The 57,671-nt window shown below is 41.2% G+C and carries 50 protein-coding genes and 1 riboswitch (2 of these 51 only partly in view); of the genes, 17 read left to right on the forward strand and 33 right to left on the reverse strand.

What is annotated here, in order from left to right:
* Positions 1-1,522: the 5' portion of a glycoside hydrolase family 65 protein gene (locus AABM38_RS23605; RefSeq protein ID WP_423408564.1), read on the reverse strand. Its footprint begins 770 nt before the window's first position; 1,522 of the gene's 2,292 nt are visible here — the first part of the coding sequence; its start codon is at positions 1,520-1,522; the stop codon falls past the left edge of the window.
* Positions 1,523-1,807: 285 nt separating this feature from the next.
* On the opposite strand from AABM38_RS23605, the gene AABM38_RS23610 reads away from it, so the two are divergent.
* Positions 1,808-2,203, forward strand: coding sequence for a cytochrome-c oxidase (locus AABM38_RS23610; protein WP_423408565.1), 396 nt, complete (start codon positions 1,808-1,810; stop codon positions 2,201-2,203).
* A 21-nt stretch (positions 2,204-2,224) separates the two neighbouring features.
* Here AABM38_RS23610 and AABM38_RS23615 read toward each other — a convergent pair whose 3' ends face one another.
* From AABM38_RS23615 to AABM38_RS23630, 4 genes are all read right to left on the reverse strand, one after another.
* A complete protein-coding gene (locus AABM38_RS23615) occupies positions 2,225-3,430 on the reverse strand; it encodes an MFS transporter (RefSeq protein WP_423408566.1) in 1,206 nt (401 codons plus the stop codon).
* 360 nt (positions 3,431-3,790) lie between these two features.
* Positions 3,791-6,019, reverse strand: coding sequence for a sensor histidine kinase (locus tag AABM38_RS23620; RefSeq protein ID WP_423408567.1), 2,229 nt, complete (start codon positions 6,017-6,019; stop codon positions 3,791-3,793).
* Entirely contained in the window at positions 5,997-6,689 is a 693-nt protein-coding gene (locus AABM38_RS23625) for a response regulator transcription factor (protein ID WP_423408568.1), read from the reverse strand. Before AABM38_RS23625 ends, AABM38_RS23620 begins: the two co-directional genes overlap by 23 nt.
* 505 nt (positions 6,690-7,194) lie before the next feature.
* The gene (locus tag AABM38_RS23630; protein ID WP_423408569.1) at positions 7,195-7,659 is read right to left on the reverse strand and encodes an HAD family hydrolase; all 465 of its coding nucleotides are present in this window, start codon (positions 7,657-7,659) and stop codon (positions 7,195-7,197) included.
* 165 nt (positions 7,660-7,824) lie between these two features.
* Between AABM38_RS23630 and AABM38_RS23635 the strand changes: the two genes are divergently transcribed.
* A complete protein-coding gene (locus AABM38_RS23635; RefSeq protein ID WP_423408570.1) occupies positions 7,825-8,700 on the forward strand; it encodes an alpha/beta fold hydrolase in 876 nt (291 codons plus the stop codon).
* 9 nt (positions 8,701-8,709) lie between these two features.
* On the forward strand, positions 8,710-9,087 hold the full coding sequence (locus AABM38_RS23640; protein WP_423408571.1) for a VOC family protein: 378 nt from the start codon (positions 8,710-8,712) through the stop codon (positions 9,085-9,087).
* A gap of 37 nt (positions 9,088-9,124) precedes the next feature.
* Here the strand turns inward: AABM38_RS23640 and AABM38_RS23645 are convergent, their stop codons facing one another.
* Positions 9,125-10,000 carry an SGNH/GDSL hydrolase family protein gene (locus AABM38_RS23645; RefSeq protein WP_423408572.1) on the reverse strand — a complete coding sequence of 292 codons (876 nt, stop codon included), beginning with the start codon at positions 9,998-10,000 and terminating at the stop codon, positions 9,125-9,127.
* Positions 10,001-10,268: 268 nt separating this feature from the next.
* On the opposite strand from AABM38_RS23645, the gene AABM38_RS23650 reads away from it, so the two are divergent.
* Complete coding sequence (locus AABM38_RS23650) at positions 10,269-11,546, forward strand: GGDEF domain-containing protein (protein WP_423408573.1); 1,278 nt, start codon at positions 10,269-10,271, stop codon at positions 11,544-11,546.
* 105 nt (positions 11,547-11,651) lie between these two features.
* On the opposite strand, the gene AABM38_RS23655 is transcribed toward AABM38_RS23650, so the two are convergent.
* The 4 genes from AABM38_RS23655 to AABM38_RS23670 form a co-directional block, all read right to left on the reverse strand.
* Positions 11,652-12,032 (reverse strand): peroxiredoxin family protein, encoded by a 381-nt coding sequence (locus tag AABM38_RS23655; protein ID WP_423408574.1) that lies wholly within the window; start codon positions 12,030-12,032, stop codon positions 11,652-11,654.
* A 14-nt stretch (positions 12,033-12,046) separates the two neighbouring features.
* Positions 12,047-12,394 (reverse strand): DsrE/DsrF/DrsH-like family protein, encoded by a 348-nt coding sequence (locus tag AABM38_RS23660; RefSeq protein WP_423408575.1) that lies wholly within the window; start codon positions 12,392-12,394, stop codon positions 12,047-12,049.
* A 221-nt stretch (positions 12,395-12,615) separates the two neighbouring features.
* Positions 12,616-13,851: an MFS transporter gene (locus AABM38_RS23665; protein ID WP_423408576.1), complete on the reverse strand. Its 1,236-nt coding sequence runs from the start codon at positions 13,849-13,851 to the stop codon at positions 12,616-12,618.
* A 30-nt stretch (positions 13,852-13,881) separates the two neighbouring features.
* The gene (locus AABM38_RS23670; protein ID WP_423408577.1) at positions 13,882-14,337 is read right to left on the reverse strand and encodes a CBS domain-containing protein; all 456 of its coding nucleotides are present in this window, start codon (positions 14,335-14,337) and stop codon (positions 13,882-13,884) included.
* 186 nt (positions 14,338-14,523) lie between these two features.
* On the opposite strand from AABM38_RS23670, the gene AABM38_RS23675 reads away from it, so the two are divergent.
* Complete coding sequence (locus AABM38_RS23675; RefSeq protein ID WP_423408578.1) at positions 14,524-14,952, forward strand: MarR family winged helix-turn-helix transcriptional regulator; 429 nt, start codon at positions 14,524-14,526, stop codon at positions 14,950-14,952.
* Positions 14,953-15,007: 55 nt separating this feature from the next.
* On the opposite strand, the gene AABM38_RS23680 is transcribed toward AABM38_RS23675, so the two are convergent.
* The 3 genes from AABM38_RS23680 to AABM38_RS23690 form a co-directional block, all read right to left on the reverse strand.
* Positions 15,008-15,505 carry a cupin domain-containing protein gene (locus AABM38_RS23680; RefSeq protein WP_423408579.1) on the reverse strand — a complete coding sequence of 166 codons (498 nt, stop codon included), beginning with the start codon at positions 15,503-15,505 and terminating at the stop codon, positions 15,008-15,010.
* A 98-nt stretch (positions 15,506-15,603) separates the two neighbouring features.
* Positions 15,604-16,452, reverse strand: coding sequence for a KPN_02809 family neutral zinc metallopeptidase (gene ypfJ / locus AABM38_RS23685; RefSeq protein ID WP_423408580.1), 849 nt, complete (start codon positions 16,450-16,452; stop codon positions 15,604-15,606).
* A gap of 490 nt (positions 16,453-16,942) precedes the next feature.
* Positions 16,943-18,073 (reverse strand): NAD(P)/FAD-dependent oxidoreductase, encoded by a 1,131-nt coding sequence (locus tag AABM38_RS23690; RefSeq protein ID WP_423408581.1) that lies wholly within the window; start codon positions 18,071-18,073, stop codon positions 16,943-16,945.
* 176 nt (positions 18,074-18,249) lie between these two features.
* Here AABM38_RS23690 and AABM38_RS23695 point away from each other — a divergent pair, with 176 nt between their 5' ends.
* Positions 18,250-19,179, forward strand: coding sequence for a YitT family protein (locus tag AABM38_RS23695; RefSeq protein WP_423408582.1), 930 nt, complete (start codon positions 18,250-18,252; stop codon positions 19,177-19,179).
* Between the two features lie 946 nt (positions 19,180-20,125).
* Here the strand turns inward: AABM38_RS23695 and AABM38_RS23700 are convergent.
* Together AABM38_RS23700 and AABM38_RS23705 are read right to left on the reverse strand one after the other, a co-directional pair.
* The gene (locus tag AABM38_RS23700) at positions 20,126-20,452 is read right to left on the reverse strand and encodes a hypothetical protein (protein ID WP_423408583.1); all 327 of its coding nucleotides are present in this window, start codon (positions 20,450-20,452) and stop codon (positions 20,126-20,128) included.
* A gap of 22 nt (positions 20,453-20,474) precedes the next feature.
* Entirely contained in the window at positions 20,475-20,942 is a 468-nt protein-coding gene (locus tag AABM38_RS23705) for a DUF2243 domain-containing protein (RefSeq protein ID WP_423408584.1), read from the reverse strand.
* A 229-nt stretch (positions 20,943-21,171) separates the two neighbouring features.
* Here AABM38_RS23705 and AABM38_RS23710 point away from each other — a divergent pair, with 229 nt between their 5' ends.
* Positions 21,172-22,344, forward strand: coding sequence for an MFS transporter (locus AABM38_RS23710; protein ID WP_423408585.1), 1,173 nt, complete (start codon positions 21,172-21,174; stop codon positions 22,342-22,344).
* Between the two features lie 63 nt (positions 22,345-22,407).
* On the opposite strand, the gene AABM38_RS23715 is transcribed toward AABM38_RS23710, so the two are convergent.
* Positions 22,408-24,045, reverse strand: a complete 1,638-nt coding sequence (locus AABM38_RS23715) for an ATP-binding protein (protein ID WP_423408586.1) — start codon at positions 24,043-24,045, stop codon at positions 22,408-22,410.
* A 189-nt stretch (positions 24,046-24,234) separates the two neighbouring features.
* Between AABM38_RS23715 and pepF the strand changes: the two genes are divergently transcribed.
* A complete protein-coding gene (gene pepF, locus AABM38_RS23720) occupies positions 24,235-26,052 on the forward strand; it encodes an oligoendopeptidase F (protein ID WP_423408587.1) in 1,818 nt (605 codons plus the stop codon).
* 55 nt (positions 26,053-26,107) lie between these two features.
* Here pepF and AABM38_RS23725 read toward each other — a convergent pair whose 3' ends face one another.
* Both AABM38_RS23725 and AABM38_RS23730 read right to left on the reverse strand, forming a co-directional pair.
* Positions 26,108-26,713 (reverse strand): hypothetical protein, encoded by a 606-nt coding sequence (locus AABM38_RS23725; protein WP_423408588.1) that lies wholly within the window; start codon positions 26,711-26,713, stop codon positions 26,108-26,110.
* Positions 26,714-26,728: 15 nt separating this feature from the next.
* Positions 26,729-27,901, reverse strand: coding sequence for a hypothetical protein (locus AABM38_RS23730; protein WP_423408589.1), 1,173 nt, complete (start codon positions 27,899-27,901; stop codon positions 26,729-26,731).
* Positions 27,902-28,382: 481 nt separating this feature from the next.
* Between AABM38_RS23730 and AABM38_RS23735 the strand changes: the two genes are divergently transcribed.
* The gene (locus tag AABM38_RS23735) at positions 28,383-29,993 is read left to right on the forward strand and encodes a serine hydrolase domain-containing protein (RefSeq protein WP_423408590.1); all 1,611 of its coding nucleotides are present in this window, start codon (positions 28,383-28,385) and stop codon (positions 29,991-29,993) included.
* A 283-nt stretch (positions 29,994-30,276) separates the two neighbouring features.
* Here the strand turns inward: AABM38_RS23735 and AABM38_RS23740 are convergent, their stop codons facing one another.
* The 3 genes from AABM38_RS23740 to AABM38_RS23750 form a co-directional block, all read right to left on the reverse strand.
* Positions 30,277-30,618 carry a zinc ribbon domain-containing protein YjdM gene (locus AABM38_RS23740; RefSeq protein WP_423408591.1) on the reverse strand — a complete coding sequence of 114 codons (342 nt, stop codon included), beginning with the start codon at positions 30,616-30,618 and terminating at the stop codon, positions 30,277-30,279.
* 134 nt (positions 30,619-30,752) lie between these two features.
* Positions 30,753-33,836, reverse strand: coding sequence for an efflux RND transporter permease subunit (locus tag AABM38_RS23745; RefSeq protein ID WP_423408592.1), 3,084 nt, complete (start codon positions 33,834-33,836; stop codon positions 30,753-30,755).
* A gap of 282 nt (positions 33,837-34,118) precedes the next feature.
* Positions 34,119-34,268: a hypothetical protein gene (locus AABM38_RS23750; RefSeq protein WP_335379032.1), complete on the reverse strand. Its 150-nt coding sequence runs from the start codon at positions 34,266-34,268 to the stop codon at positions 34,119-34,121.
* 142 nt (positions 34,269-34,410) lie between these two features.
* On the opposite strand from AABM38_RS23750, the gene AABM38_RS23755 reads away from it, so the two are divergent.
* Positions 34,411-35,415, forward strand: a complete 1,005-nt coding sequence (locus AABM38_RS23755) for a DUF3231 family protein (RefSeq protein ID WP_423408593.1) — start codon at positions 34,411-34,413, stop codon at positions 35,413-35,415.
* 488 nt (positions 35,416-35,903) lie between these two features.
* On the forward strand, positions 35,904-36,869 hold the full coding sequence (locus tag AABM38_RS23760) for a quinone oxidoreductase family protein (protein WP_423408594.1): 966 nt from the start codon (positions 35,904-35,906) through the stop codon (positions 36,867-36,869).
* 106 nt (positions 36,870-36,975) lie between these two features.
* Here AABM38_RS23760 and AABM38_RS23765 read toward each other — a convergent pair whose 3' ends face one another.
* A complete protein-coding gene (locus AABM38_RS23765; RefSeq protein ID WP_423408595.1) occupies positions 36,976-37,254 on the reverse strand; it encodes a hypothetical protein in 279 nt (92 codons plus the stop codon).
* 156 nt (positions 37,255-37,410) lie between these two features.
* Positions 37,411-38,202, reverse strand: a complete 792-nt coding sequence (locus AABM38_RS23770; protein WP_423408596.1) for an SDR family NAD(P)-dependent oxidoreductase — start codon at positions 38,200-38,202, stop codon at positions 37,411-37,413.
* Between the two features lie 501 nt (positions 38,203-38,703).
* On the opposite strand from AABM38_RS23770, the gene AABM38_RS23775 reads away from it, so the two are divergent.
* The 4 genes from AABM38_RS23775 to AABM38_RS23790 all read left to right on the forward strand — a co-directional run bounded on the left by AABM38_RS23775 (position 38,704) and on the right by AABM38_RS23790 (position 43,799).
* Positions 38,704-40,044 carry a S8 family peptidase gene (locus AABM38_RS23775; protein ID WP_423408597.1) on the forward strand — a complete coding sequence of 447 codons (1,341 nt, stop codon included), beginning with the start codon at positions 38,704-38,706 and terminating at the stop codon, positions 40,042-40,044.
* Between the two features lie 472 nt (positions 40,045-40,516).
* On the forward strand, positions 40,517-41,413 hold the full coding sequence (locus AABM38_RS23780) for a glycosyltransferase (protein WP_423410831.1): 897 nt from the start codon (positions 40,517-40,519) through the stop codon (positions 41,411-41,413).
* Positions 41,410-42,792 carry a hypothetical protein gene (locus AABM38_RS23785; protein WP_423408598.1) on the forward strand — a complete coding sequence of 461 codons (1,383 nt, stop codon included), beginning with the start codon at positions 41,410-41,412 and terminating at the stop codon, positions 42,790-42,792. The genes AABM38_RS23780 and AABM38_RS23785 overlap by 4 nt, the downstream gene beginning before the upstream one ends.
* Positions 42,789-43,799 (forward strand): NAD-dependent epimerase, encoded by a 1,011-nt coding sequence (locus AABM38_RS23790; RefSeq protein ID WP_423408599.1) that lies wholly within the window; start codon positions 42,789-42,791, stop codon positions 43,797-43,799. The genes AABM38_RS23785 and AABM38_RS23790 overlap by 4 nt, the downstream gene beginning before the upstream one ends.
* Positions 43,800-44,071: 272 nt before the next feature.
* On the opposite strand, the gene AABM38_RS23795 is transcribed toward AABM38_RS23790, so the two are convergent.
* The 9 genes from AABM38_RS23795 to AABM38_RS23835 all read right to left on the reverse strand — a co-directional run bounded on the left by AABM38_RS23795 (position 44,072) and on the right by AABM38_RS23835 (position 54,058).
* The gene (locus AABM38_RS23795; RefSeq protein ID WP_423408600.1) at positions 44,072-44,815 is read right to left on the reverse strand and encodes an amino acid ABC transporter ATP-binding protein; all 744 of its coding nucleotides are present in this window, start codon (positions 44,813-44,815) and stop codon (positions 44,072-44,074) included.
* Positions 44,816-44,832: 17 nt separating this feature from the next.
* On the reverse strand, positions 44,833-45,576 hold the full coding sequence (locus AABM38_RS23800; protein ID WP_423408601.1) for an amino acid ABC transporter permease: 744 nt from the start codon (positions 45,574-45,576) through the stop codon (positions 44,833-44,835).
* Between the two features lie 63 nt (positions 45,577-45,639).
* A complete protein-coding gene (locus AABM38_RS23805; RefSeq protein ID WP_335379024.1) occupies positions 45,640-46,473 on the reverse strand; it encodes a transporter substrate-binding domain-containing protein in 834 nt (277 codons plus the stop codon).
* Between the two features lie 111 nt (positions 46,474-46,584).
* Positions 46,585-46,765: riboswitch (Lysine riboswitch) on the reverse strand.
* A gap of 201 nt (positions 46,766-46,966) precedes the next feature.
* On the reverse strand, positions 46,967-47,632 hold the full coding sequence (locus AABM38_RS23810) for a YdeI/OmpD-associated family protein (protein WP_423408602.1): 666 nt from the start codon (positions 47,630-47,632) through the stop codon (positions 46,967-46,969).
* A gap of 58 nt (positions 47,633-47,690) precedes the next feature.
* Complete coding sequence (locus AABM38_RS23815; protein WP_423408603.1) at positions 47,691-48,659, reverse strand: PDR/VanB family oxidoreductase; 969 nt, start codon at positions 48,657-48,659, stop codon at positions 47,691-47,693.
* A 23-nt stretch (positions 48,660-48,682) separates the two neighbouring features.
* The gene (locus AABM38_RS23820) at positions 48,683-49,144 is read right to left on the reverse strand and encodes a dimethylamine monooxygenase subunit DmmA family protein (protein ID WP_423408604.1); all 462 of its coding nucleotides are present in this window, start codon (positions 49,142-49,144) and stop codon (positions 48,683-48,685) included.
* Positions 49,141-50,091 (reverse strand): heme-dependent oxidative N-demethylase family protein, encoded by a 951-nt coding sequence (locus AABM38_RS23825; protein ID WP_423408605.1) that lies wholly within the window; start codon positions 50,089-50,091, stop codon positions 49,141-49,143. Before AABM38_RS23825 ends, AABM38_RS23820 begins: the two co-directional genes overlap by 4 nt.
* A gap of 472 nt (positions 50,092-50,563) precedes the next feature.
* The gene (locus tag AABM38_RS23830) at positions 50,564-51,655 is read right to left on the reverse strand and encodes a helix-turn-helix domain-containing protein (protein ID WP_423408606.1); all 1,092 of its coding nucleotides are present in this window, start codon (positions 51,653-51,655) and stop codon (positions 50,564-50,566) included.
* Positions 51,656-51,886: 231 nt separating this feature from the next.
* Complete coding sequence (locus AABM38_RS23835) at positions 51,887-54,058, reverse strand: PQQ-dependent dehydrogenase, methanol/ethanol family (RefSeq protein WP_423408607.1); 2,172 nt, start codon at positions 54,056-54,058, stop codon at positions 51,887-51,889.
* Positions 54,059-54,485: 427 nt separating this feature from the next.
* Here AABM38_RS23835 and AABM38_RS23840 point away from each other — a divergent pair, with 427 nt between their 5' ends.
* The gene (locus AABM38_RS23840; RefSeq protein ID WP_423408608.1) at positions 54,486-55,727 is read left to right on the forward strand and encodes a dicarboxylate/amino acid:cation symporter; all 1,242 of its coding nucleotides are present in this window, start codon (positions 54,486-54,488) and stop codon (positions 55,725-55,727) included.
* 66 nt (positions 55,728-55,793) lie between these two features.
* Entirely contained in the window at positions 55,794-56,345 is a 552-nt protein-coding gene (locus AABM38_RS23845; RefSeq protein ID WP_423408609.1) for an ECF transporter S component, read from the forward strand.
* A 140-nt stretch (positions 56,346-56,485) separates the two neighbouring features.
* Here AABM38_RS23845 and AABM38_RS23850 read toward each other — a convergent pair whose 3' ends face one another.
* Positions 56,486-57,671, reverse strand: the 3' portion of a protein-coding gene (locus AABM38_RS23850; RefSeq protein ID WP_423408610.1) for a malate:quinone oxidoreductase. Its footprint extends 314 nt past the window's final position; only the last 1,186 of its 1,500 coding nucleotides appear in the window; the start codon falls outside the window, past its right edge — the gene reads right to left on this strand; its stop codon occupies positions 56,486-56,488.

Genomic DNA, 57,671 nt, shown 5'->3' on the forward strand with positions numbered 1-57,671 from the left:
TATAACGCAGTGTCCATACAGCGATGCGATTTGTGTACCAGTTGTTGTTCACATTGTTTTCATATTCGTTCGGCCCAGTAACTCCATGCATCATATACACATTCTTGAACTTGTTGAAGTGGACGCGGTCTGCCCAGAAACGGGAAATCCCTGTCAGCACATCAATACCATATTCATGAAGATAGTTTTTATCTCCAGTGTAATTCACATAGTTATAGATCGCATAAGCAATCGCGCCGTTACGGTGGATCTCTTCAAACGTGATTTCCCACTCATTGTGGCACTCCACGCCTGTAAAAGTAACCATCGGATAAAGCGCTCCCTGCAGTCCCTGCTGCTTCGCATTGTGATAGGCACCATCAAGCTGGTTATGGCGATAGATAAGCAGGTTGCGGGCGACCTCGGACTCAGCAGTTGAAAGGTAAAGCGGGATCGCATATGCTTCAGTATCCCAGTATGTCGCTCCGCCATACTTTTCGCCTGTGAAGCCTTTGGGTCCAATGTTCAGACGGGAGTCTTCCCCATAGTAAGTCGAGAACAGCTGGAACAAGTTGAAGCGGATTCCTTGCTGTGCTTCATCATCCCCTGAAATTTCCACATCTGCGATTTCCCAGCGGCTCAGCCAGCCTTTTTTGTGCTCTTCCAATAGCTGATCGAAGCCTTTTTCGACAGCACGGTCAAGTACTTCGCGGCCTTTTAAAACAAGCTCATCCGCTTCATAATCACGGTCTGTTGTAACAGCGACATACTTGTAAAGGGTTACAGTTTGTTCCTGCTCCGCTTTTACTTCAATAACATTTTCTACATATTCATCCTTTTCGTTCACTTCCACTTTTGCTGCTTCAACGTTGACAACCGTTTGCATAGTTGTCGCTACCTGGAAAGTTGGCGTGCCGAATGGATTGTCAATTGTCTTCATGACAAGGCTGCCAGCGAATTCCGATGCATCCTTGCTCACTTCATACCAAAAGTCTTCTTCATAGTTAGAATCTTCGTTACGAACGTCCCCATCCAAATATGGAATAAAGGTAACGTTTCCATTATAGTTTTTAGCAGTTACGGAATAAGAAATTGCGGCTAATTCACGATCAGCAACGGATAAGAAACGCACTGCTTCCACTTCAGTTTCCTTGCCATTCTGGACAATAGCGAACTTCCTTGTCAGCACACCATGCTGCATATCCAGCTCACGATAATATTCCTTCACTTCTGCCTTATGAAGGTCAAGTTCTTCTCCATCAACTAATACTTTTACGCCGATAAAATTAGTTGAGTTAATTACCTTGCCGAAGTAATGTGGGTAACCATTTTTCCACCAGCCCACACGAGTCTTGTCAGGGAACCAAACACCTGCGATATATGAGCCGCGGTGGAAGTCTCCAGTATATGTTTCTTCAAAATTTCCGCGCATGCCCATATGGCCATTCCCCAGGCTCATGATGCTTTCAGCAAGTCGGAAATCTTCCTTATGCAATTCAGTTTCGATGATTTTCCAGCTATCGATTTCAAATAATCTTTTCATAGCTTTTATCTCCCTTTAAGAAGTTGTACAAACGTTTGCACTATTATATCATGAATTTCTTGAAAAATGGTAAAACCATTGGTGTTAATTTTGTGTCAAATAAAATTAATTATTATTTTACTATTGTAATCTGTGAAGTTAGTCCTATGACCTTTATGAAAGTAAACATTCAATATTTTAAAAATCTTTATACGGAGGGAGTACCCCATTTTTATGGTAAATTTGTTATATTTTATTAAAAATCTTATATAATCTAAAAGAACTATAAAGAAAGGAGGTAATCTTATGAGTGCAAGGTTTTTCAAAGTGGCCGCGGTCTATTTTGTAATTGCTATTATTCTAGGAATCGTTATGGGAATCAGGCATGATTTTTCACTTGCATCGGTACATGCTCACTTAAATCTGCTTGGCTGGGTGTCTATGGCCTTATTCGGGACTATTTATCATCTTTATCCTGCAGCAGGAAGCAGCAAGCTGGCCACCATCCACTTTTGGCTTCACAACCTTGGAGTACCAGTCATGCAGGGAGGCATAACCCTTGTCATGCTAACGGAAAATGGTGTCTTCACTGCATTTGCGATTATTGGTTCTCTCGTCGTCGTACTAGGCGGAATTTTATTTGCAGTAAATGTATTTAAGCATGTAAAAGCGGAATTTTTGGTACTAAAAAAGTTCGCCTGAATCTCAGGCGAACTTTTTTATTTAAGCGAGTTCAGTTTGTTTCGTTTCCTTGCCCCATAGCCAGACCGCTGCTGCTCCAATCAAAATGGAGATGCAGAAGATCGTGAAAATCATCGTAATCGAGATACCTTGAGCTGATAAATAAGGAACCATTAATGGCCCGAGAATTCCGCCAATCCGCCCAAAAGATGCAGCCATCCCTGCTCCTGATCCGCGGATTGTAGTTGGGTACTGTTCTGGTGTATAGGCATACAACGCGCCCCACGCTCCGAGGTTAAAGAATGACAACAGGATTCCAGCCGTAATCAAGAGCGCAAGGGAATCTGCCGAGCCGAAGAAATAGGCGCTGAGCGCAGTTCCAATCAGATAGACTACCAGCACAAACTTCCTGCCTGCTTTTTCAATCAGCCAGGCCGCTGTAAAATAACCCGGCAGCTGCGCGAGAGTCATGATCAATACATATTGGAAGCTCTTGATTAGCGTGAAACCTTTCATCACCATCACGCTTGGCAGCCAAAGGAACATTCCATAATAGGAAAACACGACACTGAACCATAGAATCCATAGCATCGACGTTTTTTTGACATGCTCTTTTGACCATACTTCTGCAATGCTCTCCATGATGGTCAACCTTTCCTTCTTTTCAACCGCCAGGAAGCGCGGTGAATCCGGAAGGTTCATACGGAGATACAGTGCATATAGTGCAGGCAGTGCACTTAAGATTAAGGCCATCTGCCAGCCAAACCTCGGAATGATAAAGTAAGAAATCAGCGCCGCTACAAGCCAGCCTCCTGCCCAAAAACTCTCCAGCAGGACGACGACGCGCCCGCGCTTTTCAGCAGGGACGCTTTCGGATACCAAAGTTGAGGCGACCGGCAGTTCTCCCCCGAGTCCCATCCCAATAAAAAACCGCAGCAGCAAAAAGAATGACAAAGTCGTGGCCATAGCCGAAAGTCCGCTGCCGACAGAGAATAGCAATAACGTTATGATAAAGACATTTTTCCTTCCAATCCTGTCAGCAAGCAAACCGAATACAAGCGCTCCGACTGCCATCCCAATTGAATTTACACTGCCAATCCAGCCCATCTCCTGGACAGACAAATCCCAGTCCACCTTCAGCGCCGCAATGATAAATGACAAAATCCCCACATCCATTGCGTCAAACATCCAGCCCAGACCAGCAATGCCAAGAAGCTTTTTCTCTGAAATCTCCTGAGTTTTTTTCATATTGCCCTCCTGCTTCATTGCAACGATACAAGTAGTTTCCCTTAATTTGATATTTTTAACATAATATCTCTTCTGCTCTTCTATATTAGCACGTGTCTTTACAGTAGTCATGATAAAGTTTTCTCTATTTAAAATTTGAAATTAACGATGATTATTTCGAGTTCGCCAGATTATATGGCAATTTAGCCAAATAACTTAATTTTCGCCAGAATAGTTTTGAACTTCGCCAAATTATTTTCAGCGAAGAAAATTTCACTTTAAATTTCAGTAAAATGAATCTAATGCTCGCTGATTCCACTTATCAATAGCTTTTTCCAAACAAAAATCCCCCTGCTAAAACGCTGCAAGAGGATCATAAAATCAACTCATTTTATCCAAAATGACGGTTACCTTGAACAAATCGCCATCGACTTCAATATCGAGTGTGCCTTCATGCAGATCCACGATCGATTTCGCGATCGCGAGCCCGAGGCCGGACCCATCCGTGTGGCGCGATTGGTCTCCTCGTTTGAAGCGTTCGAACAACTCATCCAAATCCTCACCAAGCTCGTATTTCGTCACATTTTTAAAGGTAAGCACAGCCTGGTCCTGCTCAGCTTTCACCGAAATATACACTCTTGAATTCTCAAGAGAATACTTGAGAATGTTGCCGATCAGGTTATCAAACACTCGCCATAGCTTCTGGCCATCGACAAATGCGTAAACTGGATGGTCAGGCTGGGACACGCGCAAATGCAGTGATGATTGGCTTAAAGCTTCGTTGTGCTCCGCAAGTGCCTGCTGCAAGAGCTGGATAAGATCCACTCTATCCTTGCGCAGCTCGATGTTGCCGCTCGCCATTTTCGTTGCCTCGAATAAGTCATCAATTAAAACCTTTAATCGCTTTGACTTACGGTCGAGAATCTCAATATAGGAGTCACGATCCTCTGGCGCTAAGTCAGGCGTTTTCAAAAGCTCCGTATAGGTGATGATCGAAGTTAGCGGCGTCCTTAAGTCATGGCTTACATTTGTGATCAGCTCCGTTTTCAGACGCTCGCTCTTTGCCTGCTCCTTGTGCGAAACCTTCACAGAGTTTCTCAATGTGTTGATGTCAGCTGCATGCCTTGCAAGGACGGATTTGCCTTTTACCGGGAGATCACTGCCCATTTTCCCGGCAGCAAGCTCCTCAGTATTCAATAGAATCTTATTAAAATAGCCTGCCTTTTTCATGATAATGATGAGAAGCGGAAGCCCTATTACCACCGAGGCCAGGCCAAAAATCACAATGAATCCCGGATCATAGATGGCGGTCACGGCTAGCATCCCAAGAAAGAACACAAATCCCATCAGCACAATCAGTTGAAATCCGATGCTCCAGATGAGGAAGGCATCTAAAATTGCCTGATAGACTTTAAACACTAAACTCTTTTTCGAGTCGTCTTTTAGCTTTGCGAAGTCATTTCGGTATTCAGCCATTGTTTTCAGCTGCATCAAGCCAAATGCAAGCAATGCGGCTGCAGCTGCCATGCTGATCAATAGCTCAATCAGCGACGAGAAGATATCAGAATTGTAATATACAAACTGCTCGCTGATCAGAGTCAAGGAAAGCAGGAAGAAACCAGCTGTCGCAAGCATGACGCCAAATCTCACATCGAGCGGAACTTTCGCGTAAACCGGCTTGAAATTTTCAAACGTTCCAAAAACAATAGCTAGTTTGCGCCTTGCGATAATATAAGCAGCAATCAGCGCCCCGAGACTGGCAATCATATATCCAATGAAAAGCACCTGGCGTTTTTGAAAATATTTATAATCACCGATTGCCTGAAGGTTGGCTGGAGCATTTTTAGACAGTCCGATCTTCCCTATGAAATTCCTGTTTTGATTCATCAGGATCGCCTCAGCGACCTCATTGTAAGGCATGAATTCCTCATAGCTTCCTGTATACCCATAAATGTCCTGGATATCACTGTAATCCTGAACAAAGTACATTTCTTTGCTGTTCATATAATCCGATAAGGAATCACCCTCTTTAAGATTAAGGTTCGTAAATACCTCTCCCGTATCAGCGTCCTCCAAATGATACTTATACGCACGCTCCAAGTTTGCAAATTGCCGGCGATACTTCTCCAGCTCCTGATAAAATTCATCTACACGTTTCTCTTTTTCCTTCACAATTTTGGCCCGTACATGTTCATCACTGTTGAAGTTTTCGGTAATATCAGCGATTTTTGTATCTCTTTCTTTCGTTAGTGCTGTCTCAACCGTTTTATTTCCGCTGTCCTTAGCATCCTGGATCTGCTGTTCATATTGCATATTGATATTCGAAATTTGCTCTCCAAGATTTCCATAGCGTGTGCGGTGTTCTTCAATTTCTTCATCGGAAACGGTAATTTTTTTCTTCATTTCTTCTTTAGACATGCTGTTCAGTTTATAGACATTCAGCAGGCTGACGAATCGCCCCATTTGATAGCCATATTCTCCAGATTTAACGTAATCTCCCTGCAAAAACTGACTGCCATTCGTAAAGGCAGAAAACAATCCGCTAAGCCCAAATGATACGAGCAAAGCCCAAATGACAACAAGATACTTACTTTTCGATTTTATATCCAATGCCCCACACCACCTTTAAAAACCTCGGATTCTTCGGATCGATTTCTATTTTTTCACGGATTTTCCGGATATGGACGGCTACCGTGTTCTCAGCATTGTAGCTTGGTTCCTTCCAGACACGTTCATAAATATCGTTGATTGAAAATACTCTGCCTGCGTTCGTCATCAGCAGTTCGATGATCTTGTACTCGATCGGCGTCAGCTTAACCATTTCCCCATGTGCGGTAACTTCCTTTGATGACTGGTCGAGAGTCAGCCCGTTCAGGTCAATCACCTTTGATTTCCCTTCGTATGTACCCAGCGTGACATACCGCCTCAGCTGCGATTTCACCCTGGCAATCAGTTCGAGCGGATTGAACGGCTTCGTCACATAATCATCGGCACCAACCTGAAGACCGAGAATTTTATCCGTATCCTCACTTTTCGCGCTCAGGATGATAATCGGAATATTCTTGTCTTCGCGAATCCGGAAAGTAGTCGTAATCCCATCCTGTCGCGGCATCATCACATCAAGGACGATCAAGTGAACGGGCTGCTCATTGAGTTTTTCAATCGCCTCAATCCCGTCGGCAGCCTTGATGACTTTGATTCCTTCATTCTTTAAATAAATTTCAATTGCATCGCGTATTTCTTTTTCATCGTCAACCACAAGCACATTGTATTGTTCCACGTGAAAACCTCCTTTCCACAAAGGCAAGCTTTGATGTTTTCTATTCTAGACGGCGAACCTTAACATTCACCGACGATAAATCTTAAGATTTTCTTAATAATGGAAAAAGCGGTGTGTGTGAATCTATTATATATTCTTATATGAAGTGTGAGAAAAGGTATTTTTATGAATAGAAAGATAGGAGACAAAATGGGACGGACTGAAGAAGATTAAATAAGCTTAAAAGACTCAGCCTGGCGTGATGAGTCTTTTTTGTAACTTGAGTTTCCAATTGGTTGAATCACTCCCTATCCAACTGGAAAAAATCATTGATAATTTCCAGTTCGCGGGATTTCGACAAAAAGTTGCGGAATGAAGTGGGTTTTTCGCGGAATAAAGATGGGTTTTCGCGGAATGATCCCCTCTTTTTGCGGAATCCAGAAAACTTGAGAGCAAAGCTTCAGATTATAATAGTTTATTTACATTAAAAGTGTAAAAAATCCAACCCTTCCAGCTGACAAACACTTTATTTTCGCAAAGTAGCAATGATTCGGTTTGGTTTTAACAATAAATCGAATGCCTCGTTAATATTATGAACGATCATATCGCTTTTCAAGAGTGTAGAGGTTGCGCAGCCTTCATTGCCGATCACCGCGATGCTGACATCTGCTTCTTCAAACATCGCAGCATCATTAGCTCCATTTCCTATACAGACCGCGCCAGCCAAACTCCGCACAAATTCTCCTTTTTCCTTTGTATGATCTCCTGAACGGAGAACATGAACCGATATAGACAGCTCACTGCATTGATTCACGACGCTGCCATTGGTATCTGCAGTGATAACATGGATCTCCAGCTGTTTGCTTAAAAGATGGATCCTGTCTTCCACCCCACTAATTAACTCCCCGTCCACTGCAATCGTGCCGTTAAAATCCAAGACTAAATGCTTTATTTCAAGCTGTTCTCTGCCAGGAATAGTAAAAGTCAGCATGGCTTTCCTCCAGTAACTATATTTTAAAAATTATTATACACTCTCCTTTAACTTCAGAAAAAACGAGATATTTTACTAGTACTAAAGTAATATTATAAAACAAGTAGTTTTGTTAATTTATTACATATAAATATTTGAAAACATAAATGAAGGAGTACTAAACCAATGGCCACAATTTATAAAAGCAAAGAAGGAAAAGAACACATCCTCAGTCAATACGAACATTACCTGACTCAGTTTGATCTGCCGATTGATCGGGAGTATGTGGATACACGTTTCGGAAAAACGCATGTCCTTAAATTGGGCAGAACAGATGGGAAGCCGTTGTTTATCTTTCAGGGAGGAAATTGTATCAATCCGATGACCTTATCCTGGTTCAAGGGTTTGTTAACAGATTACAAGATTTATGCACCTGATACCATTGGACATCCAGGCTATAGTGACGAAGCGAGAATTTCTGCTTCAGATCAAAGTTTCGCGAATTGGGTTGAAGATTTAATGGCGCATTATCAGATTGAAAAATGTGCTTTTATTGGTCCTTCATACGGCGGGGGCATCATCCTCCGGCTGGCCGCTTTTATGCCGGAAAAGATCCAGTGTGCGGTACTCGTTGCGCCAGCAGGAATCTGCCTTGGATCAAAAGCGCAAATGATCAAGGAAATCCTTGTGCCGATGTTATTTTATAAAATGAACGGGTCTGCTAAAAACTTAAGGAAAATTGCAAATGCGATGTCGAGAAGCAGTATGAATGACATGGATGAGGGGATTATCGGCAGTATTTTTAAATACGTGAGCTTAGAGGATGAAATGCCCAAGCTTACGTCTGCACAGGAACTGAAAGATTATCATGCTCCGACACTCGTCATCACTGGGACTGAGGACATCTTTTTCCCAGAAAGGAAAATTTCCCAGAAAGCAGCAGGACTTTTCGGGAACCAATTAGAATTAAAGCAATATACAATGGGGCATTTTCCATCAGCCGAAGACCTCGCGAAAATAGACAGTGACATTAAATTGTTTCTTACAAAACATTATCTTTAGGAGGTAACAATGAGCAATAATCCTATCCAAAAAATCGGCCAAATCGGTATACCTGTAAAAAACTTAGATCGAGCTATTCCTTTTTATCAGGAGCAATTAGGGCTTCGGCTTTTATTCAACACAGAGACGATGGCTTTCTTTGACTGTGATGGTGTCCGTCTTCTCCTCAGCATTCCAGAAAACGAACAATTTGCCCACCCGAGTTCGGTCATTTATTTTCAGGTGGAAAAGATGAATGAAAAGTACGAGGAATTGCTCGCAAAGGGAGTAAGCTTTTTAGACGAACCACATGTTGTGGCTAAAGTGGGCCAGACAGAGACATGGATGACATTCTTTAGAGATACCGAAGACAATGTCCTAGCGTTCATCAGCGAGGTAATGGCTTAAATAAGAAAGGATACTGCCAGCAGTCGCAGTATCCTTTTTATTGTATCGCTTTCAGTTCATTCTTTTTCAGGAATAGCTCAATCTGGTGTGCTGCCATCATTCCTGAGGTGCTGTTCAAGTGCATGCCGTCAGTCAGCAGTAAAAATCCATTCTGCTGAGCAATGCGGTCCAGGCTGTATCCGTATACAAAGTGCTGAATAATCGCCTTCTCTAGCATTTTCGAACCATTTTTCAATGAACGTCCTCTTGTATGTCCTTTTCCCTTTAAATAGGCTTTTAATTTTTCATTAAAGGGCAGGTAGGAAACATTGCTTATTTCAGCGATCTTTTTTATGACTTCGTTGTATTGGTCGATTTCCTTGTTCGCTTTTGAAAATAAATTTTCACCCGCTACCGGGAGTGAGAGCAAAGCAACTTTTGCAGTCGTTTCTGTTTTCAGCCTATTCACAATTTGAGCAAGGTTTTTCTCATAAACTAATAAGGATGGCTTCTCAAACTGTTCCTGTATTTTGATATTCCTTTTCGCAATATCTGGAGCGATTTTTGCTGATGCATCATTCAAGCCGACCATGATGATGACAAAATCCGGATGGCAGGCAATCACCCGATCAAGACGCTGAAGAACATCAAAGGCCGTGCTTCCATTGACCCCGTCATTAATAAATTGGTAATCAACGCAGCCCTTCCGCTTAGAAGCGTCTTCGACAAAATTATAGCTAATATTTCCATGTACGACATCTCCGCCGATGACAGCGACAAGCTTCTTCCCTTCATGTCGCATCCCATTCTTCAGGAAAGCTTCAGGATTATTCGCTGGAAGTTGTTTTAGTTTATTTTTCCGCTGATAAAAAACAATTACTCCCGCAACCACAAGCAGCAATAATGGTAGAGTACCAAATAACATAAAATCCATATACGACCCCTCTCTTATAAGTAATTTATTGAATATCTATAAAATGATTAATATTAATTAAAAATTCTGAATATATATTGTATATTATTCGACAAGACTGTAATATTTCCCTTTAAATGAACGATTTTCTCACATGAAAAATTTATTTTTTCTTCCCTACTCTCATCATAGCCATTTATGATACGCAGCAGACAAAACAAATGGTACAAAAATTTAAACAAATCAAAAAATTGCTTTGCAAGTTGCGTCAATTGTAGGATAATATTATATGGTAGAGATTGGGAAAGGGGAAATTATGCCTATGCTGGAAGCTAGGTTATATAATGTTTCACTATTTTTTGTATCAATTGCCGTGGCTTTTGGATTAGGTACCTTTTTCGTGAATGAACACACATTTTTAATAGCTTTATTCATATATTGGTTGTTTTCGACCATGTATAACCATCTCAGAATCATTGCCCAAAATGGAACACTGAAGTTTGATTATGGAATCAATTATAGTTTATCATTCGGTATTTTTGCCGGCCCAATAGGTTTGTTCATCTTTGAGACGCTCTTTCGTTTTACAGTATATTTTGCTAGAAAAAGCTCAAAGACTGCCGATGAAGATGAATTTTGGGACACGTTCTACAATATTGGTGCTCATGTTCTGATTTACTCAATTGGATATTTTGTATTTAATCTGGCTTATCCTTTATTTAAAGGGGTACCATTTGGATTTTGGATCCTGATGTGTATCCTTGCAGTGGGCACCATGCTTATATCTTATACATTCCTGTCTATCGCTTTTTACATTCTGGGAGAAATTAAAAGCGCGCGGGAAGCAATCCAATTCTTTAAGGAAAGCAACAATGTCCTCGATTTGGGTAAAACAGCTTTTACAAATGGATTGCTGCTGCTGTTCCTCCAAGAGCAGAAGTGGGAAATGATGGTCAGTTTATTTATTTTGAATTATTTGGTCAGCCGCTCCTTCCATTCAAAATCCCAGAATATCCAGAATAAGATCGAGCGGGACAAGTTCGAACAAATGGCTTATACAGATTTCCTTACAGGTGTTCCAAACAGGGCATTCATGGATTTGAAAATGTCCGAATTGAACCAAACAGGTGAAAAAATCGGCATTGTTGTAACAGATATCGATAAATTCAAACGAATCAATGATTCGTATAATCATGCTGTCGGTGACAGGGTGATCCAGCATTTCGCTTTGACATTGAACCATTATCTATCTGAAAATGATTACCTTTTCCGAAGCGGCGGCGAGGAATTCACGCTGATCCTGAGAAATAAATCATACAGTGAAACCATTGATCTGGTGGAAAAAATCCGCCAGGGCATCGAAGCTAGTTCAGTTGATGTGGAATATAAATCTGAAATTCACTCCATTTCGATTACCTCTTCATTTGGTTTGTATTACTTCACGGTAAATTCATATACCTCAATGGAAAAAGGATATATTTATGCCGACCAGCTGCTGCTTCAATCAAAGGATCTTGGCAAAAATAAAGTGACCTATAAAAAAGAACTGTCGAAGCAGACAGGCTGACAATATATATTAAAGACAGAGAAGCCTTCTCTGTCTTTTTCATCGTCCTCCATAAGCAGGCTTATGTCTCCCATTCTATTGCGCTGCATTTCACCTTTTACCCCTCTAAAAGTGCATGAATAAATCTGCTGATGCTGCCTCGTTTAAGACCCATTTAATCGGGACTTGCTCGGCCGGATGTACGAACTCAAAATTATCCTTTATATCTAAATCCACAACGTATAACTGAACGCCCATTTCGACCGCGATTCCCAGTAGTTCATGAACAGAAGATACACCAAAATCGCTGATTGCATTTGATAAGTACTCAAGATCGTCTGAGGGAACTGATATATATCGCTTATCAAGAATATTGACGCCTTTACGTGAGAACGCCAAAATCACCTTTGCGCCCGATGATGCCGCGCCAAGGGCAATATTTAACGGAGGATAAACAGATTCCAGTTCATCATGCAGGGCCATTACCACCACTTTTTTCTGATCCATGCCAGTCGCCTCCATCAATAACTTAAGACCGCATCTGCCTGATAGGCAATATCCAAAAATGTCGCTACTCCTGCCAATTGGGCACCGTCAACAAGTTCAAGGCCATCCGCAATCAGCACATTCATCTGGCAGCCAAAAAATCCAATTCCCATGTCCATCGCTCTTTTCATAAGTTTGGCGAGATCAATATTTTGTGTACGCTCGATTATTTTTAAGTACCGCTTATCCAGTACCCTCGCACCATCGAGGTCAAAGAAGATGCTGATCTCATTCCCCTGCTCTGCATGTTTTACTGCTTCTTTTAATACATAAGGCACATTAGAACTTAAGGAAACAAAATAAACCAATTTCTTGTTCGCCAAGGGCCATCCCTTCTTTCAGTCCGGTTGCTTATACAGCTAATTATTGTATCCAAACGGAATATTCATGAACCGCTTACATATATATTATATACCCTTATAGGTATATAAGAAACTGCGAACAACTGGGAACAGAAAAAAAGTGTGTGGAAATCCACACACTTTCTTCTAGCATTCAAATAGTCTTCGTTTCTTCCCTATTCCTGAAAGGAGGGAATGATAACTTAATGAGATGGATCAGTTGTATCAACGTGCTTAAGATGCTTGAAATTCATCCTGATGAACACAACTGACAAAAACACGAACCCTGCGCCAACTAAAAATGGAACATGAGAGTTAAACACTTCTCCTAATTTAGCTGCCATGAAAGGTGCAATGGCTGCACCGATAAAACGCAGGAAGCTGTACGCGGCCGATGCAGTCGCCCTTTCTACTGGCGCTGCATCCATAACGGCCGTTGTAATCAAAGTATTGTTATTCCCCAATATCGCGCCTGCAAAAATAACAGCGCTGATTACAACCCACTGTGTCGTTGCAAAGATTCCTATGATTGTTAAGTCTAAGGCAAAGAGTATCAGCATGAAAATCATTGCCTTCACAGTTCCAAACCATTGCTGAAGCTTAGGTGCCATGAATACAGACGTAAGCGCCAGCAGGATTCCCCAGCCTAAAAATACGTAGCCAAGGCCCTTTGGTTCCAACCCCATCACAAAGGGAGCGTATGCCATGATAGTGAAGAAACCAACATTGTATAATGCAGCGACAATCCCCAGTACCAAAAGCGAACGGTGTTTCATCGCGTGGAAAGGTGCCAATAGTGGAGTCTTTGCTTTTTTAACTGCAGGTATGTTTGCTTTAGGCATTAATAAGGTAAGCAGGATAAAGGCGAATACCATCAATGTGGCAACTCCAAAGAATGGAGCTCTCCAGGTCAAGGACCCTAATGTCCCGCCCATCAACGGACCAATTGAAATGCCAAGTCCCACGGCTGCTTCATAAAGTATGATTGCTTTTGCTGTTCCGCTGTCTGAAAGAGAAACAATCGCTGCCAGCGCTGTTGCGACAAACAGCGCATTGCCTAGTCCCCATCCGCCCCTTAAACCGACCAATGTCCAAATATTTTCGGCGAATCCTCCCAAAGCAGAGACAATCGCAATAATTGAAATTCCCAGAAGGAGTGTACCCTTGCTGCCCAGCTTTGAAGATACCGTTCCAGTGATCAGCATGGCGAATGCCATTACTGCATTATAGCTTGTATATAGTAAAGTTACCTCACTAGGTGTCGCGTTCAAATTATGGGCAATTGTTGGCAAGACAGGGTTCACGAGCCCCATCCCCATGAAGGCAGTGATTGCTGCAAAGAAAACAGCCCATACAGCGACTGGCTGCTTCAGGATTCCAGAAGCAGCCTCAGATTCAATCGTCAAAGGTTTTGCTGCTGTTTGTGATTTTGAAGTCATTCTTACGTCTCCTCTTTTTGCTATTTTGGGTTATAGTAATTTTTTAAAGGAATGCCTGATGACATCCCCCCGGCTGATGATCCCAGCCAATATTCCATTCCGTTCAACAGGCACTTTTTTAATTTGCTTTTGGCCCAAAAGTGCCGCAATATTTTCGATTTCCTGGTTCCATGCCACTTTTTGCACTTTCTTCTGAGCAATGGCCATCACGTTCAAGTTCAAGACCTTTTGGGCCCTTACCTCAAATTCATCATCATCTCCCTTGATCACATCAACATAATAAAAAGAGTCAACGACGATATCCTTGTGTTTCCCGATATACCGCATGATATCCCCATCACTTATATAAGCGACAATTTCATTCCGCTCATTAACCACGGGCATACCGCTTATTTGATGATCAATGAATTTTTCAATTACCAATCGCACATTGTCCGTATCTTTGACCTTGTAAACTGTACTATCCATGATTTCATGAGCCTGCATATGAATCTCCCATCCGTTATTAAGAGTTAATTAGCTAAAAGAAAGTAATTGCATAATACAACCATTTGATTGTATAATACAACTATAATCAATGTCAATGGTGATTTCCAAAGATATACATAAAATTGACAAAAGCCCAGGTTATATTATTATGTAACCTAGAGGAACTATCCGGGGTGAAAAACAATGAATAAAGAAGCATTGGAAACAATTGAACTAGAATTGGCCATCCTGATCCGCCGACTTACTTCTGTTTCAACAGATAAAAGAAAAACCAGCCTTGACCGGTCTGGGTATCTTTTGCTTCGGAGACTATCCGCTCTTGGACCTGCAGGTGTGAAGGTTCTGGCTGATGAATTTGATCTTGATATCTCTACCGTCAGCAGGCAAGCACGAGCATTAGAGGATAAAAAGTATGTGAAAAAAATCCCCGACTCACAAGATGGCCGTTCTTATTTTTACCAAATAACAGAATCTGGCTATGCAGAATTAACCGCCAATCAGATGTCCCGATTAGACAGCATCACGAATCTGCTAAGTGACTGGACTGATGATGACCGCGAGAGTTTGGGGTATCTTCTGAAAAAATTCAATCACTCTTTAAAAAATCGATAATTGGAAGAGGCAGGCAGAAATACACCATTTCTGCCTGCCTTTTATTGTTTGGTATTCACTTTGCCCACTTCTCCAGGAGCGGGCCATTCTCCCCGTACACTGGATCCGTTTCTGGTACTGGCACATTTTTAATTTGCGATATTGCTTGCGCTCGTACACCAGGATCTTTTTGATTCAGGTTAGGAGTGCTTCCATTCGGATAAGCCCCGACAACGGCAAAATCCTCGGTGCTCTCCATTTTCCTGTGGCCCGTACCTGCCGGCAGAACAACTGCGTCACCAGCTGTTAGGTTAAGTCGTTCTCCGCCATCTCCCCCTAAAAGTACCGTCGCTTTACCAGACTTCACACCTAATACCTCATGTGTGTTTGTATGGTAATGGTGATACTCATAAATATCGCCAGTCCATGTCCCTGTCCAGTTATGCTGCACGAATTGGGCTTCGATATTAACGGTATTTTCAAAAACACCTTGATACACGATTACAGGTAAATCAGGATTATTCGGAATATCACCTGTATCGTTCAGAAAAAACGATCTTACTTGTGCTTCCATGGTGGAATCTGCTCCTTTCTTCTTCAAAGATAGAATGGGCCCATCCCCGATCTTTTTATATAATGGCCAGGGCAAATAGAGCCCTAGTTTCACTGAACCTAAAATTCCCTGGAGTTAAACGTATCTCCTTCTTGCAGGTTTCCCGCTTTATAGCCTTTATAGAACCAGCTCTTCCTCTGTTCCGAAGTTCCGTGTGTGAAGCTTTCCGGCACGACATAGCCCTGCGAACGCTTCTGGATTGTATCATCTCCGACAGCACTTGCAGCATTCAAAGCTTCCTCAAGGTCTCCTTCTTCCACTACACCCATTCCCTGTGCATGGTTAGCCCATACTCCGGCTAAATAGTCAGCCTGCAGTTCAAATCGCACCTGATACTTGTTGAATTCTGTCTTGCTCAGATTCTGGCGCATTGAGTTCAATTTATCGGAAGTTCCCAGTAATGTTTGTACATGGTGCCCTACTTCGTGAGCAATTACGTAAGCCATCGCAAAGTCACCCGGCGCCTGGAATTTACTTTGAAGCTCATCATAGAAACTTAGGTCGATATACAGCTTTTGGTCACCCGGACAATAAAACGGCCCAACTGATGCGCCTGCGGTACCACAGGCAGACTGGACACTTCCAGAATACAATACTAGGGTCGGCTCCTTATAAACCATCCCTTCTTTCTTAAATTCTTCAGTCCAAACCTCCTCTGTATCAGCCAAGACAACGGATACAAAGTCAGCAAGGTCCTTTTCCTGCTGTGTTTCCTCATAAGGAGCAGCTGATTGCCCTCCCGTGTTTGACATATTGTTCACGACATCCCCTAGATCGCCTCCGCCAAGGAATGTCATGATCACTAACAGGACGATCCCGCCAAGGCCGCCGCCCATTAGCATCCCGCCTCCGCCCATTCCTCTTCTATCCTCAACATTGCCGCTCGCTCTTCTGCCCTTCCATTGCATGATGTTTCCTCCCTGCATTCTATTAAGAAACTTATTAAAACAAATTTTAGTTTTGTTTTAGTGTTATACCCGCTATTACTAGATTTATTTAAGCTTCTATGAATATTTTTTTGGAAAAAATGTTTTAGAATGAATTTTATTTTTAGGGCGGTTCACAATTTTCCAGAAGAAGACTTTGGTTTCTTTCAAAAAAAGGCTCTGTTAAACAAGGCTGTTGATTTTCGTTCCAGGCGCTTCGCTTTCCGCGGGGCTGGCGCTGAGCCTCCTCGTCGCTTCGCTCCTGCGGGGTCTCACCTGACCAGCTGCGCCCGCAGGAGTCTACGCGCCTTCCACTACAATCAACAGGGTTTAACAATCAACATTCATCTTTAACAGAGCCTAAAAAATGTATGACATAAGCAGTATAGTTCATCCAAGGATTCCATTGGAACATATAAAAAGACATGCCTCCATCTGGCATGTCCCTAATCTTTCAATATTTTCTCATTGCCTAGGAAATATTCTTGCTGATTGCTCCGGCAACATCATACAGTTCAAGATTTATATCCAACATCTCCCCGGTCGCCAGCTTTGCCAGCTGTGCCCCCAAGTAAGGTCCGACGGTCAAACCTGATGAACCAAGACCATTTGCCAAAAACAAATGATCATCATAACCAGGTACTGCTCCTATAATTGGCAGGAAGTTAGGCGCCACAGGACGGAAGCCAACACGTGCTTCTATGAACGTTCCATTTGCCAGTCCAGGAGCTGCTGCCAGTGCTTTAGCAAAAATCTCATTTAGGCCCCCTGCTGTTACCCGGCGGTCAAATCCCATTTCATCTTCATGTGTAGCCCCGATTACTACCCTGCCTCCCTCAAAAGCTAAAATGTACTGGTTATTTGGAGGCATGACAACTGGCCACATACTTGTTTCAGTATTTTCAAGCTGAAGATGGACGATTTGGGCTTTTTGCGGAGCAATCTGAAGAGTGATCCCGAGCGTTTTTAGGATCTCTGGGGCCCATGCACCCGCAGTAATCATGACGCGGTCAGCCTCGTAGCGCTTACCACCTGCCAGCACTGCCTTTACTTGATTTTGATCATGCTCTAGCTGGGCATCCCCATTGACAAGACATGCGCCATGTTTTATTGCCGCGTTGATTAGTGCCTGACGAAGCGCGCGCCCATTAACGCGTGCCGCACCGCTAATATGGACAGACGAGTAATCACTAGATAACGCCGGAAACATTTCCATTGTTTCAAGCTGGGAGAGTTGGCGGATCTCGCCAATTTCGGGAGCATCTTCTCTCCTTAATCTTGCTCTTTCTTCCATTTTATTAAGCTTTTCTGTATCTGTATGGAGACTGATTGCCCCTACCTGCTCATAGCCAGTTTCTGTTTCCCCATCCTCCTCCAGCTGCTTTATGAGAGATGCATAGTACTCTGCCCCGCTTTTAGCGAGGGAATACCAAGCTTTGTTCCTGCGCTGGCTAAGCCAGGGACATATGATTCCCGCAGCAGCATCCGTCGCCTGACCTGACTCCTGACGGTCAATTACTGTTACACTGGCACCTGATTTCGCTAAATGGTAAGCAGTGGATGCTCCTAAAATCCCAGCACCTATAATGACGAATTTTTTCATATAAACACCTTTTTCACTTATTTACTTGTGTCCATTCTACAGGAGTTATGGAGAAGACTTCAATGAAGGGTATTTATTTCTCAACATTCATGTAATTTTTGTATGAACCAGGTTTTAATCATTCAAAAAAATTCATACAATTAAACACTTGTCCAAAAAGAAAAGGAAGCGATGAAATGCTTACGCAGAATAAAAAGCTCTATGATTTGGCCAATTTTCTATTTCTTTATTTAAATGTTTTTGTGGCATTTGGTGTAATCTATCTCTTTTTAGATATCTTCCAATTAGGCCCTTTAATCGACCCATCAGCCTTGAAAGAACAGCCAAAACTTTTTGCGGAAAAATTAGAGAATGCCTTTCACCTGAGCGGGATCGCTTTGTTTTTTGAAGATACTAGCAAAATCATACCGAGTGGCTGGTCAAGGGCGGTCGCAAATATTGAACAGGCGGTTGGATTTTTATTGCCTGCCTTTATCATGATGAAGTTCAGTCCGGAAGAAAACGAATATCGCTCAAGAAGCAAAATCTCCTTCCGAAAGTTTTTCTTCAAATCGGTGTTTGTTATTATAGGAGCCCTTTTCGTATCGTTCGCACTTGAATTTTTTCTGATTCCCAACCATATCATCGATGGCGGAATCGTTGGTATCTCCATCATTATGTCCTATTTGACAGGTTTGAAGCTGGAGTTCTATTTGCTCCTCCTGAACCTTCCCTTCCTCTACCTGGGCTATAAAAAAATCGGAAAAAGATTTGTTGTGACCACCTTATTGGGGATTACCGTATTATCACTTGGAACACTCGTCCTTTACAATGTTCCTGTTCCAACGGGAAATCCACTCTTAGCTTCCTTATTTGGCGGCATCTTTCTTGGAGTGGGGGTAGGCATTGTCATCCGATATGGAGGGTCGCTCGACGGCACAGAAATTTTAGGCATCTTGCTGAATCGCCGAACTTCTTTTTCTGTTGGCAAGGTCATTATGTTCATCAATATTTTCGTATTTTCCAGCGCCGGGTTCATTTTTGGCTGGGATAAAGCTTTGCTCTCATTGGCAGCTTATTACATCGCCTCTAATATGATTGATGTTACCCTTGAAAGATTTGGCTGAAGGATAAACTTTATAAAAAGATTTGTTGAGAATAAACACAATTGCTGTGAATACAGTCAGCATACACAATAGTCCGATACCTCCATGCACGGGGGTATCTTTTTTGTATAAGGACAAACTGTATAGATAAAAATACGTAAAAATACGCAGAAGCACCGAGGAGCCTATGATAACTGTTTCTCTATTTGTATCGATGACGTTGATTTTGATTATTTCATTTGCAATAATAAGCAAAAAGAACAATCCATTAAATCTCATCTTTGTTTTCATGAGTATCGAATACCTGTTTACTAGTTTTATTTTAGTCATCGCAGATAATGAAAAACTTTGGAAGGTATCTACGGAGCCATGGCATTTCCTGATGTTTCGAATTTCCGAAGTAATAATCATTCCCCTAATGCTTCCTTTGTTTCTTGAAATCGAGAGAAGACTGACAACATCAACTGCTAATTGCTGCCACCTTTATTTTGGTTGGCATTGAGCGCTCACTTCCCATCCTTGATATTATGGAATACATGAACTGGAGGCTATGGGCTTCATTTTTGACCTGGTTTTTATTTTTAGCCATCACGAGTATGTTGAGAAGAATGTATAGCCGTATCCTGTTTAAGGAAGGGATTACACAATGACTTTTTTGCTTTTTCACTACTTCCTATATAGATTTTTTACAGTATAAGAATTGGAGCCCATACTATTCTCTTCCTGTTTATTTAACAGTCCAGCCTTTGACGATCTTGTTTTTCAAGCTGGTGAAGTCAATCCATGAAAAATCACTTCCAGCTTCTGGCTCGCAACATTAAAGAAGGGTGCCAAATGGCACCCTTGAATTTTCATTTGATATTAAGCTTTTTATGATAGGCAATTTCCTGCCCATTAACCGTAAAAACCTCATGATTATTAGCATTAAGCGTTACTTTAATATGATATGTCCCCGGTTCCAGGTCGCCTAGGTTATAGCGTACAGCCTGTTTAATTTTTGTCCATTCACATACAAGTGTGCGTGCCCTTCGCTATAGTTGACTTCATTAAGACCAGCTTTTTCTGGAGTGAATTTAAAATTGTCTGTCATGATATGAAGCAGCCAAGACCCTGAAGGATCTTTTTTTACAGATCCTTCAATTGAAGGAATTTGCTCGCCTGAAGGAATTGACACTTCTTTATGGCTGTGTGCATCACCATGTTCCGAAGCCTGATTGTGCCCATTTTGATTATGAAAATATAACATCACTGACACAAATGAAAATATAACGATAAAACTAACAAATCTGTACATTGAATCCGTCTCCACCTTGCCCTTATCGGTCTATCGCGTGACCAGAATGTTGTCCTTTTTTCCTGACTAGCTCACCGATGATTACCAGCAATAAGCCAAGTGCAAGGAATGCAAGATCATACATTAATGCATTAGGGTCCCCTGGCTTTACACGGTGGATTTTCAAAAGATGATGGTTCACTACACCTTCTACCAAGTTAAAAATGCCAGCCCCTGTTAAAAAGCTTCCTACAAGCAGCCTTACACCTCTAGTAATATCTGACGGTCTCCCGGCCAGCCATAAAAGAATCCCACCGATTACTAATGCTATGGTGACGCCAAAGTGGAATATTCCATCACTTGCAATCTGTCCTGGACGATCGATCTGCATGACCACACTATGCCATTGCAATAACTGGTGAAAGATGATCCCATCCATGGCTCCCATAAAACCTAAACCAAGGACGAAACTGCCTATGCGCAGGAAGTTCCTTTTCGCTTTCGGACTCACAATCAAAACTCCCCCCTGTATATTCAAACCTTTTGAATATTATATCCAAATTTAACAAAAACTAACCTTTTATGGTCCAGAGGAATGTCTTCTTGTCCCTTTTGATAAAACATTTCTCTTGGGTTATTTGGATTCTCTTTTAGGTACCCGGGTATGCTTTCTGATATAATTTACATTATTGTTGTTTTTAGCATAATTAAGTTATTTATCAACTGGAGTGAGAGAGTTAATGAATACTAAAAAGGCTCTGCCTATTTTATTTTTAGTCATGTTCCTTGTAATGGTCGGATTTGGGATTATTATTCCGGTCATGCCTTTTTATGCGGAGGAACTTGGCGCTAACCCAACTCAGCTGGGATTGTTGATGGCTGTCTATTCATTGATGCAGCTTCTGTTTGCGCCTATGTGGGGACGTGTTTCTGACAGGATTGGCAGGAAGCCAGTCATCATGATTGGCATTATTGGACTGTCACTTTCTTTTTTCTTGATGGCCATTTCATCAGAGCTATGGATGCTTTTTGCAGCAAGGATTATTGGCGGGCTTTTGTCCTCGGCAAATATGCCGACTGTCATGGCCTATGTGGCTGACATCACCTCAGAGGAAGATCGCGGAAAAGGAATGGGAATCATCGGAGCTTCTGTAGGGCTTGGCTTTATATTTGGACCTGCGATCGGCGGTATTTTTTCGCAATCCAGCCTGAACATGCCATTCTATCTTGCCGGTGCTACCTCCCTGATCACATTCCTGCTCGTCACCTTCGTCCTGAAGGAATCACTTTCCGTTGAAGAGCGCAACAGCCAGTCAAAGGAAAGATCATCTTTACTAAAGGCTTTCAATGGACCTGTATCTGTTTTGTTCGTGCTGCAACTGTTTGTATCGTTAAGCCTATCCGGCCTTGAAGCAACATTTGCCTATTTTGCTGCTGAAAAAGCTGGGCTTGGTGCTGTGCAGCTAGGCTATATTTTCATGATCATGGGACTCGCAGGAGCCATTGTCCAGGGTGGTTTGGTCGGAAGGATGACCAAAAAGCTCGGAGAAGGGAAGGTTATCCAACTGGGAATCTTTATTTCAGCGGTAGGATTTGCCTTAATCTTGCTGATTAAAGGATTTGGAACTGCTGCTCTCTTCTTAACGATATTTGGCGTTGGGAACGGCCTAATCCGCCCAAGCGTATCCTCTTTGCTGACAAAGAAATCAACCGCTGGACACGGGAGCACTACCGGCCTGCTGTCGTCCTTCGATTCACTTGGGAGGATCATCGGCCCTCCATTAGGCGGATGGCTGTTCTCGATCGCTATCGGGATGCCTTATATTTCAGGGATTATATTATCAGGGATTGCCTTGGTTCTTTACCAAATCTACAATTCACGCATGAAAAACTCCCATTCATTGAATGTTTAAATTAGTAAGGAGGGTGACATCGAGTGTCACCCTCCTTCTTTATAGCCCTGCCTTATTATAGCCTCAGTCAACGGTTTCGTTCGCTAAAGGCAAGTGTATCTCAATCAAGGTGCCCTCGTTCAGCTTGCTTTTGTAAGATATGATCCCCTGGTGCTGTTTGATAATTTTATGGCAAATCATCAGTCCCAACCCTGTTCCCTTTTCCTTCAATGTGTAAAAAGGCTCACCCAGGCGCGGCAGCAATTCTTCTGGAATTCCGCAGCCCTCGTCTTTTACGGTAATAACACAGTTCCCAGCCTTGTTTTTCATCATGTTTATTTCGATGTCCCCGCCGTTTGGCATGGCCTCCATCGCATTTTTGAATATGTTCAGGAACACCTGCTTGATTTGATTCTGCTCACAAGTAATCACAAACTCATTATCTTCGTACTTCTGGATGAATTGGATAGCCTCCATTTTTGCCTGTGGAGATAACAGTTCTACCGTGTTTTCAATCACATCCCGTAAATTCGCCCTATTAAGCTGAATGGCCTGGGGTTTACCAAGTGTCAGCATTTCACTTGTAATCGTTTCGATCCGTTCCAGCTCGCTGAGAAGCAAGTCGTTAAATTCAATTAAATTGTTTTCTTTTTTATAAAGCTGGACAAACCCTTTAATCGTTGTAAGCGGGTTGCGGATTTCATGGGCAACACCTGCTGCCAGCTCCCCGACAATCGACAGCTTCTCCGATTGCAAAAGAATCTCCTCCGCTTTTTTCCGTTCTGAAATATCCCTGCTGATCATGACTATGTGCTCGATTACCCCTTCTTCTCCAATCACAGGCATACAGCGGGATTCAAAATCTATCCAATGGCCTTCATGGTGCAGAAATCGAAATTCGACCGATCGAGATTCATTATTTTCAAATATGTTTTCGATTGTTCTAACAAAAGGATGAACATCGTCAGGATGAATCAACTTATAAATATCTACGCATTGGAGTTCAGAAACCTCGTACCCCAAAACGATTTCATGGGAGGGAGAAAAATAGCTTATTTCGTTTTTTTTATTCATCACCATGATAAGATCCGATGTATTTTCAGCAATAAGGCGATACTTAGCCTCACTTTCTTCAAGTGTTTTCTCCATTTTCTTCTTTTCTGTAATGATTCTATATAAGTTTTCATATGACTCTATCAGCAACCCGCCAATCATCACTCCTAGCATAATAAACAGCAAGTATTGGAGGTGAAAGACGGGATTATCTCTAAATACATTAAATAGTAATGGCACCGTCAAAATATAAATAACAAGATAGGAGCCAGCCAGGATTCCAGTTCTTTTAGCTGGTTTAAGATGGGCATATCGCTTGTTTATGAGAGTGAAAAAAAACATGATGATCAGCCAGCCAACAATGGCTGGAAGCCAATTGTCGCTTGCCATCAATCTGCTGAGTAAGGAAAAACTTCCCGTTATAAGCCCTGCTTGAGGTCCCAGATAAGCAAATACTAAAATAAGAATTGCATAGCGGATATCGTAGGAATAGCCCTGTTGTTCATAGGATAGTCCAACGAGAATCGAGGATACCATTCCTGCATATAACGCGGCCCAAAGACGCAGCTGCTTAAGAGGTTTATGGTTGATGAAAGAACGAATGATTAAGGGTGTGCTGGCCATAAGTGAAAAAATGGAGAGATTTATAATATAGTCTAGTAAAATCAATTTACTCCCACCTGTATATATTAATTTTCATAATATTCAAACCAATAATATACCAGTAATCCAATCTTTTCTATACCTTTTTTGGAGATTAAAAATTGTATAGTTATAATATTTCTATTATTCAATATAATTAACTAACGTTATTTCGAATTTCGTAGTATTATTAGGATACAAAAGGAGGAGATTTTATTGAATAAAACAGTAGAAAAACGTCTTGTCCGTTCAGAGGTCCCTGTTGAGTCTACTTGGAATCTTGAGGATTTATTTGCTTCTGACCAGGAGTGGGAGACAGCTCTGGAACAAATCAAGGCAGATATCACTGAATTCGCAGCTTTAAAAGGCACTTTACATACAGGACCAAAGGCATTGTTAGAATGCCTCGTCGCCCAGGAAGAGCTTACTATGCAGCTCATAAAAGCACGTACATATGCCAGCTTGAAACAATCAGCCGATGGGACGGACCCTGTTAATCAGGCCAATTCAGCGAAGGTTGCTGCCATCAGCACGAACGCAATGGCTTCCTTGTCATTTATCTCGTCTGAAATTTTAGCGTTTGAGGAAGGGACGATAGAAAAATTCCTTCGAGAGGAGCCTCATCTTGAGCCATTCCAGAAAAATCTTTTAGAGCTTCTTGAAACAAAAAAACATAAGCTGGCACTGGAAACGGAAGAGGTGCTTGCAGCATTAGGAGAAGTTCACGCTGCTCCATATAAAATCTATGAAATGGCTAAACTTGCCGATATGGAATTTTCCTCAATCGAGGATGAGGATGGCAATGAATTACCGAATTCGTTTGCGCTTTTCGAAAGCCGATATGAATTTTCCCCGAATACGGATGTCCGGAGAAAAGCATACAAATCCTTTGTTTCAACTCTCAAGCAATATAAAAATACGATTGCAGCTGCCTATTCTACTGAGGTGAAAAAGCAGGTGACGCTTGCCCGCCTGCGAAACTATGAATCTGTCACCCATATGCTGCTAGAGCCTCAGCAGGTCACTTTAGAGATGTACAATAACCAAATCGACATCATTTATAAAGAACTGGCACCGCATATGCGCCGCTTTGCCCAGTTGAAGAAGAAGGTTTTGGGTCTGGACAAGATGATGTTCTGTGACTTAAAGGCTCCTTTTGATCCTGATTTTGATCCTGAAATCACCTTTGAAGAGGCTAGCAAGGTCATTACTGAATCTTTAAAAGTAATGGGACCAGACTATACGGAAATGATTGAAAAAGGCTTTAAGGAAAGATGGGTCGACCTCGCTGATAACGTAGGAAAATCAACAGGAGCATTCTGCTCAAGTCCATATGGTTCTCACCCATATATCCTGATTACCTGGGCAGACAATATGCGCGGCTGCTTTACATTGGCACATGAATTCGGCCATGCAGGACATTTTTATTTAGCGAATAAAAATCAGCGTATCATGAATGTTCGTCCATCGATGTATTTCATTGAAGCACCATCCACTATGAATGAAATGCTTTTAGCACAGCATCTCCTTAATGAAAATAAAGAGGACCAGCAGATGCGCCGCTGGGTTGTCTTGCAGCTGCTTGGAACGTATTACCATAACTTTGTCACCCATTTGCTTGAAGCTGAGTATCAGCGCAGGGTTTATGCTCATGCTGAAGCAGGCAAAGCTCTTACGGCAAAAACACTGACAGAATTGAAAGCCGACGTCCTTACTGGTTTCTGGGGCGATACCGTTGAAATCGACGAAGGTGCCAGCCTGACATGGATGCGCCAGCCTCACTACTATATGGGCTTGTATCCGTATACTTATTCTGCTGGCTTAACTGCATCGACTGCCGTCGCACAGTTGATTCAGGAAGAGGGCCAGCCGGCCGTTGACCGCTGGCTCGAGGTGCTCCGTGCAGGCGGCACTATGAAGCCTCTTGAGCTATTGAAGCACGCGGGTCTTGATATGTCGACGCCAGAACCAGTACGTAAAGCAGTTGCTTATGTCGGTTCACTGATTGACGAATTGGAACGTTCATATGAATAATGACGAAAAGACCCCTGGGAATCTTGATCCCAGGGGTCTTCTTTTTTTGGCATAATTACTTATTCATTTTAGCGAGAAAGTCTCCAAGAAGATCATCTAAATCGTCTTTTTGTTCTTCCGGTTCTTCTTCCGAGACTTGGTCATCATTTTGTTTCATAGATTCCCAGTCAAAAGAATCTAAATCATCATCAAGTGGATCCACTTCAGCTGCCGAAGCTGCCTCTTCTGTTGCCAGAAGACCGCTGTTATCTTGCTCCGCTTCCGCTCTCGGGTGAAAAATCTCTTCCTGCAAATACAGCGCCTCATCTATTTCAGTCGATTTACTATTCAAAGAAGCAAGCAGAGATGTTGCGCGAATAGGATCGCTTAACAGATGATAAACGATGTTGCCAAGCAAGGCCTCAGAATGCTCATGCTTTACCCAATCCCGTTGCGATTTACTTAAATTACGAGGTAGAGGAATCGTTAAGGTTTCCCGTTCCTTTGAATTAGAACTGCCTGCACCCTGCATCACAAATTCAGCAATTTTACTGGAGAAATTCCTTCTCTCCGTTTCTTTCAACTTTTGCAAATGCCTTAAAATGTGGTCGGGAGTGTCAGAAGGAACACGGAATGATATAGCCTGTCCTCTCTTAATCTCGTTTGGGTTGGTCTTTTTCATAGGATCACCTTATTTTTAGCTTTTTACAGGCTCAGATGCAGGTTTGCTCTTTTCTGTCTTTTTCACATAATCCATGATCAGCTTGTAATAAGCATTCGCCATCATCCAGATGCTTTCTTTTTCATCTTCAAAAAACTCAATATTATAGCCATCGAGATTATTGTTTAGTGTTTTGATATATTCCTTCAAGACAGTCGCGCCGCCGCCAACGAAATAGCAGATTTCCGTCTGTGAGTTCTTTGCCCATACGTTTCGAAGCAGGCGATATTGCTTTTTCGCTAATTCAAGAAGGATGCGGTCCGTAATATCATGGACACTTGTACGGCTTCCTTTGACCATGATATGGTTACGATCGTTTTTGCGAGTGATGATTTCAACAACATCTCTGCGGCTGTCTAGTTCCACGCCGTGTTTGCTGCGGATTTCCTCTCTGATTTGTTCTAACGCCTCAGATACACCCAAATTGAAGCCCTGTGCTTTATCATCATCAACATTGCGGTTTTTGATGACAGCGATATCTGTTGATAAGCCGCCAATATCCTGAATTAATATCCTTCTATCAATTAAATCTTTGTTGATGATTTTCAGGCTATTATCCATTACTAGATTAATGTAAGCCGCAAAACCTTCCGGATAGACTTTCACTTCATCAAATTTAATATTTACTTTAATGCCCTGGTACTTCGGAGTCACAAGGAATTCTACCTGATGGACAGACCCAACTAATTTAGAGCGGTATCCAGCATCTTTTCCTTCCTTTACTTCTCGAAGCGGCAAACCTGTTCCAAGGGTATAGTTTGCATCGATTACATTCTTAGATCTCGGAAAGAGTTTTCCAGTTTCTTCTTGAACAGCATCTAATGCCAGAGTAGCAAACAGCATCACTAATGTCTGATCTTCTTCTGACTTGCTGCTTCCCGGGTCCAATTCAGTCGCATTGTCGCTTTTTGTCGCTAAACTTCCTACACGATAAATTGCATTATTTTCTTTCAGTGCAGGGGAGTGGACTCTAATATGGATTCCATCAATAGGATCTTTTGTGTCTAACTCTTCAATACCGATTACAGGACGGTCCTCTGTATCTCTTGCTACGATATTAGGGATATTCAATTCATTATCAAATTCTCCGAAAATCGCTTTAATAGAATCATTACCTACATCAACAGCTGCAATTCTGGATTTTGTCATTCTTATCATTCCTTTTCTATTTTCTAAGTAATTATGTATATACTCTTACTATTTTAAAGGTAAAGCGAAATAATAGATACTGCAATAAAAAGGGCTAAAAAGAAATATATTTGTAAACATGTAAACAAGTTGTAAACCTTTATTGAGTTTTGTATACGTAATTGTATACAACGATTACAAATGTGTATACATGTTGATATACCAATATGTATACACATTTGTAAACATGTAAACTATTTTGTATACGCAATGTTTACAAAATGTATACAAGTAAACTAGATTGTAAACAAAACTTTATAAGCGCTTATTTTCCTCTATTTTCCACTAAATCAACTCCCCTCCCCTATCGGTAGAAGTGTTATTTTTAAAGGCTGGCTTCGTTTCCAAACTATGTAAGGGAGTTCTATTATTTGTAAAAGCAGGAGATTAGCAAATCTCATTGAATTTATTTATGAATCTAACTAATAAGGAGTCTCGCTTAATGACGATAAAATTAGAAAATATCCACGAAATCATTGATGCTTCAATGAAAAGCAATAATATCCCAGGTGCTGCAGTAGCAGTAATCATGGACCATGAAGTAGTTCTATCCAAGGGATACGGAAGGACAACAACTGAGGAGTGGGGAGTACCAATTCGTCCAGATACTTTGTTTCGAATTGCATCTGTAAGCAAGCTTTTCACTGGTTCAGTTATCATGATGATTGCTGAAAGTGGTCTGATCGATTTAGATAAGACAGTTCAGCATTATATCCCCTGGTTTACCGCTGCAGATCCTGAATTATCTAAGCTGATAACAATCCGCATGCTCTTGTCTCATTCATCAGGACTTCCTACCGGTGATGATACACGTTTTCAATATAATGAAGCGGGGTTAATGCTTTACATGAAGGAAGTAGTTCCAACGCTGCCGATTCTCTTTCATCCAGGTACAGCCTATTCATATGGAAACCACGCCTTGAATATCGCCGGATTTGTCGCAGAACAAGTAACTAGCAAACCTTTTGCATCCATTATGCAGGATATGCTATTTGAGCCGTTGGAAATGACTCATACCACCTATGACCCCTTGAAGGCCATGACCTATCCTTTAGCGCTTCCTCACGAGAAGCTCTCCGATGGAAACCTGGCAATTTCTCATCAGTTTTATGATGTCGTCGCCAGCTATCCCTCTTATTATGCGTTCTCCTCAATTGAAGAGCTTAGCAAATTCGCTATGATGCATCTTAAAAACGGAGCTTATAACAATAAACAGGTGCTTTCTGCCGCTTCTGTAAAAGAAATGAGAAACCAGCAAAGCAAATGGTATAACTCAACCAATGGCGGTTGCGGTATCTCTTTTTTCAAGGAAACAAAGGATGGCATAGACCGATACTGGCATTATGGACAGTATAGCAACCAATACTCTAGCCAATTCATCCTTGTTCCTGACAAGGGAATCGCCGTCATTGCTCTGGCAAATGGAGAGAATATTTTTCAGGCCGGATATGAAATTGTGGACGAGCTGCTGAGAGGGACAGGCAATGAAACAGCGGATGCAACTGAAGGCTTTCATGGTGAAGAGCCAGACTGGGAATACTTTGAAGGGACCTATTTACATAGCTATTATGGATTAATTAAAATCTGTTCTGATTCGGCAGAAAAATCCCTGATCCATAACGACCAGAAATTCAAGTTAAAACAATTTAACACTTATACTTATTTCGCCTTAGATGATAAGGGAAATACAGCATTTACAGTAGGCTTTCCTGCCCCAACTTTAAGCCAGACCATTAAATGTATTGTTGTAGACAGCAAGGCATGCCCGGAGTTCAAACAATTTTATACTCCAGATCCAAAAGACTGGAATGACTGGGAAGGATCATTCAGCAACGGTATAGAGAGCTATGAGGTATCCATTCAAGAAGATTTCCTGATCATAAAAGACCTTCAAACAAGCACGGATTTAATCGGGAGGGCTATTGATAAAAATCAATTTTTAACTAAGGAATACGGGTTAGTAAGCTTTATAAATATCGATGGCAACATTAATTTAGAATTCGACTTTGCCTGGCGCTATCCACAGCAAAGTTCCCATGTATTATCTTTATAACCTAGGTAAATCAAGTTTGTCTACAGCTTTATTATTTAGTTAATCTATAAAACAAGTCTGTTGATTTCCGTTCCAGGCGCTTCGCTTTCCGCGGGGCTGGCGCTGAGCCCGCAGGACACTGAAAAGCTTCCTCGAATCTGCCCACGCACGATGGAAATGCTTTAGCATTTTCGGAGGAGTCTTCGCACCTTCCACTCCAATTAACAGGGTTTTAATAATTGATCGATAACCTGTATCCTTGTCGACAAACTAGAACGAGCCAGGCTACAAGCCTGGCTCATTTTTATATCTTTTTAACAAACTCTGACTTCAGCTTCATCGCGCCAAAACCGTCAATCTTACAATCAATGTCATGGTCTCCATCTACCAATCTTATCCCTTTTACTTTTGTACCTATTTTGATGACCGATGAAGTTCCCTTCACTTTAAGGTCCTTGATGACGCTCACTGTATCTCCGTCATTCAGGACATTTCCGTTGGAGTCTTTCACAATCTTCTCATCTGTATTATTCCCTGTTACTTCTTCTAATGACCATTCATAAGCGCATTCAGGACAAACTAAAAGGCTGCCGTCCTCGTACGTATATTCTGAATTGCATTTTGGGCAATTTGGCAAGTTTGACAAGTCATTTTCCTCCCTTATTTTGCAATCACTATTATAGCTTAATGCAAGTGCTTCTTGGCTATATAAAACGGAAACTTCCATGACTAAATCAAAAAAACCCGCCAAATGACTAGTCATTCAGCAGGGCATTGTGATTAGTTTTCTTCCATTTCTCTGCGGTTCTTTTTGAATACTTTAGATAGCACTTCATACACGATTGGTACTACAATCAATGTTAATAATGTTGAACTTGTCAATCCGCCGATTACGGTAATGCCAAGACCTTTTGAAATCAGGCCGCCTCCGCCAGAGCCAAATGCCAATGGAATGAGAGCACCGATAGTAGCGATGGCTGTCATCAGGATTGGACGGAGACGGGTTGCACCAGCTTCAAGGACTGCTTCACGCATTGTCATCCCTTCACGCTCCATATGGATGATGCGGTCTACGAGTACAATGGCATTTGTCACTACGATACCAATGAGCATCAATATACCCATCATGACTGAAACGGAGATGGTTTCATCTGCAATCAGTAATCCGACGAATGAACCTATAACTGCGAATGGCAGCGAGAATAGGATGGCAAACGGCGCGACCCCTTCACGGAAAGTTACAACCAGGATAAAGTACACGATAGCAATTGCAGCAAGCATGGCTGCACCAAGCTGAGTGAACGTTTCCGTCATATCTGCCTGGACACCAGCAGTCCCTACTTCAACACCTTTAGGTAAATTCAATTTATCAATTGCTTGATCTACTTCCGATGTAGCCTTTGAGATATCATCATCGATGGCTGTTCCCGAAACCGACGCATAATATTCACCTTTGCTGCGCGCCAGAGTGTTCATTGTTGTTCCTTTTTCAACGGTTACCAGCTCAGATAGAGGCATTGTTTTACCAAGCGCTGTAGGCACCGTTGTAGAAAGGATATCATCGATTGATTCCGGCTGTTTTGCTTGCTCCTGCTGGACAATGACATCGAGGGTTTCGCCATCTTTTTCAATCGTCGTCAATACATCCTTTGATTTTGACGGGTTAAGCAGCATGACGATTTGACCTGCAGTTAAGCCATATTGCAGCAATTCATCCTGTTCCACTTTAAAGGTATACTCAACATAGGCATCCTCTGCACTGGAAGATACATCCTTCAAGCCGTCATTTTTTTTCATTTCTTCTTCTACCATTTTTACAGCTTTATTAAGTTTCGTTAAATCTTCACTGTAGAATGTATAGCTGATTTCATTTTCAGGCATCGACATTCCGCCGAAATTTTGGCTCTTCCATTCACCGCTTTGACCAAGATTGAATGCATAATCTTCAATTTTATCACGGACTTCAGGGAAGTTATCCATTTCAGGGTCAAAGATCAGGTACATTAACGCACCGCCAGAACCTAAGCCCATCATGGCCGACATTTGGTCTGCCTCTTCCGTTACAGATATTTGCACAATGTCAATATCATCACGTTTCAGCATTTTCTCTTCTACTTTTTCAACATTTGCTAATGTTTCTTCCTTAAGCTCGCCCGCTCCAGGAGTATACGTCAAATACATGACCTTATCTTCTTCACTGCCCATGAAACTGAAGCCGATGATTGGAGTCAGCGCCAGGCTGCCCGCCAATAAAACGATCGCAATGATTGAGGTGATGATTTTATGGTTAAGCGATTTATTCAGTACGCCTTTATACCAATTTGCCAGCTTGCCAGCCTCTTTATGGCTGCTTTCTGTCTTCTCACTATATAGCTTCTTCTTAAATAAGAAGTGAGACAAAGCCGGTACAATCGTAATGGCGACAATCAGAGATGCACCAAGTGCAAAGGTCATCGTCAATGCGAATGGAGCGAATAGCTCACCAACCATCCCACCAACGAAAATAAGTGGTGCGAATACAGCCACTGTTACTAATGTAGAAGATAAAATCGGCTTGAACATTTCAATTGTTGCTTCACGTACAAGGGCGCGGCCTGTTAACTTCTCTTCTTTTAGGTGCAGGCGGCGATAAATATTTTCGACTACGACAATGGAGTCATCAATGACTCGGCCAATCGCGACCGTAATCGCACCAAGCGTCATGATATTAAGCGTAATCTCCATCCAGTTCAACAGCAGCAAGGCCATGAAAATGGAAACTGGGATAGAAACGATCGAGATAATCGTAGATTTGAAATCTCTTAGGAATAGCAGAATAATCAAAACAGCGATCAATCCACCAAATACCGCTTTTTCAATCATTGTTGAAACGGATTCTTCAATCGGTTTCCCCTGGTCAAGAGACACATCGATGACAAGACCGTCAATCTTTGTTTTCTCTTCTTTTATCAAATCTTTCACTTCATTCACAACATCAACGGTATTGGCCTGCTGCTCTTTCACGATTTGAATGGCAATGGCATCGTTTCCGTTCGTCCGGGATACAGACTGAACCTTACCAACCAATTCAATGTCAGCAATATCGCTCAGCTTCACGAATGGTGAAGGATTGCTTGCCGATGGTGTAACAGGAATCAGCATGTTCTTCAGCTCATTTTCTGTCATGAACTTGCCGTCCACTGCAACAGCCTGCTCCCCTTCCTTAAACTCATAGAGTCCAAGAGATACTGCCAGGTTGCTAGCCTTGATTATTTCTTTTACTTTATCCTCGGTCAGGCCGAATTCAGCCATTTCCGCTTCCTTATAAGATAGGTCGACTTCTTCGATATGTTGTCCTGTAATGGTCACAGAAGCAACCCCATCAATTTTTTCAAGCTTAGGAACTAAGATATTCTCAACTGTAGACGTTAGTTCAACAATATCCTCCTTGGTACTGCTGACACTAAGCGCTGCAACAGGCATCATATTCATGCTGATGGCTGTAATGGTTGGCTCCTGTGCTCCCTCTGGCAGTCCTACAGCATCTAAAGCAGACTGCAGGGCACGCTTTGCCTCATCCATATCAATGCCATATTCATATTCCACTTGAATGCTAGACATATTGGAATACGAATTGGAATAAACGTATTTAACATCTTCAAGTCCTTCCACCGCTTTCTCGATTGGAATGGACACATCCTCCATTACTTTTTCAGGAGTTGCACCTGGATAGACATCCATTACCATTAAGTAAGGAATTGATATATTCGGGATTGTCTCCATGTTCATTCTTGTGCCTGAATAAATTCCAGATACAGTAATGATAATAGTAAGCAGCCAGACTGCAAGCTTATTTCCTAGAACAAAATTAACTAAACCTTTCACTTGTACACCTACCCCTGAATGACTTATTTAGTTCATTATAATCTTAATGACTGACCGGTCAGATGTCAATCGTTATACAAAATAATTACAACATTAGAGGAGTAGGCAGCAAAAAAGAGCAAAGAGGAGGAAATTTTGCTCTTTTCGCTTTAACGAACATCATTACAGACAGCTTAATTGAAAGTCATTACGAAAATAAGGGGGACAATAATTAGATACTATTCTTATTGGAAAGGCACATTTTTTGAAGATGAGCTGTTTGGTTATAATAATTTTAAAAATTTATTCATCATCTACTTCGCCGTCTCCAATTTCATCTTCTTCCTCTACATCTTCCACATCTTCTCCAACTTCAGGTTTTTCATCATTTCCACAGCCTGTGATGGAAAACATGGAGAAAGCCAGCAAAAAAAGTAATAAAATCTTTTTCAAAATGAAAACCTCCTTTTTTATAAGGTTTTCCATCCTTTTTCTTTCATATGTAATGACTAGTGCTATTACGCAAATTCAAAATCCCCATTGCAATAATAATTTCTTCGTTAAAAGCAACAATAATAGGAAAGGAGTGTATGGAATGTCTGAGACAACAAACAAATCCCAGGTTGAATTGACTGCGACCGAAGTATCCAACTTGTGGGCCGGATATATGAAAATCACGATGGAACTGCGGTTTTATGAATATTTCTTAGCAACCACAACAGATCCAGAAGTTAAAAATATAGTGGAAAAGCTATTGGATTTTGCCCAAAAAAACGTCCAGAATCTCAAAGATATTTTTACAAAAGAGAAGCTTACAATTCCTTTTGGCTTTACTGCCGAGGACGTAAGAGCTGATGCTGGCAAAGTATTTTCCGATACGTTTATTTTATATATTTGCCATGATATAACGATGCTCTCTATGATTACATACCCGAGCGCATTTTCTGATTCTACCAGAAAAGATATCAGGGCTCTTTTTCAAGAGGCTATTGAGTCCGTACTGCATATACAAAATGATATGACAGAACTGATGCTGTCTAAAGGCGTTTACTTGAAGCCGCCTCAGGTTGCCATGGACCATACAATTGATATGGTCGGCCATATGAACTATCTGAATGGGCTATTCGGCGGTTCAAGACCTGTAAATGCAGCTGAAATTGCCAATCTTACACGAATTATCCATAGAGCCCAATTTTCGAAAATGATCCTCGTAACCTTTGGGAAACTAGCCAAAACAAAAGATCTTAAACAACATTTCAGCAAAGGAAACCAGGCACTCGAAAAAGTCACAAGTACCCTTCAAGAGGTCTTTGATAAGGAAAATATACCAATTTCAGCCTCTGGAGATTTCAACATATACGATGTGAAGGATTCTCCATTTTCCGATAAGCTGATGATGTTCTTTGTCAATACATGCCTGGGAATGTTCTGCTTCATCATGATCAATCAGGCTCTGACCTCAAGCTTACGATCGGATATCGTCACGAAATTCACCAATATTTCAGATGAAATGAAGAAATTTTACGGCAAAGGATTGATTTTGACGATTACTGAAAAATGGCTGGAACAGCCGCCGCAAACGATTGATCGTAAAATATAAAAGGACGGAAAAATAAGATATAAATAGAAAATATGCAGGTGCGTTCACCTGCATATTTCATTTCCCTTTTTCCTTTCCTAGGATCCTTCTTTTTAAAAGGCTGTTTTCATAAACATTGTTGCTTTTAGAGTGGTATTGAATAGAACGTAAGGATGCTCGCTTTCCGCGTGGAAGAATGCTGAAATACTCAAGTTCCTGCTTTTTCCTCATTGAGTTGTTCTCGGATCCCTTTCTCATAACAACTCGAGGCCTTTTTTCCTGATTGAGTTGTTCTCGGACCGCTTCTCATAACAACTCATCGCACATTTTTCTCTTCGAGTTGTTCTCGAACCCGTGCTCCAATCAACTTATTTATAATTGCCTTACAAAACAACAAATTTTTAAAAAACACCTTTTAAAAAGAACTCGCTAAATGGCAATCGTTTATCAGTGGTGCTATAGTAAAGTTTCCTTCAATAAGAAAAATTAAAGAAGAATTGAGGATTAATATGAAAGCACTCGTTTTTGAACAATTTGGCGGTCCGGAAGTATTACTTTATAAAGAAATCAAAGATGCTTCGATCGGACCTGATGAGGTTCTTGTGAGGACAAAAGCAATTGGCTTAAACTTCGCGGATATTTACCGGAGAAGAGGAAACTATCACCTTGCTGGCCAGCCGCCTTACATTTTAGGATATGAGGGCGCGGGAATCGTTGAAGAAATTGGGAGCAATGTAACTGAAGTAAAACCTGGTGACCGAATTGCGTTTGCCGATGTCCCTTATGCAAATGCAGAACTTGTTGCTGTTCCTTTTGAAAAAGCAATCCCGCTTCCGGAATCGATTTCCTTCGAGACGGCTGCCTCCATCCTGCTTCAGGGGCTAACGGCACATTATCTCGTTCATGATAGTTATCAAATTAAAGCTGGAGATACAGCACTCGTCCATGCTGCTGCAGGCGGGGTTGGGCAATTATTGATTCAGATGGCTGGCCTGCTTGGAGGCACGGCGGTTGGACTAACATCTTCTTCTGCAAAAGCAGATATAGCCCAAAAGGTCGGTGCTAAAAAGGTTTTTTTATACAGTGAAAATTGGGTTGATCACATAATGCAGGAAACAAACGGGGCTGGTGCAGATGTTGTGTTTGACTCTGTCGGATCCACCTTATCAGAAAGTTTTGCTGCAACCCGAGTTGGCGGCACGGTCGTATTTTATGGCATGGCAGGAGGCGATCCAGAGCCTGTAGACCCCCGGATGCTGATGGATACATCAAAAACGATTACGGGCGGGGATCTATGGAATGTATTAACCTCAAGAGCAGAACGGATTAAGCGGTCAAACCAGCTATTTAAATGGATCGAAAATGGTGATTTAACTGTTTCGACTCCAATGACCTTTGCTCTAAAAGATGGTAAAGAAGCACATGAGTTACTAGAAAGCCGAAAAAGCGCCGGCAAAATCTTATTAATTCCTTGATCGGCGGATTTTTTTAGCCCTCGGTCATCTATAGGTTTCCCTCTCCAAATATAAAAGAACCATCACTTCAACGGCCAAATCGTGCAGATTTGGCCGTTATCTCTGTTCAATTGTATAAAAACATGAAGCTTAAGAACGCGATGATCCAAATCAGCGGAATCAAATTCATCATAATGGCAAGCCGTTTCTTCTTCACCCTGAAAATCCACCCAAAAATCGAACCTATGATTACAGCAACCGGATATAAGGTTATGATCAGAACAAAGGATACATTATAGAAATTGACACCACTGTCGAAGCTCATAAACGACAATCCCCAAATGACAAACCAGGGAATGAAGGAAAGAATATATAAAAATTGGCTAATGATCAGATACGGTTTCATAAATACCTCCTCCATATTAGGCGGATTTTATACCATATCTATATATATGCTTTGTTTTTTGTTCATGCGGCTATATGCACTGCCTGCTAAAGAAAAAAGTTGAACCTCATGGAAAGGTTCAACTTTTTTTACTGCTTGATCCTATTAATAGGATGATTATAGTGAACGGATAATGCCGCCTTCTACTCTTTGAGCGGTCCCGTTAATGGCTGATGCTTTCTGAGAGGCTAAAAACACCACCGTGTCCGCTACTTCCTCCACCGTTGCAAAGCGCTGGATCAATGATGTTGGCTCATTCTTTTTAAAATAATTCTCTGTGAATACTTCAAGGTTTTCATTTTCAGCTTTCGCTGCACCTGCCATATAGCTTTCAACACCCTCTGTCCACGTCGGCCCCGGCAGCACGCTGTTCACCGTTACCTTCGTCCCCTTCGTCAGCTCTGCCAAACCACGAGATAAGCTGATCAGCGCCGACTTTGACACTGAATAAGGAATCATTTGCGGGAGCGGCTTAACTCCCGCTTCACTTGATATATTGATGATACGTCCTGAATTTCTTTTAAGCATTTCAGGTAAAATCTCGCGTGACAGCCTTACAGCACTTAACACATTTACATTGAAATAGTTCATCCATTCTTCATCGGTCACAGATTCAAACTCTTTGACTTCAAACACTCCCATATTGTTTACAAGAACATCTATTTCACCATATTCTTTTACCTTTAAAAGAAATTCCAGTGCTTGTGATGCCTCTGACAAATCAGCAGCAATCCCGTATACCTTCCCATAAGCAGAAAGCTCATCGACTGCTTGATTCACTCGATCCTGGTTTCTGCCGTTCAGGATTACCCTGGCTCCTTCCTGTAAAAACGACTTCACAATTCCTCTTCCAATTCCAGACGTGGAACCTGTCACGACTACAAGCTTATCCTCTAACTGTAAATTCATGTTGAGCACCCTTTCCTTCTTTATAAAAATTAAATAAGACCGTTTAGAGCCGGTCTCTCATTTTTTTATTTTTAAGGCTCTGTTAAACAAGGCTGTTGATTTACGTTCCAGGCGCTTCGCTTTCCGCGGGGCTGGCGCTGAGCCCGCAAGAGTCTACGCGCCTTCCACTACAATCAACAGGATTTAAAAATCAATATTCAGCTTTAACAGTGTCTTTTTTACAAGAATAACACCGTATTAATACTATTCCCATTCATACGCCTTCATACTATCACGGATATTCCACCGCTCCATGATTTCTATGTCTCATTACCTCTCCTTACAATTGCTTATTAAAAATAGTTGAGTCTATCACTAAAAATGACGAAAGAAGCCGTCGAAATTTTCTCTATCAATAATTCAAGTAATGACAGGATTAAACAAAATTACCCCGTTGTGATAATAGATTTAAGATTCTATAATCGATTTGTCAGATAATTCTATCAAAATAGGGGGATAAAAATGAATAAGAAATTTATTGCTAGTGCATTATCGGTGGCATTAAGTGCTGCTGCATTTCTGGGAAGCTTTGGTGTAGGACATGCTCAAGAAGTTGAAAAGGATTACATAGTTGTTTTTAAATCTGATAATCTCCCATCAAACTATCAAGATGTTATTAAGAAGTCAGGCGGTAAAGTTACACAGACCTTGCCTAAATTAGGCGCTGTTGAAGTAAACTCTGAAAATCCGAATTTCCTTGCAGAGATTAAAAATAGCTCAGCCGTTTTGGATGCTGGTATGGAAAATACCGTTTATCCAGAAGCACCAGTAGATGTTCAATTACTAGATCAAAGCTTTAATATAGAGCAAGCTGATCTTTATAATCAATATCAATGGGATATAAAGCAAGTAACGAATAATGGCGCCTCTTGGGATATGAAAGGCGGAACTGGTAAATCAACTAATGGAAAGGATATTGTTGTAGCTGTAGTCGATACTGGTATTGATTACAATCATCCAGATATTAAAGCTAACTATGCATACGGGAAGTCATTCGTTCCCGGATATCCAGATGCAATGGATCAAAATGGCCATGGTACACATGTTGCTGGATCTATTGCCGGAAAAGGAAGGGTACTAGGTATTGGACCAGATCTAAAAGTAGCCGCTTATCGTGTATTCGGTCCAACAGGCGGCGCATCTACTGCTGATATAGCCAATGCTTTAATGACAGCTGCAGACGACAACGTCGATGTAGTTAACATGTCTCTTGGCGGTTATGACTGGTTCCAGGATCCTGAGTACGCAACAAAAGATATAGTTGCAGACGTTCGGTTATTTAACCGTGCTATTCAATACGCGATTAAGAAGGGTGTAACAGTAGTTGGATCTGCAGGAAATAATGCAGTTGATATTTCAAGCCCTGGCAAGCTTTCCGGCAATGACAAAGGTGCTACACACAGAAGTCCTAGCAGCCAAACGATGATTCGTGTGTCAGCTGGAGGAGAAGCTAAGAACCTTACATTCTACTCAAACTATGGCGTAGGTAAAATAGACGTAATTGCACCAGGTGGTGATTATGGAACTAAATGGCTAGAAACAGGGAATATAGCTGATAGAGACCGTAATAAACTTTGTCTGTCTACTGTCCCAGGCGGATATGCATTTTACGCTGGTACTTCTATGGCTGCCCCTAAAACGGCCGGCCTTGCTGGGGTTATCATTGCCAAATATGGTAAGGACGTCCTGTCTCCTGCTCAGGTAAAACATATCATCCAAAGTTCAGCTGATGATTTGTTCAAGCCAGGCTATGACGGGGAATCTGGATTTGGCTTAATCAATGCGGTAAGCGCGTTGAAATAATAGAATGATGAAAGAATACCTGATAAATATAAACAACTAACCTCAAATGCGAATTTTTAAAAAGGGTACCTAAAACCAGGTACCCTTTTCCATTTTTGCTGTTTCAAATAAATAAGCTACTCCTAAGGTACGATGAAAAAATCCTGCTTACCATCGGAAATTCAAGTTCCTCCCCAAAGAGTTCCCTTAAAAAAAATCCGCGGTTTTATATAATTTTATTTCCCTTTTGTCCAAGTGCTTTTTTCTCCCTTTCATAAGCTATTAACGTATAGCTATATTGAAAGGAAAGGAGAAGATTTAATTGCGGTCTGTTATCCATTTAAACTTAAGAGTTGACCCCACTCAATATATTTCCCAGATACGCGAAGTCCCTGGATATGATTATATCCATATGGTACGTCAGCCAAAGTACATGACTGACCTCTCTCTGCTGAATAATAAAGTTCATTATCTTAATGAAATTTTTTCCCCAATGGACTTCGTTAAGAAAAACAAGGTATCTCTATTACATGCCCACCACGGGCAATTAGGCATACTGCTGCTCCCTTTTAAGGAAAAGACAAATCTCCCATTAGTAACAAGCATTAGAGGCAGGGATGCAACATTAGCTGATCAGCCGGTAGGTTATTTAGAACATATGAAAATGCTTTTTGAAAAAGGAGATCAATTTTATCCAGTTTGTCATTATTTAGCTGAAAGGCTCAAGGACTGGGGGTGCCCTCCAAAAAAAATCAAAGTGCTTTACGGAGGTGTTGATTTAAATAAATATCAGTACCGAGCTCCTGATTTACAAGGAACTGGGCAAAACATTCTATCCGTTGGCAGATTAGTAGAAAAAAAGGGCCACCATATTTTGATGCAAGCCTTTAAAAAAATCAAAGATAAATTTCCTGATTCGACTTTGACCATTATCGGAAAAGGCGTTCTCCAAGAGGAACTTCTCTCTTTAGCCAATCAACTAAATTTAGGTGACTCCTTTCGGTTATTAAATCATCTCCCTAAAGAAAAAGTACAAGAGCATATGCAAAATGCAGATTTGTTCTGTGCTGCTAGTTTAGAAGCAGCCAATGGAGATCTGGAAGGAATTCCGAATACCCTGAAAGAGGCAATGGCGCTAGGTGTTCCGGTAGTATCAACCTATCATGCAGGGATTCCTGAATTGATTACTCACGATCTTGAAGGTTTCTTGGTAGAGGAAAACAATGTGGATGAACTAGCAGAAGCACTAGAATTCATGCTAAACCATCGGAATATTTGGGAGTCTTATACAAAGGCCGCGCGCCGTAAAGTGGAACGCTTCTTTGATGCGGAGAAACAGCTTCAATTACAGGCGAAATATTACAATGAATTGTTAGGAGGGAATCGATGATGAAGGACTTTGAATCCATTAAAGTAACGAAAGGGTTGAAGACTTTATTAATAGATAACCCTACTGACTATCCGCTTATTGGTATGGGATCCCAGGGCGCAGTATTTAAACTTTCTGAACAAAAATGTGTGAAAATCTATACAGACTTACCCCAGGCAAAGATGGAAGCTGAGGCTCTTAAGGCCGGACAACATTTATCCTTTTTTCCTAGATTATATGAAACAGGCTCCAACTTTGTTGTAATGGAGTACTTTAATGCCCCAACATTGAAAGAATATCTCAGGAACTGCACATATATCCCCGAATCCATTACAAACAAACTTCTTTTCATTTTAAAGGCAATGGAGCAAGCAAATTTCACGATGATTGATGCACCATTGCGGCATATTTTCGTCCTGGATAATGAAGAACTAAAAGTAGTCGATCACGTAAACGCATTTAAAAGGCAACATCCGGTCCCCCTGAAATTATTAAGAGATTTAAATATTATTTTATTAAAAGACTCATTTTTATCCCGAGTAAAAAAAACAGATCCGGATACCTATAAAATATGGGAAAGGTATTTCAGCGAAAACACATTGGACTACAGGAATATTCCTGTCACCTCTGGCGGGAATGGAGAAGGAGTCAAGGTGGAAAGCTCTGTAGCTCAGCCGCTCATTGGGAAAGGCCATCAAGGCGCCGTATACCGAATTAGTGAAGAAAAATGTGTGAAGATTTATGGAAAACCAGAACACTGCCAACAAGAGAAAGAAGTTTTGTTATCAAACCAACATTTATCTTTCATCCCAAAGGTATATGAAACAGGTGCCAATTATATTGTAATGGAATATTTATTGGGACCTAATTTAAACGAATACCTAAAAAAACAATCCAATCTCACCGTCGATATTACCACGCGCCTTCTAAACATTTTAAACACAATGAAAAAATCAGGTTTCAAACAGATAGATGCCCCGTTAAGGCATATTTTTGTAACCAATCAAGGTTTCAAATTTGTTGATCATGTCTATTCATACTCCCGGCTACAAGATCGACCGCTTGAGTTATTCCAAGACCTTCATGAAAGAGATTTTTTAACCCCTTTCCTTGAACAGGTAAAGGCAATCGACCCTAAAACTTATGCTAACTGGATAAGCAAACCTATCCTGATTCCAAAAGAAGAGCCTGAAGCCATGACAGTAATAGCGGAAGAAAAACAAAAAACCAGGAAAGTAAAAACGATTGAACACAGGAGCAAAAATCAATCGTTTAAGGAAAAAGATGTCCAATGGAAGCGCATAAATGAAAAGCACATTGAAAGAGACCTTCAAAGGAAGACAAAAAGTGGCTGGTTTAGAGATAATTATCGAAATCAGGCAAGGAATGGCAGAAGATGAGTATTGTCATAACAGGTGCAGCGGGCTTTATTGGCTTTCATCTGTCTAAACGATTGTTATCGCAAAATTATCACGTTATTGGGATCGATAATCTTAATGAATATTATGATGTGCAATTAAAGGAAGATCGGTTAAGGCAATTAGAAGAACACGCCAATTTCAAGTTCTTTAAAATAGATTTGGCAAACAAAGAAGAATTACATTCCATTTTTCACACTCACACAATTGAGGTCGTGATCAACTTAGCCGCTCAAGCTGGAGTTCGTTATAGCCTTAACAATCCACATTCCTATGTTCATTCAAATTTGTTGGGATTTTTAAATATTTTAGAGGCATGCAGATATTATCCAGTAAACCACCTGATTTATGCCTCATCAAGCTCCGTCTATGGTGCAAACTCTAAAATCCCCTTCTCAGCCAATGACTCTGCTGATCACCCTGTAAGCATTTATGCTGCTTCTAAAAAAGCAAACGAATTAATGGCACATACCTATAGCCACTTATATGGAATTCCAACAACAGGACTTCGTTTCTTTACAGTGTATGGTTCTTGGGGAAGGCCAGATATGGCCTATTATTCATTTACTAAGGATATCTTTGAAGGCAACCCAATAAAAGTTTTTAATGATGGAGAGATGAGCAGGGACTTTACTTTTATTGATGATATCGTTGAAGGGATTGTCAGGCTGCTCCATCGTCCGCCAAAGCCAAATAAGGATTGGAATCGTGAAAATCCTAATCCCAGTTCTAGTTATGCTCCATATAAAATCTATAATATCGGCAACAATAACCCTGTGAAGCTGCTTGATTTTATTCGCATCCTCGAAGAAAAAATCGGTAAAAAGGCGAATAAGGTTTTTTTACCGATGCAGCCAGGCGATGTAAAGATGACCTATGCAGATATTACAGAATTGCAGAAGGATGCAGGCTTCTCTCCTTCCACACCATTAGAAACTGGTTTAGAGTTTTTTGTAGAATGGTACAAAAAATATCATCTGAACCAATAAATGCATCGAAAAAAGAGGCTTCTCAACAGGTCGTTCATACGATCCTCTTTGAGAAGCCTTTTCGTGTATTTTATATATTGGCTCTGTTAAACAAGGCTGTTGATTTTCGTTCCATGCGCTTCGCTTTCCGCGGGGCTGGCGCTGAGCCTCCTCGTCGCTTCGCTCCTGCGGGGTCTCATCTGACCAGCTGCGCCCGCAGGAGTCTTCGCGCCTTCCACTACAATCAACAGGGTTTAATATCAACATTCAACTTCAACAGAGCCTATATATTATTAATATACTTCAACAAAGGTACGTTTAAGAAACTCTCTCGTACGGTCTTGCTTAGGATTATTGAAGATTTGCTCAGGGCTTCCTTCCTCGGCAATAACTCCCTTATCCATGAACACGACACGGTCTGATACTTCCTTTGCAAATTCCATCTCATGGGTAACGATCAGCATCGTAAGACCTGATTCAGCAAGTTCCTTCATTACCTTTAGAACTTCTCCTACCATTTCCGGATCAAGAGCAGAAGTTGGTTCGTCAAACAACATGACATCTGGCTCCATCGAAAGTGCTCTGGCAATCGCCACACGTTGCTTTTGTCCTCCGGATAGCTGCTTTGGTTTTGCGTTAATATATCGATCCATCCCAACGACCTTAAGATATTTCATTGCTACCTTTTCAGCTTCATCCTTTGAACGTCCCAACACTTTGATCTGGCCCACTGTACAATTATTCAGGACATTATGGTTATTAAATAAGTTAAACTGCTGGAATACCATTCCTAAATGTCTGCGGTAGGTTGGGATATCATGCTTATCATCGAGGATATTCTCTCCATTATAGATGATCTGTCCTCCGCTTGGTTTTTCCAAAAGGTTGATACAGCGAAGAAGAGTTGATTTTCCTGATCCTGAAGAGCCGATTATACTTACGACTTCCCCTTTATTGACCGAAAAGTTGATGTCTTTTAAAACTTCATGTGTTCCAAAGGATTTGTTTAGATGTTGAATATCAATGACCTTTTCCATACTCTCTCCTCCTTCTTCTATAACTTATTTGCCGTCGGTGATTCCTCTCCGAGCATCATCGTGTAATTGTCCGGTCCTTCCAATTTGCGTTCCAAATAAAGCAGGATTCTTGTGACGATAAATGTCATGACAAAATAAAGTACACATGCTACAAAAAATGACTCAAAGTATCTAAAGTTGTTACCGGCAACTGATTTTGTTAAGAAATACAATTCTGATACGGATATAACGTTAAGGACGGATGTATCTTTGATATTAATGACAAACTGATTGCCCGTCGCAGGCAAAATATTTCGAACGACCTGCGGCAATACGACGTTCATCATGGTTTGGAAATGATTCATGCCAATTGCCTGTGCAGCCTCGAATTGGCCTTTATCAACAGAAACAATTCCGCCTCGAACGATTTCTGCCATGTATGCTCCAGTATTGATTGATACGACAATGAGTGCTGCTGCCATTACGTCGATATCCACTCCAAATGCTAAGGCCGAACCATAATAAATGACCATAGCCTGAACAATCATTGGGGTACCGCGAAAGAATTCGATATAAACAGATAAAATGAAATTAATGACTCTTAGTACTATTTTTTTTATTCCGCGTTCTGGTACAGGAATGGTGCGAACCACTCCTGCTATAAGACCAATGATTGCACCTAAGATGGTTCCAATCAGAGAAATATATAGTGTGACACCTGCTCCGCGAAGGAACATAGGCCAGTTTTCCGAAATGATCTTTACGATCCACTCTAAGCTCATTTTTCTCCCCCTTTATACCATCATAAAACCGACTGTACGTATACAGCCGGTTTTACGTCATCCTTATTCTGCTGCAGGCTGGTTCTTAATCGCTTCATCCATGATTTTCGTTTGTTCTTCCTCAGAGATGCCTTTTAAGATTTCATTGATTTTTCCTGTTAACTTGCTGCCTTTTTCAAGACCTACGGCGATTGCAGTATCGTCCTCTGATGTTTTGAACCCATCCTTGAATTCAACCATTGCTAAGTTTTCGTTTGCGCCAGAAGCACTTACCGCTTCAGGGCGTTCTGAAACGTATCCATCAATGATTCCTGATTCAAGCGCAACCCTCATTGCCGGGAAGTTATCCATTGCCGTCGCTTTGGATACTCCTTCAATTTGATCGATTACTGAATAGTGGAATGTATTTAATTGAGCAGTGATTTTCGCACCTTTAAAATCCTGGATTGAAGTAGCCCCTTCGTACTTTCCGCCCTTTTTAACTACCATTACTAGATTTGATTTATAATAGTTATCCGAAAAATCGATTGTTTCTTTTCGTTCTGCAGTTGGTGACATACCTGCGATGATCGCATCAATTTTGCCTGAAGTTAAAGCTGGAACAAGGCCATCCCACTCCGTTTTAACAATCACTAATTCTTTGCCTAAACCATCTGCAATCTTTTTAGCGATTTCCACGTCATAACCGCCGGCATATTCTGATGTTCCAGCAATTTTGACACCGCCATTTGAATCGTCCTTCTGCGTCCAGTTAAATGGTGCATAACCAGCTTCAAGACCTACTTTGAATGTATTTTCATCAGATGAGCCAGACGCTTCATCCTTGCTTCCACACCCTGCCAATAGAATCATTGCTGAAAGCAGCAATACTAGAAATAATGATACTTGTTTTCTCATGTCCGTTTCTCCTCCTTGTTGTTTTTAGAGCTTTTTTTACAAACAAAAAGCGACCTGAGATAAACTCAGGTCGCACTATTTATAGATGCCCTAAATTCCTCTCTTTTCCCTAAATGAGATAGCACAACTCAATAAACTGGGTGTTTATTGAGACAGTCCTGCAGCTCTTAACTGCAGACCCAGCAAGTAATACTGAGAATATTACAAACTTCGGCGACATTTCCTTCTCCCTGGCATCATAGCTTCTCATGCTCCGCTAAGGACTGTTAAATATCGCGCCTCTACCTCACTAGTAAAAGTGAGGTGTAAATATTAAATTATATTAACTAGGCTACAATAAGCTGTTAATTCTGTCAATCTAGTTCTTTTTGAAAAACCAGAAGGATGCGATTCTACATGGCGAGTAAAATCAATGTGTTTTCCCCTGTTTAACCTACTGGAATCAAGCACTTCCGTATTACATTGGCCTCTCTATTACAGGATGCGTTTCCCATTATTTTCTACTATATAAATCCCGGCTCTTGAACCCTGCTCCAAGAATCATTTTCATTTCCTCTCGCCTTTTCGCTTTCGTTGCTTCTTGTTTTGCGCTGTATACAAAACGGGCCCAATCCTTGCGGTATCCTGGTGTGAGGGACTGGTAGAACGCAAGTAATGCTGGATTATCCAACAAATCTTTTTCTATTTCCGGAATCAGCTCAATGTAATCATCAACGCACTGACTCGCTTTACCAGAAGGCTGACTTTTTCTAGCTTCCTCTTTGAGGCCAACCACTGTAAAAGTATCATCCAATCCAACCATACGGGCGAATTTGATCGTGCTTGTCCCAATATAACCATTCTCATCAACGCCTATGCCAGGAAAAATCTCATCACGATGAATAAAGGTTGGGTATACTTTATTCCCTTTTTTAGGATAAGCTAAATAGATATACCCCTTTTTATTTAAACAATTATTCTTGATCACCGTATTTACGATCCTTTTAAAAGCTTCCAGATCAAGCACAAAAGCAAAAATCAGATCATACGATTGATTCTTGTTCAGCGCTGTATCATAACCTTCAAGTTCCGCTAAATAGTCCGAACCCTCTGGGACATTCAAGACTGCCGTTTTTTTATATTTTTGCAAGTTAAGTTTTTCTACAATTGTTTTCGCCATATTTTCCACCTTCTGCTTTAATCCTGAATACAGTAATTCCAGAATGTTAATCTAACCGTTACAAATCCAGCACTAACCTGCCATTCCCGCGCGATACACAACTAAGCATGGACTGTTTTGAACATTGCTGATCTTCCGTTAAAAAGGAATCGAAGTGAACAATCTGTCCTTCGACCACCTTGATTTCACAAGTCCCGCACCCGCCTGCACGGCAGGAGTATGGAACCTTGATCCCATTTTGAAGGAGCACTTCCAATAGTGAAGCATTTTCAGGAACCTCAAGCTGTTTTTTGCTTCTTTTTAGTATTGCCTGGAAAGCATTCTGTTCCTTCTTTGCCGGCGGAGCAAATCGTTCGACATGAATGTTGAACGACGGATAGCCATATGATTTTGCTGCGTTTGTGAAATCTTGAATCATGTTCTCGGGACCACAAAAATACACATGCGTCCCTATCCGATGATTCAAAAGCTGTGTTGGCAATAAACGTTTATTGCCCTCGCCATTTGAAAAATAAAAGTGGCATTGATCTGGATAGGTCTTGCTTAAGAATCCATAAAAAGCACACTGGTCCTTTGACTTCGCTGCATAATGCAGTTCGAAAGAAGAATTTTTTTCAGCCAGCTCTGCCATCATCGATAAAAAGGGAGTGATCCCAATCCCCGCTGCATAGAACACATTATGTTTTGCTTGAAAACTTAATGGAAAGTAATTCTTTGGGTAGCTTATGGGTAATACATCACCTATTTTAACATTTTGATGCCAGTAACGAGAGCCGCCAGTTGAGTCTTTAGCCAAGCGGACCGCTATTTCAAACATACTTGCCTCAGCATTTAGGTTAAAAATAGAATAATGCCTTTCCAATGTACCTGAAGAATGTGGCAAAAAGGTTGTTATATGCGAACCACCGCTAAAGGAAGGAAGCTGAGAGTAATCAAATGCTTGTAAGGTGAACCTTTTAATCGCGGAAGTCTCTTCTACAATATTTCTTACACGTACTTGTAATATTGGATTTCGACGCAAAACCATGCTCCTCCAGTTTGACCAAATGATTATTTTATAGAAGTATAGCCAAGATAGGCCTCAAGACGGCGGGAATAATGACTGGAAACCTCAAGGTCAACTGCACAATGAATACAGATGATATGCAGTTCATCTTCTACATCATTCACACCATGACATTTACAGCAAATTACCCTCGTACTTACAGGTCCCTGTACGTTCAATTGCATTTCATGATCAGAAAAGCCTGCTTCCAAGGCTAGATTTTTCAACCGGTTTATAAATTCCAACTCACCAGATACATATAAATACGTTCCCATTTTCTGCTGATTGAGCCAAAGCCTGAGGAAGGAATCGGATTCATGATCTATTACCATGAAATCAAAAGGGACTTTATTTTCGATTGCTTGTTGAACGGGAATATATAAAGGCTCTGCACTTTTTGAATCGGCACAGAATAAATATTTTCTTTTCCCCTTAGTAAATGAAAACTCCTTTTGTAACCCATTCATCTCTTTTTCATTTCCTCTTCCAAATAGTCAAGTACCTGATTCCGATACAATGAAATTCCTTTATAGTCAGCAATAAAGTCTGGGAGTTCATGGAGGATCGAATAAAATTGTTCTAGCCACGGAGTATGCCGAATGAACCTTTCTAAAGGCAGCATGTGTGAATGGATGGTAAATAAAATACCGTTGCTTTTTGGCAGACGGAAAAGCTTTTGAACCTCAACCCTTAAATGAACAAGTTCTCCGGCATTTTCCTTCGTCACCTGCTTCCTGGCCTGACCCCATTCTGAAAATGTTTCAAGTGAAGTATCTAGTCGGTTACCTGCCATGAGTGACCAGTTCTTCCTCCCCCAGGGAGTACCTGCCTCGATTCGCATTAAAAATTGCAGAATTCGATCATCCAGGTCATCAGTCCGAAAGCCGGGAATTGGTGCATGAATTTCTTTAAAAGACATACCCAGGTCAAAATACAAAGACCAATTTGCCGGAAAGCAAAGCTGACCAGCATCTAAAAACAGGTTGCCATCCCGCTGCATCATCAAGATCAAATCCTCTTGAACATGCCTGCCAATAAAATCTAAAGGCTCCATTCCAAGAGTTGAATTGTCTCCAAATGTAAAGGCGATCTTTTCTTTTGTCTGGACGTTGGAAAATAACCACTTATTATCTCTTTTTTGCAATGTGAATTTATCAGGATAAAAAGTAACTAGATGATCCAAAATCAAATCAACCACTTCCCATTGTGCATTCAAAGTGTGCGGTAACGAATGGCAGCATCGTTCAGGGTGCTGGGAAAGCAGCTCTCTTTTTAGGTTGATTTCTTTTAAATAGTCGTCTGTTAGCTCAATTGAATTCGGCGGATTTAATTGAGTGGCATTATTCGAGTATCGGTAGACATCACTATCCCCAAAAGGGTAAGGAAAAGAAGATACATCTTCATTTGTCGTCATAAATTCACCTGTTTTCAGAATTTTCTTTTACTTATACTATACAAAAAAATAGCTAAGATATCACTGAATAATCAATTACTGTTCTGAACACGGATTAGTGAATTCCAATACTCCTGACGATGCTAGTCCTAAATCCTGACAATCAGCAAAAAACGCACCAACTCATATGGTACGTTTAGGCTGTAGACAAACTCGGAAAATAAAGTTGGTCTACAGCTTTTATTTATTTAGTTGATCTATAAAACTAGTCTGTTGATTTCCGTTCCAGGCGCTTCGCTTTCCGCGGGGCTGGCGCTGAGCCCGCAGGAGTCTACGCGCCTTCCACTCCAATCAACAGGGTTTCAATAACTGATTGGTGAACTATATCTTTGTCTGAAAACTGAACGCACCAACTCATATGGACGTTTTTAGTTATGATTTTTTAGCGTTATCTCCTCAAGAGAACACATTCTATCAAATATATAAAAATGCCCTATTTCACCTTTGTTAGTAAAGATGTAATCAATCTACTTAAATGTTCTTTATCTATAAAAGGAGCAAGGCTCGTCAATAACTCCGAATCCAGATTCTCCTGCTCCGCCTCCACTATTAGCTTCCCTATGTTTTCTTTGCTTAAAAACGGAGCGAGTCCTGCCATTCTTTTAGCATCGATTTTTCCCGCCACAGCTTGATTAACTAGCAGATTCAAAGTTCCACTGCTTAAAAACGGCGCGAGCCCTTCGACAATACTCCAACTCATCCTTCCTTTTTCAGCTTGTAAAACTAGTTTCTCCAATTGATCTTTTTCAAGAAATGGAGCAAGATCAACGATACGCTCAGCATTAATATCTCCATTAATTGCTTGATCAACTAAACGACTCATTGAGTCTTCGCTTAAAAACGGAGCAAGAGCCTGTACCATTTCCCAGCTAATATTACTATCCTTTAAATGTATGATGAATTGATCCAGGAGTTCACTGCTCAAAAAAGGGGCAATACTCATAAGATCTTCCACTTTAAGAGAACCCTCATTCAAATTATTTTCTGCTAGTTCAAATAGTAAATTCTCACTGAGAAATGGAGCAATTTCAGTGATGACAGTCCAATCAATTGCTTCCTCCATTGATTCACGGACAACAGCATCCAGCGCATCAGAGCCAAGGAATGGTGCAAGACTTGTAATGACAGCTGAATCGATCCTTTTTACATCCAAGTTTTCTGATACTTTATTAAGCGTACTGGATTTTATGATGGGGGCAACTTCTGTCAGTTCCTCAAGTTCTATTTCTCCCTCATTGATCAATATAGCTACTTGCTCTGGTCTATTTTCTGAAATCTCCTCTACGATTTTGCCAATGTGTGAGTAAGATTGTGTTTCACCGGCATTGATTAAACCATCAATCGTTATACCGAAAATTTTCGCGACCAGCGGCAGCGTACCTATATCGGGAAGTGATTCCCCCCGTTCCCACTTAGATACTGCTTGATGGCTCACATTTAATATTTCTGCCAGTTCCATTTGGGTCATATCCTGATCTTTTCTTCGTTTTGAAATGAAAGCACCAATCTTACGTGTATCCAGCATGTGAACTCCTCCATTAACTATTTATTCCAGTGCGCCCTGTTAAGAATATCTTATCATCCTGACATTTACCTGCCTATCAAGTGTTGGTTGAATGATAGCTATTCTACTGACAGTTGAAAAATAGCGATTTTTTCAAGATTCATGATCAAAGCAGGCTCTGCGGTTTTTTCCATTTTTAGTCCCGGATTCAAGAAAAATGACCATCCCTCAGGACTGGTCATTTTCTATTTGCTATTTATCCTTTTTGGCGACTACTTCCGTGATATACTCCGTTACTGCCTTTATTTCTTCTTCGGATAAAATGTCTCCGAACGCTGGCATGACAGTGCCGCCGTTTTTCACCCGTTCCATGACTTTATCGGGGTCATGGGCTACCTTGCTAAGCTGTAAATCAGGGCCATTATGGCCGCCTGTACCGCCCTCTCCATGACAGGCTAGACAGTTTCCTTTATAAACCTCTTTACCCTCGACGGCGCTTCCCTCAGTACCGTCTCCAGCTTGATCCTTATCTTTTTTATCACTTTCTTTTTCAGGTTTTTTTGGTTTCGTACCTGATTCAATTTTCCCATCGAGCGAGAAGGTCCATAGTGAATCTCCATGCTTCGACCCTGCTAAAGAGTTTCCGGCAGCAAGAACCGAAATATACTCCTTCCCGTCCACTTCATACGCCACTGGTGCCGCATTGACTCCGGCATCCGTCTTGAATTCCCAAACCTGCTCACCGGATTTTGCATCATAAGCGATCAGCCTTCCGTCATTATGCCCTACGAAAACCAGACCTCCTTTTGTTGTAAGAACTCCGCTGTAGGCTGTTGCATCCCATTTCTTCTGCCATGCGATCTTATTTGTTTTCACATCAATCGCTGTCACAGTGCCTCTTAAAGGTGCGTCCTGTATCGGCTGAATGATGCTTCCCAGATAGATGCTGCCTTCTTCAAATTCCTCTTCACTTCTTGTAAAAGTGGAGTACTGGTCCGTACCCAATACGTAAAAATACTCTGTTTCAGGATTATAGGCGGATGGCGGCCAGTTGGCTCCTCCGAAGGTTGATGGTTTCACAAGAATCGGTTCTTCCCAATAAGGGGTGAAAATCTTGCCAAATAGCTCACCCTTATAACCTTTTATGTCCTTTTTCACATCATTTTCAGTTACTTCCTGGGGCACGAATGAGTCACCTTTAGGAACTGGCTGAGTTGGCGATGTTTTTTGGCGTTCCTCCTGCGGTACTGGTTTTTCATCAATCCCTACCAAAGGTTTACCGTTTGTGCGATCTAGAATATAAACCCAACCTGTTTTACCTGCTTGGGCAAGAGCTTTTTTCTTCTTTCCATCTTTTTCTACATCGAATAACACAACAGGATTCGGTGAGTCTAAATCCCAAATATCATGATGGACCTCCTGGAAATGCCATTTATATTTTCCTGTTTCCGCATCAATTGCCACAATAGAAGATGAGAAAAGATTATCTCCCTCTCTCTTGCTTCCATCCAAATCTGGAGCGGCATTTCCCGTTGAAAAGTATAGAAGTCCTAATTCAGGATCGACTGCTGGAGTTTGCCAAACTGGCGCTCCTCCATGTTTCCACGATTCATTGTCGCTTGGCCAAGTTTCGTGGCCGGTTTCTCCAGGACCCGGAATCGTGTAGAATCGCCATAGTTCCTTTCCATTTTTAGCATCAAAGGCTGTGACTCTGCCTCTTATTCCGTATTCACCGCCAGCTAGTCCAGTGTATACTTTTCCATTGTAGTAAAGGGGGGCACTTGTAATGGTATAGCCCTTTTTCCAATCCTCTACCTTTGTTGTCCAAACCTCTTTGCCTGTTTTTTGATCCAAGGCCACAAGCCTTGCATCTAACAGCCCTACATATACCATTCCATCGCCGATTGACACACCCCTGCTTGTCCAACCACAACAAACGGTGTCCAAGTCTTCAATATCTGGCTTATACGTCCACAACTTCTCTCCATTCTTCACGTCAATAGCTGAAACCTCATCAGCACCGGTGATGATATACATGACACCGTTGTAAACCACGGGAGATGCTTCCCCTGAATACTTAAACTCAAAACCTGATCCAAGTGAAGTGACCCATTCTCCCTTTAACCCCTTCACATTAGAAGCATTGATTTCATCCAGAGTGGAATACCGCTGATTATAGGTATTTCCGCCATTTGTCACCCAATTGCCCTTTGGTGCTGCTGTCAATTCCTTTGCTTCAAACTCCGGGATTGAATGATCCTGTTCAGCCACCTCAGATGTTTGAGGCGATTCATTTTTTTCAATCTTGTTATCCGCTTTCTCTTTGTCATTCAATGCGAGGAAATAAATAAAAAATAGAATAACGACGATAAAAACCCCAGTTAACCATATAACATTAAATTTATTGCTTTGATGATCCTTCAACTCTACCCCTTCTTTCATTTTTTGAAATTTCCTAGGAAATCCTTACCTGATGATAAATACCTATTAAATCCAATACCCTTTGTGATTTCGTATAAACAGTCATTTAGGTGCTTGATATAAAAAAAGCCAAGTTCATTATGTGTTCATTATTTTGCGTATTATTGTTTATAAATATTTGGAAAATATTTATTAGGAAGAAGTAATTTGTAAAAGTAGAATTTCATATCTATTAATCTTGTAAAGACTGATCAGTGTAAAAGGTTAGAAACGTCTTTTTATCCTTTAAAAATGTATGACCAATTTTCAACAGCAGAATTCTATTTCTCTATTGTTTGTTCTCTTCAACAAGTGTAGTTTATAAATAGGTCCATTTTCACTTGGGCTATATTGTAATCCTAAAATTTTTAGCAAAAAGGCGGGAAATGAAGTGAACATTTGGAAAAAATATAAGAACTCTTCGTTCATTTTAAAAATGTCGGCTGGTTTCGTCCTTGGAATCTTGGTCGGTGTGATCTTTGGACCAGAGGCAGTACTATTAAAACCTCTTGGTACATTATTGATAAAGTTGCTGAATCTCATTGCTACTCCGGTTGTCTTTTTAACGGTGGTACTTGCGGTGAATCAAATGAATCCAGCACAGTTGGGCAGAACGGGCGGGAAATTGATTCTTTATTATGGAATCACTACAGCCGCTGCTGTTTTAATCGGCCTGGGCCTCTCCCTATTGATTAATCCGGGAAATTCCCTATCCTTGCCTAATGCAGAAGTGAATAAACCTGAAACTCCAATCGTTTCAGATGTGATTTTAAGCATTGTTCCTGATAATTTCCTTACCGCTTTCACTACAGGCAATCTTATGGCAATCATGTTTCTAGCCATCATCATCGGTTTTACAATTTCTGGAATGCGCTTTTCAACGGATGAAAAAATCCAGAAATACGGAAGTCAGCTACAGTCAATATTAGATGCGGCAAATGTACTGTTCTTCAGAATTCTTCAAGGAATTATGCTTTACGCACCTATTGGTATTTTTGCTATTGGAGCAACGGCTTTTGGCACACAAGGCTGGGATACTTTTACCTCATTAGTGAAGTTTACTGGGGTATTCTATCTTGGGATTATCATCCTGTGGGTATTCGTTTATAGCGGTTTCCTTAAAATGTTTAAAATACCTGTCAGGAAATTTTTCATCAACACGAAAGACGCTTACACGACAGCTTTTTTCACTTCAAGCAGTATTGCAACGCTCCCTGTTGCCATTGAAAGTGCTAAAAAAGCCGGCATTTCCGAGAAGATGGTCAATTTCAGCTTACCATTAGGAGCCGTATTTAATTCAGATGGCGGCGCGTTACGAATGGGAGCATCGATTGTTTTTGCCGCGAATGTTTCAGGAGCACAATTTTCTCCAATTGATTTCTTAACCATCATTCTAGTAGGAACACTGCTATCAATTGGGACAGCAGGCGTACCGGCTGCAGGACTTGTCACTCTCTCAGCTGTACTAACCATGTTCGATCTTCCACTTGAGATTGTTGCCCTGATTGCAGGTGTCGATGCGATTATTGGCATGGCAGGGACAGCTTCAAACGTAATTGGAGATGTAGTAGGAGCTGCAGTTGTCGATCAGTCAGAGAAGAAGTATGAAAGCGAAGCACAAGTGTTACGCTGAACAAAAAATGTTTCATGAACCAGTCTATAATTATGGTAATATAAAAAAAAAGAAAGAGGTTTGCATATGAATCAAACATTCACCAAGACACAATCGACTAAAACACGAACATTAGTCATCAATGCACTATTCATCGCATTGACACTTGCTGCCACAATGTTCATTAACTTGAGGCTCCCATTAATGGGCAACGGAGGCCTCATCCATTTGGGTAACGTTCCTCTTTTTATCGCAGCCCTGGTATACGGCAGGAAAACAGGAGCCATTGCTGGCGCCTTTGGAATGGGCTTGTTCGATGTCCTCTCAGGTTGGGCACTGTGGGCGCCATTTACTTTCGTCATCGTAGGTGCAATGGGCTTTACAGCCGGCCTTATATCCGAGAAAGTACCCGGCAATAGAGTGGTTGTAAACACACTGGCAGTAGCCGTTGCACTTCTTATTAAAATCGTTGGCTATTATTTTACCGAAGTAATCCTGTACGGTAACTGGATCCAGCCATTCGGATCCATCCCTGGCAACGTTATGCAGGTTGTCATCGCAGGTATCATTGTAATCCCGCTTGTAGGACGCTTTACAAGAATAGCTGGACGGTTTGATAAAAGAAAGCATCTTAATTAAGCATGTATTGTACCTTATAGAGTAGGCATTTTTGTAAAATGTCTATTTTATGGGGTATTTTTTTGTATGAGGAGGTGCAAATCTAACTGGTAAATCAAAAAAGACCCTTTAATCCGAAAAGGATCAAAGGGTTTAATGCATTAACTATACGCCATTTCTTTTCCATTAAGTCCGAGCGTCTCCGCCGTTGAAGCATGGATTTCCTGGAAAAGCTCTGGGTTGTCCACAAGTGACACGCCATAAGAAGGAATCATTTCCTGGATTTTCGCTTTCCACTCAAACATTTGTTCAGGGAAGCATTTTTCTAATACTTCCAGCATAACGTGAACGGCAGTCGATGCACCTGGAGAAGCGCCGAGCAATGCAGCTACAGAGCCATCAGCGGCACTCACAACTTCCGTACCAAATTGAAGTGTTCCCTTGCCAGTCTCAGTATCTTTGATAACTTGTACACGTTGTCCGGCTACTACAATTTCCCAATCCTCGTTTTTGGCATTAGGTATGAACTCGCGTAATTCTTCCATTCGCTTTTCATGGGATAACATAACTTGTTCGATCAGGTATTTAGTCAATGACATCTCTTTTACGCCTGCCGCAAGCATAGTGATGACATTATTCGGTTTAACTGACCCTAACAAATCCAAATTTGAGCCTGTTTTCAAGAACTTAGGTGTGAAGCCAGCAAACGGTCCAAACAGCAATGCTTTTTTGTTGTCGATAAATCTTGTATCAAGATGCGGAACCGACATTGGAGGAGCTCCAACCTTCGCTTTACCGTATACTTTTGCGTGATGCTGCGCTACAACCTCTGGATTCTTGCAAACCATAAATAGACCGCTCACTGGGAATCCGCCAATATGTTTTGACTCAGGAATACCGGTCTTTTGCAGTAAAGGCAAGCTCCCCCCTCCACCGCCGATAAAGACAAATTTTGCTGTATGGTATTCCGTTTTACCACTTTCGAGGTCTTGCACTTTCAGTTCCCAAGAGCCATCGTTCGTACGTTTAATATCCTTAACACTATGCTTATAGTTTATCTCGACATTTTTTCTCTTTAAATGCTCAAACAACATGCGTGTTAACGCGCCGAAGTTAACATCCGTTCCTGAATCGATTTTGGTAGCCGCGATTGGTTCATTCGATGTACGGCCTTCCATGATAAGTGGAATCCATTCCTTCAGTTTTTTAGGATCCTCGGAAAATTCCATCCCTTGAAACAACGGAATATTTGAAAGCGCTTTAAAACGATTTTTCAAAAACGTTACATTTTTTTCCCCTTCCACTAAACTCATGTGGGGCAAAGGCATGATAAAATCTTGCGGATTC

This window comes from Heyndrickxia sp. MSNUG (genome assembly GCF_049532715.1).
In the GTDB taxonomy this organism is placed as follows: domain Bacteria; phylum Bacillota; class Bacilli; order Bacillales; family Cytobacillaceae; genus Mesobacillus.

Bases quoted from the DNA above. Each gene is read 5' to 3' on its own strand.
- AABM38_RS23610 (WP_423408565.1), top strand. From the start codon at position 1,808: ATGAGTGCAAGGTTTTTCAAAGTGGCCGCGGTCTATTTTGTAATTGCT.
- AABM38_RS23615 (WP_423408566.1), bottom strand. From the start codon at position 3,430: ATGAAAAAAACTCAGGAGATTTCAGAGAAAAAGCTTCTTGGCATTGCT.
- AABM38_RS23630 (WP_423408569.1), bottom strand. From the start codon at position 7,659: ATGCTGACTTTTACTATTCCTGGCAGAGAACAGCTTGAAATAAAGCAT.
- AABM38_RS23635 (WP_423408570.1), top strand. From the start codon at position 7,825: ATGGCCACAATTTATAAAAGCAAAGAAGGAAAAGAACACATCCTCAGT.
- AABM38_RS23640 (WP_423408571.1), top strand. From the start codon at position 8,710: ATGAGCAATAATCCTATCCAAAAAATCGGCCAAATCGGTATACCTGTA.
- AABM38_RS23645 (WP_423408572.1), bottom strand. From the start codon at position 10,000: ATGGATTTTATGTTATTTGGTACTCTACCATTATTGCTGCTTGTGGTT.
- AABM38_RS23650 (WP_423408573.1), top strand. From the start codon at position 10,269: ATGGTAGAGATTGGGAAAGGGGAAATTATGCCTATGCTGGAAGCTAGG.
- AABM38_RS23655 (WP_423408574.1), bottom strand. From the start codon at position 12,032: ATGGATCAGAAAAAAGTGGTGGTAATGGCCCTGCATGATGAACTGGAA.
- AABM38_RS23665 (WP_423408576.1), bottom strand. From the start codon at position 13,851: ATGACTTCAAAATCACAAACAGCAGCAAAACCTTTGACGATTGAATCT.
- AABM38_RS23670 (WP_423408577.1), bottom strand. From the start codon at position 14,337: ATGCAGGCTCATGAAATCATGGATAGTACAGTTTACAAGGTCAAAGAT.
- AABM38_RS23675 (WP_423408578.1), top strand. From the start codon at position 14,524: ATGAATAAAGAAGCATTGGAAACAATTGAACTAGAATTGGCCATCCTG.
- AABM38_RS23680 (WP_423408579.1), bottom strand. From the start codon at position 15,505: ATGGAAGCACAAGTAAGATCGTTTTTTCTGAACGATACAGGTGATATT.
- ypfJ (WP_423408580.1), bottom strand. From the start codon at position 16,452: ATGCAATGGAAGGGCAGAAGAGCGAGCGGCAATGTTGAGGATAGAAGA.
- AABM38_RS23690 (WP_423408581.1), bottom strand. From the start codon at position 18,073: ATGAAAAAATTCGTCATTATAGGTGCTGGGATTTTAGGAGCATCCACT.
- AABM38_RS23695 (WP_423408582.1), top strand. From the start codon at position 18,250: ATGCTTACGCAGAATAAAAAGCTCTATGATTTGGCCAATTTTCTATTT.
- AABM38_RS23700 (WP_423408583.1), bottom strand. From the start codon at position 20,452: ATGTACAGATTTGTTAGTTTTATCGTTATATTTTCATTTGTGTCAGTG.
- AABM38_RS23710 (WP_423408585.1), top strand. From the start codon at position 21,172: ATGAATACTAAAAAGGCTCTGCCTATTTTATTTTTAGTCATGTTCCTT.
- AABM38_RS23725 (WP_423408588.1), bottom strand. From the start codon at position 26,713: ATGAAAAAGACCAACCCAAACGAGATTAAGAGAGGACAGGCTATATCA.
- AABM38_RS23730 (WP_423408589.1), bottom strand. From the start codon at position 27,901: ATGACAAAATCCAGAATTGCAGCTGTTGATGTAGGTAATGATTCTATT.
- AABM38_RS23735 (WP_423408590.1), top strand. From the start codon at position 28,383: ATGACGATAAAATTAGAAAATATCCACGAAATCATTGATGCTTCAATG.
- AABM38_RS23755 (WP_423408593.1), top strand. From the start codon at position 34,411: ATGTCTGAGACAACAAACAAATCCCAGGTTGAATTGACTGCGACCGAA.
- AABM38_RS23760 (WP_423408594.1), top strand. From the start codon at position 35,904: ATGAAAGCACTCGTTTTTGAACAATTTGGCGGTCCGGAAGTATTACTT.
- AABM38_RS23765 (WP_423408595.1), bottom strand. From the start codon at position 37,254: ATGAAACCGTATCTGATCATTAGCCAATTTTTATATATTCTTTCCTTC.
- AABM38_RS23770 (WP_423408596.1), bottom strand. From the start codon at position 38,202: ATGAATTTACAGTTAGAGGATAAGCTTGTAGTCGTGACAGGTTCCACG.
- AABM38_RS23775 (WP_423408597.1), top strand. From the start codon at position 38,704: ATGAATAAGAAATTTATTGCTAGTGCATTATCGGTGGCATTAAGTGCT.
- AABM38_RS23780 (WP_423410831.1), top strand. From the start codon at position 40,517: ATGGACTTCGTTAAGAAAAACAAGGTATCTCTATTACATGCCCACCAC.
- AABM38_RS23785 (WP_423408598.1), top strand. From the start codon at position 41,410: ATGATGAAGGACTTTGAATCCATTAAAGTAACGAAAGGGTTGAAGACT.
- AABM38_RS23790 (WP_423408599.1), top strand. From the start codon at position 42,789: ATGAGTATTGTCATAACAGGTGCAGCGGGCTTTATTGGCTTTCATCTG.
- AABM38_RS23795 (WP_423408600.1), bottom strand. From the start codon at position 44,815: ATGGAAAAGGTCATTGATATTCAACATCTAAACAAATCCTTTGGAACA.
- AABM38_RS23800 (WP_423408601.1), bottom strand. From the start codon at position 45,576: ATGAGCTTAGAGTGGATCGTAAAGATCATTTCGGAAAACTGGCCTATG.
- AABM38_RS23805 (WP_335379024.1), bottom strand. From the start codon at position 46,473: ATGAGAAAACAAGTATCATTATTTCTAGTATTGCTGCTTTCAGCAATG.
- AABM38_RS23810 (WP_423408602.1), bottom strand. From the start codon at position 47,632: ATGGCGAAAACAATTGTAGAAAAACTTAACTTGCAAAAATATAAAAAA.
- AABM38_RS23815 (WP_423408603.1), bottom strand. From the start codon at position 48,659: ATGGTTTTGCGTCGAAATCCAATATTACAAGTACGTGTAAGAAATATT.
- AABM38_RS23820 (WP_423408604.1), bottom strand. From the start codon at position 49,144: ATGAATGGGTTACAAAAGGAGTTTTCATTTACTAAGGGGAAAAGAAAA.
- AABM38_RS23825 (WP_423408605.1), bottom strand. From the start codon at position 50,091: ATGACGACAAATGAAGATGTATCTTCTTTTCCTTACCCTTTTGGGGAT.
- AABM38_RS23830 (WP_423408606.1), bottom strand. From the start codon at position 51,655: ATGCTGGATACACGTAAGATTGGTGCTTTCATTTCAAAACGAAGAAAA.
- AABM38_RS23845 (WP_423408609.1), top strand. From the start codon at position 55,794: ATGAATCAAACATTCACCAAGACACAATCGACTAAAACACGAACATTA.